The organism is Hymenobacter nivis, assembly GCF_003149515.1.
Lineage (GTDB): Bacteria > Bacteroidota > Bacteroidia > Cytophagales > Hymenobacteraceae > Hymenobacter > Hymenobacter nivis.
In genome coordinates, this window is record NZ_CP029145.1 from 402,421 (window position 1) to 459,077 (window position 56,657).

General features: G+C 63.8%; 54 protein-coding genes and 1 pseudogene (2 of these 55 only partly in view). 20 read left to right on the plus strand and 35 right to left on the minus strand.

Annotated elements, in window-relative coordinates; genetic code table 11:
* Positions 1-30, plus strand: partial view of a YncE family protein gene (locus tag DDQ68_RS01665; protein ID WP_109652532.1) — the 3' end only. It extends 987 nt beyond the left edge of the window; 30 of the gene's 1,017 nt are visible here — the last part of the coding sequence; its start codon lies beyond the left edge, outside the window; the stop codon is at positions 28-30.
* 448 nt (positions 31-478) lie between these two features.
* Here the strand turns inward: DDQ68_RS01665 and DDQ68_RS01670 are convergent, their stop codons facing one another.
* From DDQ68_RS01670 to DDQ68_RS01725, 12 genes are all read right to left on the minus strand, one after another.
* A complete protein-coding gene (locus tag DDQ68_RS01670) occupies positions 479-1,105 on the minus strand; it encodes a DsrE family protein (RefSeq protein ID WP_109652535.1) in 627 nt (208 codons plus the stop codon).
* 399 nt (positions 1,106-1,504) lie between these two features.
* Positions 1,505-2,551 carry a c-type cytochrome gene (locus DDQ68_RS01675; protein ID WP_109652538.1) on the minus strand — a complete coding sequence of 349 codons (1,047 nt, stop codon included), beginning with the start codon at positions 2,549-2,551 and terminating at the stop codon, positions 1,505-1,507.
* Between the two features lie 36 nt (positions 2,552-2,587).
* Positions 2,588-2,998 (minus strand): DUF6691 family protein, encoded by a 411-nt coding sequence (locus tag DDQ68_RS01680; protein ID WP_109652541.1) that lies wholly within the window; start codon positions 2,996-2,998, stop codon positions 2,588-2,590.
* Positions 2,995-3,654, minus strand: a complete 660-nt coding sequence (locus DDQ68_RS01685; RefSeq protein WP_109652544.1) for a class I SAM-dependent methyltransferase — start codon at positions 3,652-3,654, stop codon at positions 2,995-2,997. Before DDQ68_RS01685 ends, DDQ68_RS01680 begins: the two co-directional genes overlap by 4 nt.
* A 140-nt stretch (positions 3,655-3,794) precedes the next feature.
* Positions 3,795-4,361 (minus strand): YeeE/YedE family protein, encoded by a 567-nt coding sequence (locus tag DDQ68_RS01690; protein WP_162550352.1) that lies wholly within the window; start codon positions 4,359-4,361, stop codon positions 3,795-3,797.
* Between the two features lie 24 nt (positions 4,362-4,385).
* On the minus strand, positions 4,386-4,727 hold the full coding sequence (locus DDQ68_RS01695) for a rhodanese-like domain-containing protein (protein WP_109652550.1): 342 nt from the start codon (positions 4,725-4,727) through the stop codon (positions 4,386-4,388).
* 160 nt (positions 4,728-4,887) lie between these two features.
* Positions 4,888-6,243 (minus strand): MBL fold metallo-hydrolase, encoded by a 1,356-nt coding sequence (locus tag DDQ68_RS01700; RefSeq protein WP_109652553.1) that lies wholly within the window; start codon positions 6,241-6,243, stop codon positions 4,888-4,890.
* A gap of 45 nt (positions 6,244-6,288) precedes the next feature.
* Complete coding sequence (locus DDQ68_RS01705; protein ID WP_211320216.1) at positions 6,289-7,104, minus strand: sulfite exporter TauE/SafE family protein; 816 nt, start codon at positions 7,102-7,104, stop codon at positions 6,289-6,291.
* 68 nt (positions 7,105-7,172) lie between these two features.
* The gene (locus DDQ68_RS01710) at positions 7,173-7,463 is read right to left on the minus strand and encodes an ArsR/SmtB family transcription factor (RefSeq protein ID WP_245897238.1); all 291 of its coding nucleotides are present in this window, start codon (positions 7,461-7,463) and stop codon (positions 7,173-7,175) included.
* Positions 7,464-7,771: 308 nt separating this feature from the next.
* Positions 7,772-10,972, minus strand: coding sequence for an efflux RND transporter permease subunit (locus tag DDQ68_RS23335; RefSeq protein WP_211320217.1), 3,201 nt, complete (start codon positions 10,970-10,972; stop codon positions 7,772-7,774).
* Between the two features lie 245 nt (positions 10,973-11,217).
* Complete coding sequence (locus DDQ68_RS01720; RefSeq protein WP_109652555.1) at positions 11,218-12,165, minus strand: efflux RND transporter periplasmic adaptor subunit; 948 nt, start codon at positions 12,163-12,165, stop codon at positions 11,218-11,220.
* Positions 12,166-12,252: 87 nt separating this feature from the next.
* Positions 12,253-13,590 (minus strand): TolC family protein, encoded by a 1,338-nt coding sequence (locus tag DDQ68_RS01725; protein ID WP_109652558.1) that lies wholly within the window; start codon positions 13,588-13,590, stop codon positions 12,253-12,255.
* A 191-nt stretch (positions 13,591-13,781) separates the two neighbouring features.
* Between DDQ68_RS01725 and DDQ68_RS01730 the strand changes: the two genes are divergently transcribed.
* Positions 13,782-14,459 carry a response regulator transcription factor gene (locus tag DDQ68_RS01730; RefSeq protein ID WP_109652561.1) on the plus strand — a complete coding sequence of 226 codons (678 nt, stop codon included), beginning with the start codon at positions 13,782-13,784 and terminating at the stop codon, positions 14,457-14,459.
* 115 nt (positions 14,460-14,574) lie between these two features.
* Entirely contained in the window at positions 14,575-15,849 is a 1,275-nt protein-coding gene (locus DDQ68_RS01735; protein ID WP_109652564.1) for a sensor histidine kinase, read from the plus strand.
* 454 nt (positions 15,850-16,303) lie between these two features.
* Here the strand turns inward: DDQ68_RS01735 and DDQ68_RS01740 are convergent, their stop codons facing one another.
* Positions 16,304-16,765 (minus strand): c-type cytochrome, encoded by a 462-nt coding sequence (locus DDQ68_RS01740; RefSeq protein WP_109652567.1) that lies wholly within the window; start codon positions 16,763-16,765, stop codon positions 16,304-16,306.
* A gap of 10 nt (positions 16,766-16,775) precedes the next feature.
* Positions 16,776-18,056 carry a PQQ-dependent sugar dehydrogenase gene (locus DDQ68_RS01745; RefSeq protein WP_109652570.1) on the minus strand — a complete coding sequence of 427 codons (1,281 nt, stop codon included), beginning with the start codon at positions 18,054-18,056 and terminating at the stop codon, positions 16,776-16,778.
* Between the two features lie 646 nt (positions 18,057-18,702).
* Between DDQ68_RS01745 and DDQ68_RS01750 the strand changes: the two genes are divergently transcribed.
* The 6 genes from DDQ68_RS01750 (at position 18,703) to DDQ68_RS01770 (ending at position 26,502) form a co-directional block, all read left to right on the plus strand.
* The gene (locus tag DDQ68_RS01750) at positions 18,703-20,865 is read left to right on the plus strand and encodes a glycoside hydrolase family 97 protein (protein WP_109652573.1); all 2,163 of its coding nucleotides are present in this window, start codon (positions 18,703-18,705) and stop codon (positions 20,863-20,865) included.
* Positions 20,866-21,492: 627 nt separating this feature from the next.
* Positions 21,493-21,627, plus strand: coding sequence for a hypothetical protein (locus DDQ68_RS24185; protein WP_281271071.1), 135 nt, complete (start codon positions 21,493-21,495; stop codon positions 21,625-21,627).
* Positions 21,624-21,845: a hypothetical protein gene (locus DDQ68_RS01755; RefSeq protein ID WP_109652576.1), complete on the plus strand. Its 222-nt coding sequence runs from the start codon at positions 21,624-21,626 to the stop codon at positions 21,843-21,845. Before DDQ68_RS24185 ends, DDQ68_RS01755 begins: the two co-directional genes overlap by 4 nt.
* Positions 21,846-21,858: 13 nt before the next feature.
* Complete coding sequence (locus DDQ68_RS01760; RefSeq protein WP_109652579.1) at positions 21,859-24,519, plus strand: cation-translocating P-type ATPase; 2,661 nt, start codon at positions 21,859-21,861, stop codon at positions 24,517-24,519.
* A 74-nt stretch (positions 24,520-24,593) separates the two neighbouring features.
* Positions 24,594-25,439: a universal stress protein gene (locus DDQ68_RS01765; RefSeq protein ID WP_109652580.1), complete on the plus strand. Its 846-nt coding sequence runs from the start codon at positions 24,594-24,596 to the stop codon at positions 25,437-25,439.
* Positions 25,440-25,584: 145 nt separating this feature from the next.
* Positions 25,585-26,502: a universal stress protein gene (locus DDQ68_RS01770; protein ID WP_109652583.1), complete on the plus strand. Its 918-nt coding sequence runs from the start codon at positions 25,585-25,587 to the stop codon at positions 26,500-26,502.
* Positions 26,503-26,924: 422 nt separating this feature from the next.
* Here the strand turns inward: DDQ68_RS01770 and DDQ68_RS01775 are convergent, their stop codons facing one another.
* From DDQ68_RS01775 to DDQ68_RS01815, 9 genes are all read right to left on the minus strand, one after another.
* Entirely contained in the window at positions 26,925-27,413 is a 489-nt protein-coding gene (locus tag DDQ68_RS01775) for an XrtX-associated membrane protein (protein WP_109652586.1), read from the minus strand.
* A complete protein-coding gene (gene xrtX, locus DDQ68_RS01780; protein WP_109652589.1) occupies positions 27,397-27,942 on the minus strand; it encodes an exosortase X in 546 nt (181 codons plus the stop codon). The genes DDQ68_RS01775 and xrtX overlap by 17 nt, the downstream gene beginning before the upstream one ends.
* A 294-nt stretch (positions 27,943-28,236) precedes the next feature.
* On the minus strand, positions 28,237-28,452 hold the full coding sequence (locus DDQ68_RS01785; RefSeq protein ID WP_109652594.1) for a PID-CTERM protein-sorting domain-containing protein: 216 nt from the start codon (positions 28,450-28,452) through the stop codon (positions 28,237-28,239).
* Between the two features lie 102 nt (positions 28,453-28,554).
* The gene (locus DDQ68_RS01790; RefSeq protein ID WP_109652597.1) at positions 28,555-32,340 is read right to left on the minus strand and encodes a T9SS type A sorting domain-containing protein; all 3,786 of its coding nucleotides are present in this window, start codon (positions 32,338-32,340) and stop codon (positions 28,555-28,557) included.
* A 33-nt stretch (positions 32,341-32,373) separates the two neighbouring features.
* Positions 32,374-34,113: a DUF4331 domain-containing protein gene (locus DDQ68_RS01795; protein WP_109652599.1), complete on the minus strand. Its 1,740-nt coding sequence runs from the start codon at positions 34,111-34,113 to the stop codon at positions 32,374-32,376.
* 678 nt (positions 34,114-34,791) lie between these two features.
* Positions 34,792-37,116 carry a TonB-dependent receptor gene (locus tag DDQ68_RS01800; RefSeq protein WP_109652603.1) on the minus strand — a complete coding sequence of 775 codons (2,325 nt, stop codon included), beginning with the start codon at positions 37,114-37,116 and terminating at the stop codon, positions 34,792-34,794.
* A gap of 132 nt (positions 37,117-37,248) precedes the next feature.
* Complete coding sequence (locus DDQ68_RS01805; protein ID WP_109652606.1) at positions 37,249-37,644, minus strand: hypothetical protein; 396 nt, start codon at positions 37,642-37,644, stop codon at positions 37,249-37,251.
* Between the two features lie 167 nt (positions 37,645-37,811).
* On the minus strand, positions 37,812-38,492 hold the full coding sequence (locus DDQ68_RS01810) for a HupE/UreJ family protein (protein WP_109652609.1): 681 nt from the start codon (positions 38,490-38,492) through the stop codon (positions 37,812-37,814).
* 11 nt (positions 38,493-38,503) lie between these two features.
* Positions 38,504-39,832, minus strand: a complete 1,329-nt coding sequence (locus DDQ68_RS01815) for a tetratricopeptide repeat protein (protein WP_109652612.1) — start codon at positions 39,830-39,832, stop codon at positions 38,504-38,506.
* Positions 39,833-40,093: 261 nt separating this feature from the next.
* Between DDQ68_RS01815 and DDQ68_RS01820 the strand changes: the two genes are divergently transcribed.
* Positions 40,094-40,288 carry a hypothetical protein gene (locus tag DDQ68_RS01820; protein WP_162549728.1) on the plus strand — a complete coding sequence of 65 codons (195 nt, stop codon included), beginning with the start codon at positions 40,094-40,096 and terminating at the stop codon, positions 40,286-40,288.
* A gap of 52 nt (positions 40,289-40,340) precedes the next feature.
* On the opposite strand, the gene DDQ68_RS01825 is transcribed toward DDQ68_RS01820, so the two are convergent.
* Positions 40,341-40,619, minus strand: a complete 279-nt coding sequence (locus DDQ68_RS01825) for a hypothetical protein (RefSeq protein ID WP_109652618.1) — start codon at positions 40,617-40,619, stop codon at positions 40,341-40,343.
* A gap of 182 nt (positions 40,620-40,801) precedes the next feature.
* Here DDQ68_RS01825 and DDQ68_RS01830 point away from each other — a divergent pair, with 182 nt between their 5' ends.
* Together DDQ68_RS01830 and DDQ68_RS01835 are read left to right on the plus strand one after the other, a co-directional pair.
* Positions 40,802-41,335, plus strand: coding sequence for an RNA polymerase sigma factor (locus DDQ68_RS01830; RefSeq protein ID WP_109652620.1), 534 nt, complete (start codon positions 40,802-40,804; stop codon positions 41,333-41,335).
* Positions 41,336-41,821: 486 nt separating this feature from the next.
* Positions 41,822-42,640: a phosphatase PAP2 family protein gene (locus DDQ68_RS01835; RefSeq protein WP_162549729.1), complete on the plus strand. Its 819-nt coding sequence runs from the start codon at positions 41,822-41,824 to the stop codon at positions 42,638-42,640.
* Positions 42,641-43,189: 549 nt separating this feature from the next.
* Here the strand turns inward: DDQ68_RS01835 and DDQ68_RS01840 are convergent.
* Positions 43,190-43,375, minus strand: coding sequence for a hypothetical protein (locus DDQ68_RS01840; protein ID WP_109652626.1), 186 nt, complete (start codon positions 43,373-43,375; stop codon positions 43,190-43,192).
* 396 nt (positions 43,376-43,771) lie between these two features.
* A complete protein-coding gene (locus DDQ68_RS01845) occupies positions 43,772-44,098 on the minus strand; it encodes a transposase (protein ID WP_438830717.1) in 327 nt (108 codons plus the stop codon).
* Positions 44,099-44,259: 161 nt separating this feature from the next.
* On the opposite strand from DDQ68_RS01845, the gene DDQ68_RS01850 reads away from it, so the two are divergent.
* Complete coding sequence (locus DDQ68_RS01850; protein WP_109652632.1) at positions 44,260-44,775, plus strand: hypothetical protein; 516 nt, start codon at positions 44,260-44,262, stop codon at positions 44,773-44,775.
* 24 nt (positions 44,776-44,799) lie between these two features.
* Complete coding sequence (locus DDQ68_RS01855; RefSeq protein ID WP_109652635.1) at positions 44,800-45,021, plus strand: hypothetical protein; 222 nt, start codon at positions 44,800-44,802, stop codon at positions 45,019-45,021.
* Positions 45,022-45,577: 556 nt separating this feature from the next.
* On the opposite strand, the gene DDQ68_RS01860 is transcribed toward DDQ68_RS01855, so the two are convergent.
* The 7 genes from DDQ68_RS01860 to DDQ68_RS01885 all read right to left on the minus strand — a co-directional run bounded on the left by DDQ68_RS01860 (position 45,578) and on the right by DDQ68_RS01885 (position 51,358).
* Positions 45,578-48,088, minus strand: a complete 2,511-nt coding sequence (locus DDQ68_RS01860; RefSeq protein ID WP_109652638.1) for a multicopper oxidase domain-containing protein — start codon at positions 48,086-48,088, stop codon at positions 45,578-45,580.
* Positions 48,089-48,620: 532 nt separating this feature from the next.
* On the minus strand, positions 48,621-48,731 hold the full coding sequence (locus tag DDQ68_RS25085) for a cupin domain-containing protein (protein WP_498366111.1): 111 nt from the start codon (positions 48,729-48,731) through the stop codon (positions 48,621-48,623).
* Positions 48,732-48,752: 21 nt separating this feature from the next.
* Positions 48,753-49,352, minus strand: coding sequence for a cupin domain-containing protein (locus DDQ68_RS01865; protein WP_245897240.1), 600 nt, complete (start codon positions 49,350-49,352; stop codon positions 48,753-48,755).
* A gap of 187 nt (positions 49,353-49,539) precedes the next feature.
* Entirely contained in the window at positions 49,540-49,872 is a 333-nt protein-coding gene (locus DDQ68_RS01870) for a four-helix bundle copper-binding protein (RefSeq protein ID WP_109652641.1), read from the minus strand.
* Positions 49,873-49,949: 77 nt separating this feature from the next.
* Positions 49,950-50,576: a helix-turn-helix transcriptional regulator gene (locus tag DDQ68_RS01875; protein WP_109652645.1), complete on the minus strand. Its 627-nt coding sequence runs from the start codon at positions 50,574-50,576 to the stop codon at positions 49,950-49,952.
* Between the two features lie 57 nt (positions 50,577-50,633).
* Positions 50,634-50,810, minus strand: coding sequence for a hypothetical protein (locus DDQ68_RS01880; RefSeq protein WP_162549730.1), 177 nt, complete (start codon positions 50,808-50,810; stop codon positions 50,634-50,636).
* A 71-nt stretch (positions 50,811-50,881) separates the two neighbouring features.
* Positions 50,882-51,358 (minus strand): hypothetical protein, encoded by a 477-nt coding sequence (locus DDQ68_RS01885; protein ID WP_109652651.1) that lies wholly within the window; start codon positions 51,356-51,358, stop codon positions 50,882-50,884.
* A gap of 420 nt (positions 51,359-51,778) precedes the next feature.
* Here DDQ68_RS01885 and DDQ68_RS01890 point away from each other — a divergent pair, with 420 nt between their 5' ends.
* The 6 genes from DDQ68_RS01890 to DDQ68_RS01905 all read left to right on the plus strand — a co-directional run bounded on the left by DDQ68_RS01890 (position 51,779) and on the right by DDQ68_RS01905 (position 56,001).
* A complete protein-coding gene (locus tag DDQ68_RS01890) occupies positions 51,779-54,043 on the plus strand; it encodes a heavy metal translocating P-type ATPase (protein WP_109652654.1) in 2,265 nt (754 codons plus the stop codon).
* A gap of 12 nt (positions 54,044-54,055) precedes the next feature.
* Positions 54,056-54,433, plus strand: coding sequence for a cupredoxin domain-containing protein (locus tag DDQ68_RS01895; RefSeq protein WP_109652657.1), 378 nt, complete (start codon positions 54,056-54,058; stop codon positions 54,431-54,433).
* Between the two features lie 11 nt (positions 54,434-54,444).
* Complete coding sequence (locus DDQ68_RS01900) at positions 54,445-55,068, plus strand: helix-turn-helix domain-containing protein (protein ID WP_109652660.1); 624 nt, start codon at positions 54,445-54,447, stop codon at positions 55,066-55,068.
* Between the two features lie 170 nt (positions 55,069-55,238).
* Entirely contained in the window at positions 55,239-55,367 is a 129-nt protein-coding gene (locus tag DDQ68_RS24190; RefSeq protein WP_162549731.1) for a transposase, read from the plus strand.
* A gap of 8 nt (positions 55,368-55,375) precedes the next feature.
* Positions 55,376-55,618 (plus strand): transposase, encoded by a 243-nt coding sequence (locus DDQ68_RS22380; protein ID WP_162549732.1) that lies wholly within the window; start codon positions 55,376-55,378, stop codon positions 55,616-55,618.
* Positions 55,615-56,001 (plus strand): IS5 family transposase, encoded by a 387-nt coding sequence (locus DDQ68_RS01905; protein ID WP_245897097.1) that lies wholly within the window; start codon positions 55,615-55,617, stop codon positions 55,999-56,001. The genes DDQ68_RS22380 and DDQ68_RS01905 overlap by 4 nt, the downstream gene beginning before the upstream one ends.
* Here DDQ68_RS01905 and DDQ68_RS01910 read toward each other — a convergent pair.
* Both DDQ68_RS01910 and DDQ68_RS01915 read right to left on the minus strand, forming a co-directional pair.
* On the minus strand, positions 55,932-56,492 hold the full coding sequence (locus DDQ68_RS01910; protein ID WP_109652663.1) for a transposase: 561 nt from the start codon (positions 56,490-56,492) through the stop codon (positions 55,932-55,934). The two genes, DDQ68_RS01905 and DDQ68_RS01910, sit on opposite strands and share 70 nt — an antisense overlap.
* A gap of 117 nt (positions 56,493-56,609) precedes the next feature.
* Positions 56,610-56,657: pseudogene (locus tag DDQ68_RS01915) on the minus strand (transposase family protein); its annotated part runs 855 nt beyond the window's last position; the annotation flags it as partial.

A 56,657-nucleotide genomic window follows, 5' to 3' on the forward strand; every position in this document is an offset into this window, starting at 1 on the left:
AACACTTTCCGCGTGCTGGTGCTGGAGTAGGGGCCCTCTCAGAAAACGGAAAATACCGCACCTGAAAACTGCGCTTAAGGCTTGGAAGTAAACCGACGGGGAGGATTGTTCATGGTGCCCGTTTTGTGCACCATGAACAATCCTCCCCGTCGGTTTACTTCCAAGCGGCGCATGGGCTATACGAGCCGAAAGTTTTCGCTGTGCAGATGCTACGTTGCGCGCTGCATGACGTTCTTTTGGCGGTGGGCTAAAGTGGGGTGGTCCGGCGACTTTTTTCGTCGTCGGGCCACTCTTGCCACGCCCCGGAACCGCTGTTCAATAGCCAGAGTGGCCCGACCAAGCCCTTCGGGCAATTCGCCGGGCCACCTCCTTTTAGACCACCGCCCAAAAAGAAAGCCATTAGCTAAAAGCTAATGGATCAATAATTTACAACGGTCTATTTAGCTGGGGTAGCATTGGAGAAACGCGCTCCCGTGCGCTACAAGTGCACTAGGGCCCAGCCCTCAGCCTGCCGGATAATCAGCTCGCCGTTGGCAGTGGGCACAATCGAGATATAGGGCAGCATATCGGCCGGGGTGAGGTTCTGGGCCTTCATCGAATTTTCGCATTGCGCCAGGATAACGCCGGCCTGCTGCAAGGCTAGCACATCGGCCTCGTAGGGCTGGTTCTTACGCAGGGCCGTGGTGCCGCCGCTGAATACAATCAGCTCCAGCTCCAGCTTGCCCTTCAGGCGCGGGTCTGACAGGGCGGCCTGCAGGGCCTGTAGCGTTCTGCCAATAATCTTGGGGTCGTTGCTGTTGAGCTGGTAAATGGCGCGGTAGTGCGCCTTGCGGGCCGGGGCCCCGTGAAACCGGGCTGCCTGGGTAGCGGCGGCGGCGTTGGGGGCCCCCAGCACCGGGGCTGGTGCGCTGGCGGGTGGCGTGGCCGGGGGAGTGGCCGGGGGAGTGGCCGGGGGAGTGGCCGGGGGAGTGGCCGGGGGAGTGGCTGGCGCGGGGGTCGTGGCTGTGGCCGGAGTTGTGGCCGGGGTTTGCGCACGCGCCGGCGTGCCCAGCAGCGCCAGCATAAAAGCGGCGCCCAGCGCCGGGTAACGAGCGGATGACTTCATGGGGAAGGAGGCTGGAATTCGTGGTTTGTAATTGCGTTCAGTAAGCGCCCGTCCAACTTGTTCACCACGTAGCGGGCCTCGCCGTAGGCGTCACTCGGCAGGATTTTGTAAATGTAAAGCAACCAGCCCCGCGGTTCCTTCGCCCAGCCCCGAAACGGGTAGCCGCGCGAAGCATTAAGCTGGCCCTACGAAGGCAGGCCGTGCTTATTAGCGCGGTTTCCATTTGGGCGCAATTAGTTAAAAAATTAAGAGTTAACATACAGATTTTTAATTTTTTATCTCTTCACTTTTATCTCTCTTAAAATCCGTATCCTGTTGTAAAATTCGCTCTAAAGCGGTTCTCAAGTCAGGATACAGGGCGGGCTGTTGCGTAGCCGGGCCCGCGCAGGCACGAGGAAATCAGTTGGCTTTGGCGGGTTGGGGGTGCGCGTCCTCGATGGGCTGGTAGGGGCCGTACTTGTGCTGCTTTTCCGAAAACTTATCGGCGTAGGGCCCGTGGGGCTGGTCCACCGGCTTCTTGCTGATGTCGGGCCAGTCGTGGGGCGTGGCCAGGTGCGGGCGGGGCTGCGAATTCACGAACGCCGCCACGTCCCAAGCCTGCTCGTTGGTGAGCTGCGGCTGGTCGAAGGTGGCCCCGAAGGGCATGGCTGCCTTCACATAGCGCGCCAGGTTGGTGACCCGGAACAGGCCCGCGCCGTCGTTGTAGCTGTTGGGGCCCCAGAGCGGCGGGTACTGGTAGCCCGTATTATCGGCCAGCGGCTGGCCTTGCCCGGCGGGGCCGTGGCAGCGCTGGCACTTGGTGGCAAACACGGCCTTGCCTACCACCTGGTTGGCCGCCCGGGCGAGGTAGGGCAGTTTAACGAAGCCCGTGCCGTACACCTTTTTCCCCTTGGGAATGCCCTGCCCCAGCCACGTGATGTAGGCCACGATGGCGCGCATCTCGCGGCTGCTGTCGGGCACGGCCCGGCCGTTGAGGCTGTGCTCCATGCAGTCGGCCACGCGCTGCTCAATGCTCACCACCGTGCCCGAGCGGGCGCGCAGCTTGGGGTAGGTGGCGGCCACGGCCAGGTAGTTGTTGGCAAAGCCCTGGGTGCCGGCCTGCAGGTGGCAATTCTGGCAGTTCATGCCGTTGGTGAGGTGGGCCACCGAGCCTTGGGGCCCCAGGTACCGGGCTGTGTGCGCAATCAGCTCCCGCCCGTAGCGAACCTGGCGGCCGGCCGCCGTGGATGGAATCGTGGCTGTATCGGGGGCCCGAACGGCCGGGCGGTGGTAGCTGCCGGGTAGGGGAGGGCCGTCGGTGGCTTCGTTGGCCACCGGGGCGGACGCGGCCACTGGGCCATAAAACTGAATGATGACCACCACCACCACCAGCACCAGGGCCGCCGTCAGCAGCATCAGCAGGCGCACCAGGCCGGGTAGCAGCACCCGTTCTTCCGTGGGTTTCATGGCGTGGTGGAGTTAAGATCGAAGCCGGTGGTGCGTTCAGTAAGGCAGTTTTTCGCGCAGGGCGCCATAGGTCCAGGTGCCGGCCAGCGCGGCCAGAATCAGGACGGCGGCCGCGCCCACGCCGCTGCCCAGCTGCGCAAACAGCGGGCCGGGGCAGGCCCCGGTAATGGCCCAACCGAGCCCGAAAATAAAGCCCCCAATCCAAATGCCGTGATTGAATTTTTTGTCGGCAATAACGATGGGCTCGCCAGCGATGGTTGTGAGGTGGTTGCGCTTGATGAGCTGAATCGAAACTATGCCAACCACAATGGCCGACCCGATGACGCCGTACATATGGAACGCCTGGAAGCGGAACATTTCTTGAATCCGAAACCAGCTGATGACTTCGCTCTTGGTGAGCACGATGCCGAACAACGTGCCCAGTAGCAGGTATTTAAGATATTTCATATCGGGTAATCAGATTCGGTAAGCGCTTCGCGGGAGGCGGGGCGCGTGGCCAGCAGGCGCACCACACTGGCCGGGCCGGCATGGAAGCTGCCTTCGCGCAGCATCACGCCCAGCGTTTGATTTTCGAGTAGGGCGAGCCCGGCAAAGTCTCCGGCCAGCGCTGCCGGCTCGTAGCGTATGCCAGCCACGCGCGGGCCGCCCGAGGGCAAGCCCAGCTGCTGCGGGCTGAAGGTCTCCAAGAATAGGTGGCCGCCGGGGGCCAGGCTGGCGGCCGCGGCGGCGTGCACCGCCCGGCGATCGGCCGGCGCCAGGTGGGCGTAAATGAAGCCCACGGCATCGTAGTGGCCGGGGCGCCGCCAGCCCAGGGCCATGAGGCCGGCCACCTGGTAGTCGAGGCGCACGCCCTGGGCCCCGGCCAGCCGCAGAGCCTTGGCGCGGGCCTCAGCGCTGAAATCCACGGCGGTTACCTCCCAGCCGCACTGGGCGGCGTACACCGCGTTGCGGCCCTCACCCTCGGCCAGTAGCAGCAGGCGGCCGGGCGGCAGCGCATCGAGCCGCTGGCGGAAGTAGGCGTTCGGCTCGGTGCCGTAAGCGTAGGCTTCCTCCGCGTAGCGCACATTCCAGAAATTGACGGCACTCGGGGAAATGGCTCCCATAAACACTAATTTAAGGAGTTAATTATTAGGATATTAGCAGAGGGGCCTTTAAGCGGCCCTTAGCTGATAGCTGTTGGTTTTCCTGTTCGAGTTCAGCTTGTTGCCGCTGAATCAATACGCAATTCATTCAGGCCAAGTACTTAAAACAACAGCGGGTAAATGACCCATGTCATTACCAGGCCCCCGGCAAAAAAGCCGACAACCGCCACCAGCGACACCCATTGCAGGTTGGACAGCCCCGAAATGGCGTGGCCCGAGGTGCAGCCGCCCGCGTAGCGCGTACCAAAGCCCACCAGAAAGCCGCCCAGCACCAGAAATACCCAGCCCTTCCAGTTGGCCAGGTTGTCGAGCGCGAACAGCTCGCGCGGCAGCAGGCCCGAAAAATCGGTGAGGTGCAGCTGCGTTTTCAGGTCGTGCACCGTGGCGGCCGAGATGTTGACGGCCGCGGGGTGGCCCAGCACCCGGTAGCCGAGGAAGCCGCCCAGCGCAATGCCCAGTACAAACACCAGGTTCCAGGTTTCGGCCCGCCAGTTATAGGTCAGAAACGGGATGCCCGCCGGTAGGCAGGCCGCGCACACATGGCGCAGTGAGCTGCTGATACCTAGTGCCTTATTGCCCACTAGTAGCAGCGCCGGTACCGTCAGGCCAATGAGCGGCCCGGCCACGTACCAGGGCCAGGGTTGGCGCAGAAATTCAAGCATAAAAATAGGTTTCGGAATAGAAAAGAGGGGCTATTTGGTCGTCAGCGGCTCGGGCCAGCCGAGCACCCCGCCCAGCAGGTTGCTGATGTGGGAGAAGCCGGCCTTGGTGAGCTGCTCAGCCGCTCTGGCCGAGCGGGCCCCGCTGCGGCAGTACATGTTGGTGGGCCGGTTTTTGGCGAGTGCCACTAAGCGCAGTCCGAAGTCGGGTGCGGTAACGTCGATGTTGACTGCGCTAGGCAGATGGCCGGCGGTGAATCCGTCGGGCCGGCGCACGTCCAGGAGCACCGCGCCGGACTGGCGCAGGCCCTCGGCGAATTGCGCAGGCGTCAGGTTTTGATAAGCCGGAGCGGGAGCTTGCGAAATACTGAACATTATGAAAGGGTGGGGTAAAACAGAATGGGGAGAACCCGTGCGCCGGGCCTGAGCAGTGAATTGTGGGCGGGGGTTTTTTAAGCGTCGCTTGTTTTGCAAAACAACGAGCTGCGAAGAAAGCAATGTCAGTTTGGTAACTGCTGTTACGCTGCCGAGCTGCTTAGTGCGCCGCCGTGGCTGGCTGGAAGGACTTCACGGCCTCGCCCAAATCCAGCACTTCGGTGCCGGGCAGGGCGGCGGCCACGATGCTGCTGCCGGCCGCTGAGCGGTAGCCGCCCGCGCAATGCACCACCACCGGCTTGCCAGTCGGAATCTCGGGGGCCCGCTCGCGCAGCTCGGGCAGCGGAATGCTGAGGGAGCCCGTGAAAATGGGCTCGTCGCGGTGCTCCACCGGGTTGCGGATATCCACGATGGTGTAGCGCTCCGGATGCTGGCGAAACTGCTCCACGTCGAGCACCGGCATTGTGGCCCCGGTGGCTGGGGTGCCCACAAGCGCGCCCGCAAGCAGCGGCTCGTAGCCGATTTTGGCCGTTTTCTGAATCAGGTCTTCCCGCGTTGCCGCGTCGGTGGCGAGGAGGTAAAACGACTCTTCCGGCCCCACAATGGAGCCCAGCCAGGTCTCGAACTTGCCGCCCTGCTGGATGTTGATGGCCCCGGCCACGTGGCCTTTTTTGAATACAGCCTCGGGGCGCGCGTCTATTACCACGGCCCCGGCGGCCAGCGCCGTGCCGGCAGCCAGGCGCGGCACCCGCTGCACGCTCGGCGCATAGGCGGGCGCACCGGCCTTGTTGAGGGCCACATCGTAGCCGAAGTATTTGGGAATGAAGGGCTGGTCGGCCAGTAGCTCTTTGATGAAAGCTTCCTCGCCCAGCGGGCGCAGCATGGGGTTACCGGTTTTCTCGGTCCCGATGGTGCTGCTATTGGCTCCGCTTAGGGCCTTGCCGCAGAGGCTGCCCGCGCCGTGGGCGGGGTACACCAGCACGGCAGCGGCCAGCGGCAGCAGCTTTTCGCGCAGGCTGTGGTAGAGCTGTCGGGCCAGCTCCTCGCGCTTGGCCGTGGTGTTGCCGGCCTTTTCACGCAGGTCGGGCCGGCCCACGTCGCCGATGAAAAGCGTGTCGCCGGTGAATACGGCCACATCCTGGCCCTCGCGGGCCAGCACAATGCTGATGGAATCGGGCGAGTGGCCGGGCGTGTTCAGGGCCCGAAACGTGAGCTTGCCGCTGGTAAAAGCATCGCCCTCGTCAAAGGCCTCGTGGGCGTAATCGGCCCCCAGCAGCTTGCTCACGCGGATAACGGCCCCGGTGGCCTGCGCAATTTCGAGATGGCTGCTCACGAAGTCGGCGTGGGGATGGGTTTCGATAACGGCCACGATTTTAGCGGCATTCACCTGGGCGTAGTCGTAGTAGGGCTGCGGGTTGCGGGCCGGGTCGATGAGCACAACTTCGCGGGCACACTCGCTCAGAATGGCGTAGGAGAAATGGGCCAGGCCCTTGTCTTCAAACTGTTCGATTTTCATAAAAAGCAACGAAAAAACGGTTGGGAGAAAGTAGAACGCGTGCCTTTAGCCGTGGTGAAACAGCAGCTCTTTGGTGAGAATAAACGTGCCCATCGCCAGCGTGAACCAGCCAAATGCCGGCTTCAGCCGGGCCCCCGGAATGAAGCGGGCCAGGTAGGTGCCCAGCACGATGCCGCCGAGCGCAAAGGCCAGAAAGCCCAGCAAAAACGGCCACGCAATGGGCGTGCCCGCGCTCAAATCGCCCGTAAAGCCGATGAGCGAGTTCAGGGCGATGATGGCCAGCGAGGTGCCCACGGCCAGCTTCATGGGCAGGCGCGCCCCCAGCACCAGCGCCGGAATAATGAGGAAGCCGCCCCCCGCGCCCACAAAACCCGTGAGCGCGCCCACCACCAGGCCAATGCCCAGCACGAGCGGGTAGTTGAAGGCCTGCGGCTGCACCTCTTCATCGACCGCCACCGCGGCCGGCCGGCTGCGAATCATGGACGTGGCCGCCCCCACCATCAGCACGGCGAAGGCCACCAGTACCAGCAGGTCTTTGGTGAAAACGAGGCGGCCCACCGTGAACAGCTCGTGCGGAATGGCTGGCATGAGCACCTTGCGCACCAGAAACACCGATACCAGCGAGGGTATCAGAAATACCACGGCCGTTTTCAGCGATACCAGGCCCTTGCGGAAGTAGCCCGAGGCCCCCACCACCGACGTGCTGCCCACCACAAACAGCGAGTAGGCAGTGCTCAGCACCGGGCTCACGCCCATCAGGTACACCAGCACGGGCACCGTGAGGATGGAGCCCCCGCCGCCCATAATGCCGAGCGCAAGGCCAATGAAAATGGCGGCGAAGTAGCCGAGGTAGTGCAGCATGAGCGCGAAGAAGACGTATGAATTTATGATTGTTTGTTCATGTATTGCAGCAAAAAAAACCGCGCCTTTTACAGAAACGTACACGCGGCCAGGCACTGAATCACGTCGATGACTTCGCGCATTTTCAGGGCGTAGTAGATGTTTTTGCCGTCGCGGGTGCTGCTCAAAATGCCTTTGAGTTTCATGCCCGAGAGGTGGTGGGAGAGCAGGCTCTGCTCGACGCTGAGCCGCTCGCTGATGTCGGAAACCGACAGGCTTTCCTGCGCGGCCAGCAGCTGCACGATGGCAATGCGGGTGGGGTGGGCGGTGGTTTTCAGGATAAAGGCCACCTTCTCCATCTTCTCAACGGAGAGGCCCATATCAACGGCAACGGGGGAAACGGTAAGTACCATAGCAGGTACAAATATATGAATAAATTTTCATGCGTATGGCCGTAAATCTTCCATGAGTGTCCGGCGTTGGGATATTATTCTTAAAATCAGCGCTTTTCCCACCGACCCTAATTTGATAAGCTTTGACCCGGCTGACCGCAAGTTTGTGGCCGCCGCCCGCACTCATCCTGCTAGCCCATGCACTGTCAACGCCACCGATTCGGATTGGCATCATGCGCAAGCTGATTTGGCCCGGCATGGTGTGCAAGTAGAGTTTATTCGTCCTACTGAAATGACTATGCCGCGGCGGAGTTAATTGTCGCTGCCTCCCCGCCCCCATAGGCCAGGCGGAGCAGGCTGGGCAGCACCACCAGCAGCAGGGGCAGGGCCAGCAACAGGCCCCCGATGACGGCGATGGCCAGGGGCTGGTGCAGCTGGGCCCCGGCCCCGATGCCCAGCGCCAGCGGTAGCAGTGCGGCAATGGCGGCCAGGGCCGTCATCAGCTTGGGGCGCAGGCGGGCGGCAATGGCGTAGCCGATGGCCGCCGCCACGGGGCCCCCTTCGGCGCGGAAGTCGTTGAACTGCTGGAAGGTGAAGATGGCGTTTTCGCCGATGATGCCCACCACCATGATGAGGCCGGTGTAGGAGCCCACGTTCAGGGGCGTGTGGGTGAGGTAGAGGGCCAGGCTGCCGCCGGCGGGCCCCAGGATGGCCACCAGCAGGATAAGGCCCGCAGCTTTCAGGTCTTTAAACAGGAACAGCCCGACGGCAAACACTAGCAGGCACGCCGTGCCCAGGATGGTGAGCAGCTCCTGAAACGACTGCTGCTGCTCGGCAAACGAGCCGCCGTACTGCACGAAGTAGCCGGGCGGCAGCGGCACCTGGCGGGCAATTTTCTGCTGAATCTCGCGCACCGCCGAGCCCAGGTCGCGCCCGTCGAGACGGGCCGTGACGGCCGTCATGGCCTGCAAATTCTCGCGCTCCAGTTCGGCGCTGCTCGTGCTCACGGCCACGGTAGCCAGCTCGTCGAGGCGGCGGCGCTGGCCGCTGGGCAGGAACACGGGCTCGGCGCGCATCTGGGCCAGAGTGGCTTGGGCGGCGCCGGGGTAGCGCAGGCGGATGTTGAGCAGTTGCTCGCCGCTGAGCACATTGCCGGCCACGGTGCCCCCGAGCTGGGTTTGGAGCTGGGTCTGGAAGGCGAGGGCCGTGAGGCCGAACTGCGCGAGCCGCCGCGGGTCGGGGCGCACGTCCACGGAGGGCCCCACGCGCACAATGCCGTTGAAGACGTCGGCCGTGCCGGGTGTTTTTCCCACCACGGCGGCCACTTGGTCGGCCAGGGCGTAGCGCCGGGCAGCGTCGGGCCCAAACACCTTGATTTCGATGGGCTGCACGGTGCTCATCAGGTCGCCGAGCATGTCGCCGATCACCTGGCCGAAGTCAATCACCAGTGCCGGCTCGGTAGCGGCGATGCGCTGGCGCAGGTCGGCAATCACTTCCTCGGTGGTGCGCTCGCGGCTGGTTTTGAGGCGGATGAGGTAGTCGCCCCGGTTGGGCTCGGTGATGAAAAAGCCCATTTGGGTGCCGGTGCGGCGTGAGTAGCTGGCCACCTCCGGTACCTGTTGGATCAGGGTTTCGGCACGGCGCAGTATCCGGTCGGTTTCGTCGAGGCTGGTGCCGGGCGGCGAATTGTAGTCGAGCACAATGGCACCCTCGTCCATCTCGGGCAAAAAGCCAGTGGCCAGCCGCGGAATGACGAAGGCCATCAGCCCAACAAGCAGCAGGATGCCCACCACGCTGTAAGCAGGGTGGCGAATGACCGAGCGCACCCACGGAATGTCGTGGTGCGTTTGGGTGGCGGTGGGGGCCCCGCCGCCGCGCAGAGGAGCCGAAGGTGCAAAGGCACCGGTGGCCAGCTCCAGGCTGTCGTCGGCCGCCACTGTTATTGCGTCCGCGGGGGCATCCGGTGGGCCAAAGCCGTCGTTGGCCGGGGCCGCGCCATCGGGCCGGGCCGCGCTGGGCCGCTTACTCAGCAGTAAGTACACCACCGGCAGCCCTAACCAAGCCACGAAAAACGAGCAAATCAGGGCCACCACCATCGTGGTGGCCAGCACCTTGAAGTAGGCCCCGGCCACGCCGCCCAGCAGCGCGAAGGGCAGGAAAATGACGATGGTGCTGAGGCTGGAGCCCACCAGCGACGGCAGCAGGTGACGTACCGAGCGTTGCACCACGGCCCCGGGGGTGGCGTCCGGGTGCTCCTCGCCCACGCGGTGCAGCTGCTCCACCATCACCACGGCGTCGTCAATCATCAGGCCGATGGCGGCGGCCAGGGCCCCCAGCGTCATGATGTTCAGCGAGTAGCCGAGGCCGAAGTAGAGCACGGCTAGGGTGAGGGCCAGCGCCACGGGCAGCGTAAGCACCAGCGTGAGCGAGGCCCGCCACGAGCGCAGAAATAGCGCCGTAACTACCAGCGCCAGCGCCAGGCCAATCCAGAGCGAATCCTGCACCGAGCGCACTACCTCCGACACGAAATCGGCCTGGTCGTAGTACGGGGCCAGGGTGATGCCCTTGGGAAGGCCCGCCCGCAGGGCCGCCACCTTGGCCGCCACGCCCGCGCTGACGGCCACCACGTTGGCGGCGGGCTGGCGCAGCACCGAAATCAGTACCGCGTCGTGGCCGTTGGCGTTGATGCGGGTGTACTCGGGCTGCTCGCCGATGCGCACCGTGGCCACATCGGCCAGACGTACCACGCGGCGGTTGTCGTTGCGCAGCACTACGTTTTCCAGGTCTTCCTTTTGCTGAATGGTGGCGTCCGTCACCGTCAGGTAAAGGCGGCGGTAATCGGCCAGGTAGCCGTTGCTGAGTACGAAATTGGTGTTGCCCAGGGCCGTCTGCACGTCGTCGGGGCCCAGGCCCAGGGCGGCCAGCTGGTTGGGAATCAGCTCTACCTGGTACTCCTTGGTGCGCCCGCCCTGCACCTGCACCGCGGCCACGCCCTCGACCTGCGAGATGAACGGCTTGATGGTGAACAGCGCCAGCCGACGCAGCTCCAGGGGCGAGCGGCCCGGGGCCTCCAGCGTGTAGCCCATCACCGGCAGGATGGCCGGGTTCATGCGCTCGACGCTGATGGAAATGTTGGCCGGCAGGTTGCCGCGGGCCTGGTTGAGGCGGCTCTCGATGAGCTGCTGGGCCTGCACCACGTCTACGCCCCAGTTCAGGAAGGCCGAGATTTCGCACGAGCCGCGGCTGGTGGTCGAGCGTAGCAGGCGCAGGCCTGGCACCTGCTTCATGGCGTCTTCCAGGGGCTTGGTCACGGTCACCATCACGCGGTCGGTGGGGGCCAGGCCCACGTCGGCAATCACCTTCACCTTCGGAAACGTCACCTCCGGAAACAGGGCCACGTTCAGCCGCCGGTAAGCCAGCCCGCCCAGCGCGAGGGCCAGCGCCAGCACCACCGCAATGGGGGCTTTGTAGGCTTGGAAAAAGGAAGGGCGCGGCATGAGAGGAAAAGGTATAGTTTTGAAAATCAAAACGTCATGCTGAGCGAAGTCGAAGCATCTCTACTGCTCAGCTAATCATAATTACTGCCGTGGGAGAGATGCTTCGACTCCGCTCAGCACGACGTTCTTTTTCAGTACGATGTTCTTTTAGCGACGCTGAATAACCCGTTGATTACTGCCGCGGGAAAGATGCTTCGCTGCGCTCTGCATGACGTTCTTTCAGCCAACCTGAGTAACACGAATGGTCATTTCTCAACGGTTCTCCGCTCCACCTTCACCGCCGCCGTGTCGTCAAGCCCATAATTACCAGAAAGCAGGATGCGGTCCTGGGGCCCAAACGTGGGCGACTGAATTTCAATCCGGTCGGCCTGCTGGGCCCCCACGCGCACTGGTACCTTGGCGGCGGTCGAGTCGTTGAGCAGGCGCATCACCCAGAACTGGGTCTGGGTTTCGTCGGAGAGCACGGCGGCGCGGGGCAGGGTGGGGGTGAGGCGCGGGGCGGTGCGGTCGAGGTCGATTTGCACCGCCAGGTTTTCGGGGAGCTCGGGTACGGGGCCGGTGGGGCGCACGGTGTAGCGCTGGGTTTGCAGGGCGGCATCGGCGGTGGCCAGCACCTCGGCCACGCGGCCCGGCAGAATGCGGCCGTCGGGCAGGTGGATGCGGCAGGGCTGGCCCACGCGCACGTAGCGCAGCTGTGTCACGGGCACGTCGAGCACGAAGCCGAAGCGGGCGCGGTCGTAGCTCAGGGCCAGCTGCTCACCGTCCTGCACGTAGTCGCCGGCCAGCTTGTCCACGGTGGCCAGTACGCCCGCCTGGCCGGCCTTGATGCGAATAATGCCCGAGAAACGCAGGCGCGGGTCGCCGGTGAGCTTGTCCAGGTGCAGCACCCGGCTTTCCTTGGTTTGGAGGGTGAACACCGTTTGGCCGGCGGCCACGCGTTGGCCCGGCACCGGCACCGGGGCCAGCAGGTAGCCGGTGGTGGTGGCGCGCAGCACATCCTTGGCCGGGTAGGCCGAGAGGGCGCTCAGGCGTAGCACGTCCGCCACGGTGTCGCGTTGCACCGTGCCCACTGTCACCACGGCGCGGGGCTTCACGGCAGCCTCCTCACCGTCGGCGGGCGCGTTGGCCGCGGGGGCCCCGGAGTGGCAGGCGGCCAGGGCCAGGAGCAGGGTAAATGGGAGGAAGCGGGGCATGGGAAACTTGATGTTCGATAGGGGGGAAAAGAACGGTATTATGCTTGGGCTGGCAATCGCACGCGGGGAACCTCACCCCCCGGGGCCCTACTCCGCCAGATAATCCAGGGCGTACTGGCTGCGGAGCCGGTCGGTTTCGGTCTGCGTGAGGCTGAATTGCAGGGTACGGTAGCTCGTCACGAGGTTCAGGTAGTCCAGGATCATCACGTCGCCGGTGGCCAGCTGCTGGCGGGCGGCGCCCACCAGGGCCTCGGCCACCCGCAGCTGCTCGCGGATGCGCGCCGCCAGCGCCTCTGACGCCCGAATGAGGGCGCCCAGCTGGTCGTACTGCTGCTGCCGCTGCACCGTCAGAAACTGCCGGTAGCCGCGCCGGCTCCGCTCGCCCAGGTCGATGCGCTGGTACTGGAGCTGCCGCTGGTGGCCGTCGAAAATCGGTAGCGCGAGTAAAAAGCCCGCCCCGAGGCCCGTGCTGTGCCCCAGGGCCAGCAGCCCGGGCTGCGACGACTGAATGCCGGCGTCGAGTACCGCGCTCAGCTTGGGGCGGTAGCTGGCGTCCACCGCCTGGCGGTCGAGCTGGTAGCGCAGGCTATCCAGCGTGTACTGGCGCTGGGTGATGGAGGCAAGGCCCGCCAGTGCCCGACGCACCGGGGCCCCGGGCACGGCCAGCGCCACCAGGGCCGTGTCGGCCACACCGCACAGGTAGCGCAGCGTGCCCAGCTCGCGCCGGTAGCCGAGGCGGTTTTGCTCCACCGTCACCTCCTGGGTGCGCACCGACAGGTAAAAGCTCAGGTACTGCGTCTGCTTGAACACGCCCGCGTTCACGAGCTGGCGCAGCTGCTGGTCTTGCTGGCGCAGCTGCCCAAGCAGGGTGCGGCTGAAGTCGAATTGCAGCTGCGCGGCGTAGGCCGTCAGGAACTGGTCGGTCACGGAGCGGCGCACGTCCAGGGCCGAGAGGCGGCCGGCGTTGCGCAGCACCAGCCCCTGGTTGCCGAGGATGCGGTAGTCGGTTTGCAGCTGGAAGCGGTTGAGCACCGGCTTGCTGGCCTGCCCAAAGGCGGCGTAGTTGCCGCCATTGCTCACGGCCTGGTCGTAGCCTACCACTTGTTCGCCGCTGCTGTTCGTGATAACCGGCGTGGCTACCGCCGCCCCAATGCCGGCCACCTGCACGCCGTTCTGGGCCTTGCGGCGGAGGCTGTCGAGGCGGTTTTGCTGTACTTGGTTGCGCAGGTCGCTCAGCAGCGGGCTTTGGGCGTAGGCTACGGCCAGGAAATCGGGCAGCGCCTGGGGGCTGCCCGGTTCGGCGGGTGCCGCGGCCGGCAGGGGCCCCAGGTTGGGCGGGCTCGCCACTTGGGCGCGGGCCGCCCCAGCCCCCAGGCCCAGCGCCAGGGCCCCCACGGCCAGCCAACGGAAAACAGAAAGCACCACAACGAATGAGAAAGGAGAAGAAGCCAGCACCGAACGCCGCAAAAGTCCCCCGCAATTCTGAAGCAAAGTTGGCGGCCCGCGGCGCCGAGGCCCTAATCGCCGCCGCGGGCCACAGATTTCCCCCAGCTTTGCTTTGTTTTTTCGCAGTCTGGCCGGCGAAAACTTCCCGCCCGCGGCCAGCTTACCCGTTTATGAAGCTCCTGCTCGTCGAAGACGAACCCGCCCTGCGCGCCGTGCTGCTCGAATCGCTGCGCCCCGGCGGCTACGTGGTGGAAGTGGCGGCCGATTTTGCCCAGGCCTACGAGAAAATCAAGCTCTACCGCTACGACTGCGTACTGCTCGACCTGACGCTGCCCGATGGCAACGGCCTCGACCTGGTGCGGGCCCTGAAGGCGGATAACTCGCCGGCCGGCGTACTCATCTTTACCGCCCGCGATACCCTGGAGGACCGCATCGCCGGCCTCGACCTCGGGGCCGACGACTACCTCGTCAAGCCCTTTCATTTGTCGGAGCTGAACGCCCGGCTGCGGGCCATCATCCGGCGGCGGCAGTTCCAGGGCCAGCACCACATCGTGTTCCGCGACCTGCTCGTGTGGCCCGAGCAGGCCGAGGTGCTGGTGCGCGGCGAGCCTCTGATGCTCACCCGCAAAGAGTACGACCTGCTCCTCTACCTGCTCGCTAACCCCGACCGCGTGCTCACCAAGGAAGCCATCGCCGAGCACCTCTGCGGCGACGCCGTGGACGCCGCCGACTCGTTCGATTTCATCTACACCCACTTCAAAAACCTGCGCAAAAAGCTCCAGGAGAAAGGCGCCGATAACTACATCCGCACCATGTACGGCGTAGGGTATAAGCTGAGTAGTGAGTAGGTTTTGCGATAGAAGCGGTTTAGGAAGTCCTTTCAATCGACCAGAACGCCAGATGAGCATGACGGCCTTTGTTGCCCATTTGCCAACTCACTCATCCACCAACTCATCAATCAAAATGAAGCTCCTTGCCGCCACCAACCGCTACTACCTGGCCCTGGCGGCGGTGCTGTTTGCGGTGGGCAGCGGGGCCCTGTACGTGGGCGTGAACCACGTGCTGCGCCACGAAGTGGGCGAGCAATTGGCCGTGCGCCGCCACGAAATTGAGCAGCAGGTGCGTGCCGGCCGGCCGCTGCCGGAGCCCCCGTTCGAGTCGGGGCTGGACGTGAGAGCGGGGCCCCAGCCGCTGGGTTTCAGTGATATGCTGCTGCGCGATACGTTGGAGCACGAGTCGGTGCCGCACCGGCAGCTCACGTTTGTGGTGCGCCCGGCGGCGGGGCCCCCTGTCTGGGTGACGGTGCGCAAGTCGCTGGTCGAAACCGACGACTTGGTGCGCGTCATCCTCACCACTATGCTGGGGGTGCTGGCGGCGCTGCTGGGCGGCGCGGCCCTGCTCAACCGCTGGCTGGCGGGGCGGCTGTGGGCCCCGTTCCAGCACACGCTGGGGGCCCTGCGCAGCTACGACTTGCAGCAGCACCAACCCCTGGCGCTGCCCACGCCTGCCATCGCCGAATTCGCCGAGCTGAACCTGGCCCTGACGCACCTCAGCCAGCGCCTGGTGGCCGACTACGAAAACCTGCGCGAGTTCACGGCCAACGCCGCCCACGAAACCCAGACACCGCTGGCCATTATGCAGGCCCAGCTGGAGCAGCTGCTGCAACTGCCGGCCCTGGAGCACGACCCCGCCGCCGCGCCGCTGCTGGCCGAATTGTACGGGGCCACGCGCCGCCTCTCGCGCCTGCACCAGGCGCTGGGGCTGCTTAGCCGCATCGAAAACCGCCAGTTTGCCGCCGCCGCGCCGGTGCGGCTCAACGAATTGCTGGCTGAAAAAAGCCAGCAGCTGGGACCCCTGCTCGAAGCCCGGGGCCTGGCCCTGCACCTGCGCGCGCCGGCCGGCCCCGTGGTGCACATGCACCCCGGCCTGGCTGATTCATTGGTGCACAACTTGCTGCACAACGCCATTAAGCACAACGAGCCGGGCGGCGACGTGACGGCGGTATTAACCAGTAATTACCTGGAAATCAGTAATCCTGGGGCCAACCCGGGCGGCGACCCGGCCCGCTTCTTCGAGCGCTTCCGCAAGCACCGCGCCACCGCCGACTCGCCCGGGCTGGGCCTGAGCATCGTGCAGCAAATCGGGGCCTACTACGGGTTTGGGGTGAGCTACACGTTTGAGCCCGTAGGCCGGCGGCACGTGCTGCGGGTGCAGTTCGCGCCGCCGCCAGCTCCGTAGCGTTGACGCTGCGCGTCCGCGCGTTTCGCTTCGTCCTGCCGGCAATAGGGTAGTTTTCGCATACACATGTAAAATTAAAAACGATAAATTAAAAGTCTGATATTGAGACTTTTAATTTATCGTTTTGGCGGTGATCCAAAGCGTGGTGAGCAGGCGCTCTCGTCGTCCGCCAAAAAGGGCTTTAACTGCTTGCTGGCACATCTTTTACCGCAGGAGCCAAATAATGCCATCACCACGGTTTGGACCACCGCCATCGTTTTTAATTTTATATTAATGCCGAAGGTTTACATAAACCTGAGAAATGCTATAAACGTGCCGCGGACTTGGTAGTCCGCGGCACTGCCCGGTCGCTGCCCGATAATTGGCAGGACGAAGCAGGACGAAGCGGGAGCCGCGGGCTATCAAGTCCGCGCTACATCGTTCAACCGCGCGGACTCGCAGCGTCCACGCTACATTACTTACTGGCGCGGATGGTTTTAACTTCGGCCACGCTGATGGCGCTGGCTTTGTTGCCGAACGAGTTGCGCACGTAGGTGAGCACGGCGGCCATTTGCGCGTCGGTGAGGAAGTCGTGGGCCGGCATGACGTTGTTGTATGTTTCGCCGTTGATTTCCACTTTTTCCGCGAAGCCGTGCACCAGGATGTTGGTTAGCCGCGCTTTGTCGCCGAGCACGTAGGTGGTTTTGATGAGCGGCGGGTTCATATTCTGCACGCCGCCGCCGTCGGCTTGGTGGCAGCTGAGGCAGTACTGGGTGTATACTTGCTTGCCCTGGGCGAGCAGCGCCGGGGCGGGGGCCCCGGCGGCGGCGGGCCGGGCTTTGGGGTTAGGCCTGGTTTGGGCGTCGGCGGGCCCGGGGCCCGGCAGCGCCAGGGCCCCGGCCAGCAGGAAGGCAGCGGGAAGGAAACGGCGAATCATGCGGCGGGCGCTATTTGTTGTAAACGATGCGGAAAATGGTCCCTTTCGAGTCGTCGCTCACGTAGAGCGAACCGTCGGGGCCCTGGGCCAGGCCGCAGGGGCGGTGGTCGGCGCGGCCCGAAGCCGTCTTGGCGGCCGAGCCGGCGAAGTTGTCGGCAAACACCTCGTAGGGGCCGCTGGGCCTGCCGTCCTTGAAGGGCTGGAAGGCCACGAAGTAGCCCATCTGGGGCTCGGGGGCCCGGTTCCAGGAGCCGTGGAAGGCGATGAAGGCGCCGTTGCGGTACTTGGCCGGAAACATGCTGCCGGTGTAGAACAGCAGCGCGTTGGGGGCCATGTGGGCGGGGTAGGCGGCCACTGGGTCGATGTATTTGTCGGTCACGGCCTTCTTGCCGTCGCCGCCGTACTCGGGGGCCAGCATTTTCTCGTGCTTGGCGGGGTCGTAGTAGATGTAGGGCCAGCCGGCGTTGTCGCCCAACTTAAGGGCGTACATGCACTCGGCCGGCAGCTGGGCCGAGGTTTTCTCGTCGTACATCGCCGGGAAGATGTCGTGCAGCTGGTCGCGGCCGTGCTGCATCACGAAAAGCTGGTTGTCCTTCGCGTTCCAATCTAAGCCCACCACGTTGCGCAGGCCGGTGGTGTAGCGCGTGCCCTGGGCCTGGCGCTGGCGCTGCCCGTCGGCCTTGAACTGCCAGATGCCGCCCGCCGAGTCCAGCACCGGGCAGTTGGGGATGCCCATCGAGCCCTTCTCGCGGTCCTTCACCTGGCACGAGTTGGAGTAGGCCCCCACGTTCACGTACAGGTTGCCGGCGTTGTCGAGCACGATAGACTTGCTCTCGTGCTCCTGGCCCAGCTTGAGGCCGGCCACTACCAGCTCGGGCTGGCTGGGGCTGATGACCTCACCCTTGGCATCGAGCTTGTAGCGGTACACGTCTTTGTCGGACGAGGCGTACAAGTAGCCGTTTTTCAAGTATATGCCCGTGCCGCCGTAGTTGCCGAAGCCGCTGGCCACGGTGGCCTTGCCGGTGGCCGTGGGCTTGAGCACCAGGATGCCGCCCTTGGTAGTGGGCTTGTTGAGCTTCACGTACACCGTGCCCTCGGGCGTGACGGCGAGGTGCCGGGCCTTGCCTCCGGTTTCGGCCACTACCAGGGCCCCGAAGCCCGCGGGCAGTTTCAGGCCGGCGTTGCCGGGGTCGGGGGCCACACGGGGCGCGGCCGGCACAAGGGCGAGCAGGGCCGCGCCGCCGGCCAGGGCGGCGGGCAACAGGACGGAGCGAAGGGCAGAAATTTTCATAAGCAAAGAAAGAAAAAGAATAGCCAAATCGGGCCCCGCGCCTTGTGCATCCCGTGCTGCCGGCTAGTCGGGCTACAAGCCCCGGGCGGCGTCCAAAGTTTCCGGGCCCCAAAAACGTGTCCTGATCAGATAAAAAAAGGTCAACTTTGCCGGGGGCAATTTATGGAATAACCGCCTACAAAAGGGCTTTCTTACCCGTCTGTAGATGGTTTAAGGCAAATTCGGGGGCCCTGGCTCCGTCTCTTTGCGTACCTGAGCCGCGCCCCGGCGCCGCTGAACATTAAGGCCCTGCAAATGCTGCTGCAAAAGGCCCGCGCGCACAACCACCGGCTTGTTGCTCTACCTCGGCGGCCTTCCACGCGCTACTTGCCAAGTAAGCGTGTAGCCTGGACTTTGCAGTCCGGGTGCGAGCGCAGCGAGCATCCCGCGTTGGGTTCAGGTCCGGGCTACCGGAACGGCTCGCTACGCTCGCGCTCGGGGAGTTGGCGCGGGGCTGGTGGCGGCGGGCCCGGGGCCCCGGGTTGCTTACTGGTTTCGTGGTGAGGCCGTTTAGGCAGGCCCTTGGGCTACCTTTGGCGCGGGTTGCGGGTGCCCGGGGCCGGCCTGGCTCGCCCGCCCGTTTCCTGGATTCTCTTGTACCCCCGTCATGCCCCACTCTTTCTCCGCCCGCCGGTTGGCGCCCCGCCGCCTCGTTCGCCACTCGCTGCTCCTGGTCAGCTTCGTTTGCTGCTGGGGTTTCGCGCACGCCGAAGAAATTAAGTCGCCCAACGCCAACCTGGCGCTCACCTTTTCGCTGCAAGCCGGCGGCGTGCCCACCTACAGCCTCACCTACAAGGGCCGCGCCGTCATCAAGCCCAGCCACTTGGGCCTGGAGCTGAAGGAGGGCCCCGCGCTCACCAACGGCTTTGCCGTGAGTGAGGCCAAAACCACGGCCTTCGACCAGACCTGGATGCCGGTGTGGGGCGAAACCAAAACCATCCGCAACCACTACAACGAGCTGACCGTCACGCTCACGCAGGCCGCCACCAAGCGCGTGATGGTGCTGCACTTCCGGGTGTTTGATGACGGGCTGGGCTTCCGCTATGAGTTTCCGAAGCAGCCCGAGCTGGCGTATTTTGTGGTGAAGGAGGAGCGCACGCAGTTTGCCCTGGCCGGCGACCACAAGGCCTTCTGGCTCCCCGGCGACTACGATACCCAGGAGTACAGCACCACCACCTCGAAGCTCTCGGAGGTGCGCGGGCTGATGAAAACGGCCATTACGCCGAACGCCTCGCAAACCCCGTTCTCGCCCACCGGCGTGCAAACGCCGCTCATGCTCAAGAGCCAGGATGGCCTCTACATCAACCTGCACGAGGCGGCCCTGATTGACTACTCCACCATGTCGCTGGAGCTGGACGATAAGAACTTCGTGCTCGAATCGCACCTTACACCCGACGCGCAGGGCAACAAAGGGTACCTCCAAACGCCCTGCCTCTCGCCCTGGCGCACGGTGATTGTGAGCGACCGGGCCGGCGACATTCTGGAGTCGAAGCTGGTGCTCAACCTCAACGAGCCCACCAAGTACCCGGACACCAGCTGGATCAAGCCCACCAAGTACGTGGGCGTGTGGTGGGAAATGATTACCGGCAAGAGCACGTGGTCGTACACCAGCGGCGGCAACATCAAGCTCGATTCCATCAACTACGCCACGCTGAAACCCAGCGGCACGCACGGCGCCACCACGGCCCACGTAAAGGAGTACATCGACTTCGCCGCCCAGCACCACCTCGACGCCGTGCTGGTGGAGGGCTGGAACATTGGCTGGGAGGACTGGTTCGGCCAGAGCAAAGACTACGTGTTTGACTTCGTGACGCCGTACCCCGACTTTGATGTGCAGGAGCTGCACCGCTACGCGGCTGGCAAGGGCATCAAAATCATCATGCACCACGAAACCAGCAGCTCGGTGCGCAACTACGAGCGGCACCTGGAGCGGGCCTACCAGTTTATGAACGACAACGGCTACACCGCCGTGAAGAGCGGCTACGTGGGCAACATCCTGCCCCGCGGCGAGCACCACTACGGGCAGTGGCTCAACAACCATTACCTCTACGCCATCACCGAGGCCGCCAAGCACAAAATCATGGTGGACGCCCACGAGGCCGTGCGCCCCACTGGCCTGGCCCGCACCTACCCCAACCTGATTGGCAACGAATCAGCCCGCGGCACCGAGTTTGAGGCCTTCGGCGGCAACAACCCCGACCACACTACCATCCTGCCCTTCACGCGCCTCATCGGGGGCCCCATGGACTACACACCGGGCATCTTCGAGATGGACGTGAGCAAGTACAACCCGGCCAATAAGTCGCACGTCAACAGTACCCTGGCCCGCCAGCTGGCCCTATACGTGACGATGTACAGCCCGCTACAAATGGCGGCCGACCTGCCCGAAACCTACAACAAGCACCTCGACGCCTTCCAGTTCATCGAGGACGTGGCCGTGGACTGGGACGCCTCCCAGGTGCTCGAAGCCGAGCCCGGCGACTACATCACTATCGCCCGTAAGGCCAAGGGCAAAAGCAGCTGGTTCGTGGGCAGCACCTGCGACGAGCAGGGCCGCACCTCGCGCATCAGCCTGGGTTTCCTGGACCCCGGCACGCGGTACCTGGCAACGATTTACGCCGACGGCAAGAACGCGCACTACGAGAAAAACCCGCAGGCCTACGCCATTCGCAAAGTGCTGGTAACCAGCAAAACCAAGCTCACGCAATACTGCGCGCCGGGCGGTGGCTACGCCATCAGCCTCGTACCGGCGGGCGCGGGCCGGCGCTAGGGCCCCGGGCCGCCCGGGGCCCTAGCGCCGGCCCGCGCCCGCCGGTACGAGGCGCAAAGCCAAGGCTGGCGGTTATGGCAGTTTTTGGGTCCGCGCACGGCCCGGTCGGCCGGCTTTTTTAGCCGGCCGACCGGTTGACTAACAGCTATTTGTTCTTCCTGACGATAAGCGGCCGGCCGGCTGAAAAAGCTGGCGAACCGGCAGCGGCCAGCCGGTACCCTGGCTTGGAAACTGCCCTGGCCCGACCCGCCCGCACAGCAGGGCGTGGGCGCGGCGTGGATGCCGGGCACGGTCAGCAGCCCGGCGCAATTGCCCATGGGGTGGGGCGCGTCAAAACCGGCGGCGAAACCTGCGCTTTGGCCCGGCTGCGCGCGGCCCCCGGGCCAGGTCTTGGGCAAAGTTGCGGGCGGTGTGGCCCAAGCCCCCAATGGCCCAACTGTGGGCGCGCACAGCAGCAAGCGCTGGGGGCAGGAAGTGCCGCGGAAGCTAGCGGCCGGCCGGCGTGCCGCCTGACGAAAATCATGTAATAGGAGAATTATTGTCAGGTGCGGGGTGGGCCCCCGGGCCAATCTTTGCTGGCAGCCCAGGTACCCACACGGCGGGCCCCGCCACCTACTGCCCACGCCCATGCCCACGCTCCTCGTTTCTTCATTTTTGGCCTCCGCGGGGGTGCTGGCCCTCATGCTTTTGGCTGCCGCTGGCGAGTGGCGCGCCCTGCGCACGCTGCTTATCCCGGTGGGGGGCGCCGGGCCGGGCCGATGAGCCGGCGCCCAACCGGCCCCTGGCCGTACCTGGGCCGCGCCTGGGCCCCTGGCCGGCCGGAGGCCCCCAGCGCGGCCACGCTGGCGGTGATGCGGACGGCCGACGCTACCATGTCGCCCGTTGAGCGGCGCGCCTACGCGGGCCCCGCGCCCGGCGCTCCCCACCGCCCCCACCTGCTCCCGCGGCCCGGGCTGCGGGGGGGCCTCACCACTACCTAGCCGCTCCTTCGCAATGGACTACTACCTGGCTTCGGCTGCCGACATTGCCCAGGCGCTGGAAACCTCGCCCGCGGGCCTCGACGCGGCCACGGCCCGGCAGCGTCTGGCCGCGCACGGCCCCAACGAGCTGGTGGCCACCGCCCGGAAATCGTGGTGGCGGCTGCTGTTGCACCAGTTCACCGACGTGATGATTCTGGTGCTGCTGGCGGCGGCCGGCGTGTCGGTGCTGATGGGCGAGGCCAACGCGGCCTACGTCATCCTGGCCATCGTGGGGCTGAACGCTGCCGTGGGCTTCGGGCAGGAATACCGGGCCGACAAGGCCCTGGCCGCGCTGCAAAAGATGGCGGCCCAGCAGGCCCAGGTGCTGCGCGGCGGCACCCCCCAAACCGTGCCCGCCGCCAGCCTGGTGCCCGGCGATGCGGTGTTGCTCGAAGCCGGCAACGTCATCCCGGCCGACGTGCGCTTCCTCGAAACCCACGCCCTGAAAGTGGACGAGTCGTCGCTGACCGGCGAATCGGCCAACGTGGCGAAAAACGCCGACCCGCTGCCCCCCGGCGACTACTCCCTCGGCGACCGCCGCAACCTGGGCTACCGCGGTACCAACGTTACCAACGGGCGGGCCACGGCCTACGTGGTGGCCACCGGCATGGGCACCGAGCTGGGCAAAATTGCCGCCCTCGTTCAAACCAAAGAAGTGGCCACGCCGCTGCAAAAGCGGCTGGCCACGCTCGGCGTGCGCTTGTCGGCGGCGGCGCTGGCGGTGGGGGCCCTGTTCTTCCTGATGGGCTGGCTGCGCGGCGCACCCCTGCGCGAGCTGCTGCTCGTGTCGGTGGCGCTGGCCATTGCGGCGCTGCCCGAAGCCCTGCCGGCCCTCGTAACGGTGGCCCTCGCGCTGGGGGCCGAGCGCCTGGTGCGGCACCACGCCCTGGTGCGCAAGCTGCCCGCCGTGGAAACCCTGGGCTCGGTCACCTACATCTGTACCGACAAAACCGGCACGCTCACCCTCAACCAGATGACGGTGCAGGAAGTGTACGAAGCGCCCCAGCCGGCGCCGCCCGGGCTGGGCCCCGGCAATGGGCTGCTCATGGCCATGGCCCTGAACAACGACGTGGCCCAGGGCCCCGACGGCCAGTGGCTGGGCGACTCCACCGAGGTGGCCCTGGCCCGCTACGCCGCCGAGCACGCCCACGCCCACCCCGCCCTCGAAGCCCGGTTTCCGCGCGTTGCCGAGCTGCCCTTCGACGCCGAGCGCAAGTGCATGACCACCGTGCACCAAACCGCCGACGGCGTGCTGGTGCTGACGAAGGGGGCCGTGGGGGCCCTGTTTGCGCAGCTCGCCGCGGGCCAGAAGGTTAAAATCCCCGACCTGGAGCGGCGCGCAAACGCTTTGGCTGGCCAGGGCTACCGGGTGCTGGGCTACGCCGCCAAGCACCTGCCCGCGCTGCCCGCCGACCTCAGCCCCGCCGCCCTCGAAACCGGTCTCACCTTCCTGGGCATCGCCGGGATGATGGACCCGCCCCGCGCCGAGGCCCGCCAGGCTGTGGCCGAGTGCCGGGCCGCCGGCATCAAATGCGTGATGATTACCGGCGACCACAAGCTCACGGGCCAGGCCATTGCCGAAAAGCTGGGCATCCTCGCGGGCCCCGGCGAGTTGGTACTCACGGGCCCCGAGCTGGCCAAGCTCGACGGGGCGGCCTTCGCCGCCATCGTGGAGAATGTGCGCGTGTACGCCCGCGTGGACCCGGCCCAGAAGCTGCGCATCATCCGCGCGCTGCAAGCCCGGCACCAGTTCGTGGCCATGACCGGCGACGGCGTGAACGACGCCCCGGCCCTAAAAAACGCCGATATCGGCGTGGCTATGGGTATCAGCGGCACGGAGGTGGCTAAGGAGGCCGCCCACCTGGTGCTGCTCGACGACAACTTCGCCACCATTGTGCAGGCGGTGAAGGAGGGGCGGCGCGTGTTCGACAATATCCTCAAGTTCATCCGTTACCTGCTGGCGGGCAGCGTGGGCGAGATTCTGGCCATCTCGCTGGCCCCGCTGCTGGGGCTGCCGGTGCCGCTGCTGGCCATCCATATCCTGTGGGTCAACCTGATAACCGACGGCCTGCCCGGCCTGGCCCTGGCCTACGAGCCCGCCGAGGCCACCGCCATGCAGCGCCCGCCCACCGACCCGCGCCAGACCATTTTTGCGGGCGGCTTGGGTTGGTTCGTGCTCGGGGTGGGGGCGCTGGTGGGGGGCCTCACGCTGGGCACGCAGGCGTGGGCCCTGCGCGATGGCGACGCCCACTGGCAGACGATGGCCTTCAGCGTGCTCTGTTTCAGCCAGCTGGGGCTGGCGCTGGCCGTGCGCTCGCAGCACGAATCCGTTTTCCGCCAGGGCCTGTGGTCCAACCGGCCCCTGCTGGCGGCGGTGGTGCTGACGGTGGGGGCCCAACTGCTGGCCATCTACCTGCCTTTCCTGAACCGGCTGCTTAGCACCCAGCCCCTGAGCGCGGCCGAGCTGGCCGGTACGCTGGCCGCCGCCAGCCTGGTGTTTTGGGCCGTAGAGGCGCAGAAGCTGGTCCTGCGCCGGCGGAGCGCCCGCTCCGTGGGGGGGCCGCCGGCGCAGGACCAGCTTCTGGGGCCCCCCGCCTTGCCGCCGGCCAAGGCCGTGCGCCTGGTCCGGGCCTAGGGCTCCCGGCGCTTGGCGCCGGCCCCCAATTGCCTTATCCGTTCGTTGTTCATTCTATTTTTTTCCGTTTCGCCATGGCCCTCAACTTCGTCGTGCTCACCGATTTTTCGCCCGCCGGGGCGCGGGCCCAGGCCTACGCCGCCGCGCTGGCCGCGCCCGTGGGCGCCGTGCTCCATTTGGTGCACATTGCGTCGCCCATGCCCGTCACCACCCTGGAGTACGGCCTGTCGCTGCCCGCGCTGGACGGCGGCTACGTGCGGGAAATCCGCCATTCGCTGGCCCAGGACGCGGCCCGGCTGCCGGTGCCGGCCACGGCCGAAGTCGTTGAAAACGACTGGTACGCGGCCGTGGTGCAGGCCCTCGCCGCCTACCGCCCCGCGCTGCTGATTTCCGGCCTCACGGCCACCCACGGGCGGTTCGACGAGTGGTTCAGCAACCGCACCTTGCCGCTGGCCCACAACACGGGCTACCCGCTGCTGCTGGTGCCCGAGCACCTGCCCGCGGCCGCTGTGCACCCGCCCCGCCGCCTGGCCCTGGCCGTGCGCGACCAGCCCTTTGCCCTGGCCCCGCCGGCCGCGGCCCTGGCCCCGCTGCTCGCCGCGCTGGGCACCGCCGTTTTGCCCATAACGGTGCTGCCTGCCGCCGAAGCGGGCGCCGGCCAGCGCGGCTGGCGCGCGGTGCAGCACTGCGGGCTGGCCGCGGCGCTGCCGCCGGGAGGCCTGCACCGGGTAGTGGGCCCCGCGCCGGCGGCGGGCATCCAGCAGGCCGTGGCCGAGCTATCGGCCGATGTGCTGGCCCTGCTCGATTCGGGCCACGGCTGGATGAACATGCTCTTCGGCGGCAGCGTCCTCAGCGAGGTGCTGCGCCACACGCAAGTGCCCGTGCTGCTGCTGGCCACGCAGGAGCTGCCCTCGGAGTGACCGGCTGGCGGCGCGGCGCTGAGCTGAGCCTGGGCCCGTGAACCGCGGAAAAAACCGGCGGATCGGGTCCCGGCTCAGGAATCGCCGCAGGCCATCCACAGCACTTGCATTGCAAAAAATTAACCTTCCAAATTTCCCTTTCCTTATGGCCCTCACGCTCATTGTTTTCGCCGGATTTTACCCGCCTGCCCGCCGGGCCATCCAGTACGCCGACCTCCTGGCCGAGGCCATGCACGGGCGGCTGGTGCTACTGCACGTCAACCGCGCCTCGCTCTACGACGTCAACGGCCTGGCGGCGCAGGGCTACCACCGGCAGGAGCTGGTGCGCCAGACCGATACGGCCGCCATCCTCCACCAGCAGGCCGAGGGGCTGCGCACCGCCGCCACCGTGGAAGTAGCCACCGACCTGCTGCCCGCCGTGGCCCAGAACCTGGCCCATCGCTACGAGCCGGCGCTGTTTGTGCTCAGCCAGGCCGACGACGACCGCCCCCCCGCGGCTGAGCTGGTGGCCGCCGCCGCCGAGCTGCTGCGGGCCGGCAGCTACCCGCTGCTGGTGGTGCCGCCCACCGCCCCGGCCGAGCACCCGCCGCGCCGCATCCTCATCGCCGCCGACCGCGAGCCGTTTGCGCTGGCGCCCGCGGCCAGCGCCCTGCGGGCGCTGCTGGCACTGCCGGGCACGGAGGTGGTGGTGGCCCACGTGTCGAGCGGCGTGGAGGACGACGAGGGCTGCGCCCTGGCTTTGCGCGCCGTGCAGGCCAGCGGCTTGGTCGAGGGCCTGCCCGTGCCCGAGCTGCGTGGCTACCAGCACGAGCACTACGACCAGGGCGTGATTGCCGCCGTCCGCGACGTGCAGGCCGACCTCGTGGTGGTGCTGGCCCGCCAGCGCAGCTACCTCAGCGACTTGTTTCACCGCAGCGTTACGGCCCACTTGCTGGAAAACTGCCCCGTGTCCGTCCTGGTGCTGCCCGTGGTGGCCATGCCCCTGGCCCCGCCGCCCCTGGATCTTGCCGCCGCCGCCCAGTACACCAACGCGGTGCTCATCAGCCTGGCCCCGGCGGTGTGAAGGGATGAGAACCGCCGTGCTGAACGCAGCGCCAGCTGAAAGCGGCGGGCCACGTTGAGGCGGTGCCTGGTTTCGCGCGGCCCGTCCGGCGCAGGCAATGCGCCGGGCGCGGGCCTAAGCTTGGCGTACAGTTTTTCAAAAGGGATAGATTCCGTAGCTGTTGGTGGCACGAATCAAAAGCAGGGCGAGCCTTCTCCCCATACGGCCGGTACAGCCTTGGGCATTTCCCTTCAAGTGGCGGATTGGCTAGCCGCGGTGCGGAACGCGGGGCCGACTGGATTGCCGGCTTGCCGCCAGTTTTAGGGCCCCGGGCAACGGGCAGGGCAGGCTATGCTCCGCCGATGCTTGCCCGGGGCTCCTAAAAGCGTTTAGGCCGCCGGGCAAACTCCGGCGGCCTAAACGCTTTTAGGAGCCCAAAGCCGCTACGGCCGGGATGGCGCGGCCACGGGCGGGCTCAACAGCGCCAGCGCGTAGCCGGCCAGCAGCGCCAGCGGCGAGGACGCCGCGCTAATCAGCAGGTGGCCCTGCTCGGTGGCCACGGGCCAGTGGCCGGCGCGCCCCAGGGCCAGCAGCCCCAGGCCCACCACCAGCGCCGCCCCAAAGCCGCCCACCACCCAGCGGGTGCCGCGCCCGCGCAGTAGCACGTGCAGGGCCCCGGCGCTGGCCCCGGCATACAGCAAGTGGTACGTGACCGACGCCGGCAGGCTGTGCTGGCTCAGCCCTGGGGCCCCGGCGGTGGGGCCCCAGGGCCCGCTCACCAGGGCCCCGGCGGCCCGCCACGCCCGCGTCAGCACGGCAAACACTTCCTCCTGAAACTGGCCCAACACGACCAGCACGACCCCAAAAAAGGCCAGGGCCAGCCAGCGGGCCCAGGGGCGCGCCGGTGGGCGGGCCTCACGCCGCGGGCGCATGTTCAGCGCGGGCGGCCGGCCGCCCGTTCGTCCACCACGCCCACAGGGCGAGGATGGCCGCGTAGGCCACGAAGGTGAACGTGTAGTGGTGGTTAAAGTCCACGGTGTGGTACCAGTAGGTGTGGTTGAGGGCCAGCACCGCCACGCGCGCCACGTTCACGCAGTACAACGCGACGATGCCCAGGGCAATGAACCAGCCCCGGCGCCGGTCGGTGGCGGGGTAGGCCAGTACGAAGCCGGCAAACAGTGCGTACAGCACCAAGCCGTTGCAGGGGTCGCCCACGAGCACGGCCGGCTGGCCCGCCATCCGCAGCAGGGTGGGGGAGGTGGGCACCGTGCTGGCCGCAAACCCAAAGGCCCGCAGGCCCCACGCCGCCGCCCGCGCCACCTGCACCGACAGGGCATGGTCGAGGCGGCCGTCGGGGCCCAGGCCGTGCTCGTAGCCCAGCCACCAGAGTAGGTATAGCCCAGTAGCCACAGCCAGAAAACGCCACTGGGGCCGGGCGGTTTTACTGAAAAGAACAGCCATAAAATGGGAAAGTAAAAAGTTGTCAGCTGCTAAGTAGTCGCGCAAAAGTAACCGTAGCAAAAAAGGCGGTCATGCTGAGCGCAGTCGAAGCATCTCTACCGCAACAGTAATTATTTACTTACGAGGTAGAGATGCTTCGACTGCGCTCAGCATGACGTTCAGTTCAATACGCTTACTTATGCGTGAGTACTTAATTATCCGTTGTTAGCCAATAGGTTGTATTGGTGTTGGCAACGATAACTAGCAACTGACAACTACTATCAGACAACGGAAGCAAACAGGGCCCCGGGAAGACTAACGGGCGCGGCGGCGGTCGCGGAGTTTTTTCAGGCCGAGGGCTACGCCGCTGGCCAGCAAGATGGACGCGCCCCCGTCGATGGGCACGGCGGTGGGTGCGTTGGGCGTGGGGCCCCCCGAGCCGGGACCATCTTGGGCTAGGGCCGGGGCGGCAACGAGCAGGAAGCACGCAACGGTGCCGTACAGGGCGGCTACTAAAGTATTCTTTTTCATGGTAAAAGGAATATGAAAAGGGGGAGGGAAATGAGCAAATGCAACTTAGCCCAGGGCAGCGCCAGGTGGGGATTGGGGGCCCCGCCCGGCGCTGCGGGCAGGCTATTGGATAATGGCCAGGCGCTTCACCACTTTGGTAGTGCCGCCGGTCATTTGCAGGGTATATATCCCGAAGGCGAGGTGCGAAACGTCGAACTGCGCTGTGGCGCCCGCGGCCGTCATCGGCAGCGTGCGTTGCGACACTACCTGGCCGAGCTGGTTGTAGAGCGTGGCCGTGACCGGCGAGCGGCCCAGCTCGGCGGGGAGCAGCAGCGTGAAGCTGCCGCGGGCCGGGTTGGGGTACAGCTGTACCAGTTGGGCCAGCGCAGCGGGGTTAGTGGCCAGCACCGCCGAGGGGCCGAAGTACAGGCTAAACCGGCCCCGCAGGGACTTGGTGGCCGCCGTGAAGGTGTAGAGTGGCTGCTGCTTGAGGTCGATGCGGGCCCCGGTCTGGGCATCCAGCAGCAGCACCTGCGTCGTGGCGGCGAAGTTAATGACGCTGGCTGCGTTCAGGGTGAATACACCCGTGTTGGGTACCTGCACATCAAGTGGCACGCTGGTTGCCACCGTGGCCACCAGCGGCGCCAAGCCGTTGATGGACAGCGCATCGCTAGCCGCGAAGCTGCTGATGCTCAGGCCCGACGAGCTGGGCAGCTTGTAGGCATCGAACTTGGCATCGTAGCCGGCCGTGGCGCCTTGCTCGAAGTACACGTTGGCTTCGTCGGCCAGCAGCAGGGCGGCGCCTTGCAGCTTCAGGTTCACCAGGGGCCGGGTGTCGGGGCCCCCGCGGTTGAAGCTGGGGGTGGCGGCAAACGTGGTGACGCGGGCGGCGTTGTTCAGGGCGAGGCTGCCCGTCGTCTGCCCGGTGCTGACGCGGGCGAAGAAGCCCTGCATGGCGGAAATCTGCGGGTTGCCCACGCCGTTCACGTAGCTGCGGTACTGGCCCACGTACTGGCCGGTGCTCTGGTACACGTACACGGCGTCGTCCACGTTAGTGCGCGTCACGCCGCCCATTAGGCTGAAGTCCAGCGGCGAGGGGTAGGGGTTGCCCAGCAGCTGCCAGCCGCTCTGGGGCAGGGTGCCGCGCATCAGGTTCGTGCTGGCCTGGGGCCCGTTGTTGAGCGTGCCCTTCAGGGCCACCACGGCCGTGGCCGGGATGTTCACCGTGTAGCCGCTCATGATGCTCATCGGGTCGCTGCCCATGGGTACTACGAAGCCCATGTCGAAGGCACTCGTTGCGTCGGCTGCGCTGGTCACGCGGGCTTGGTCATAACCAAATACGTTCGGGAAGGGCGTCACGCTGCCGCTATTGGCCCCGGCCGAATTGTAGGCCTGGTTGAAAATCGGACTGAAGCCGGGGGTATTAGCGCTCAGGTCGTTGAGGGTCGCGCTAGCCACCGGCGAGCTGTAGTGGCGGTAGCCCGGCCCGGCGTTGTAGAAGGGGTCGATAGCGCGCTGCATGGTTGCAGGTCCTACTACGGCACCGTTAGTGTTCACTACCAGAGCTGTGCCAGCTTTGGGCGTCGAGAGCAGCGTCAGCGGCTGGCTGGCGCTCGTGATCAGGTTGCCGTTGGTTAGGGCCAGCACTTGGGCGATGCGTACTCCGCCGTTGTTCAGGGTCAGGCCGGCCGTGTTGTTCACTGTTAGGCTGCGCACCGTGTCGGGGAGACCCGTACCAGTGGTCTGAGCTGCGCCGCCGTTGTACACGTAGTTAGCCTTCTTGTTAAAGGTGCGGGTGAGTTGGATAGCGCCGGTTGAGCCCATGGCACTGATGCCGTCGGAGCTGCAAATGCGCAGCGTTGAACCATCCTGCATCACGAAGCTACCGGGCCCGGTCACGGGCAGGCAGCTGGTGGCCAGCACGCCCTGGATGCTCAGTGTGCCACCCGTTTGCAGGGTCAGCGTACCATTCACTTGGATGGGGCCGTTGAAGGCCGCCACGCCGGTGCCGGTGATGGTGATGTTGTTATAAGTACCCGCTTCCACCGGCATGGCGGTGCTCACGATCAGGTTAGGGTTGACCACGACGTTGGTCGGGCCGCCGGCCGCGCCCGTGCCGATCCACGGCGTTTGCACAAAGGGAAAAGTGGCGCGGAAAGTCGTGTCGTTATTTTCCACACCGGTCTTGAATCCCAGGACCCCTAACAGTTGGGGCGTCTTCACGCTAGTGCTGTTGGGCGTGTAGTCGTCGTACCATAGGCCGATGGCGGCTAGTACTGCGCCGCCTACGGCCTTCAACTCAATGCTTACTACTTCGTCTTCCAAGCGGCGTCCATTAGGGAAACCGTCCATGTTGGGAATGGGCTGGATATCGGTGCTACCGTTGAAGCGCGTGTCAACCAAGCCGAGCACGGCGGCGGCCAGCAGACCCTGGTTGCTAAACTCCTTGTTGGGCTGTCCATTGATGGTACGCGGGGTGGCGGGCACGGCCATGTTCAGGCGCAGCATGTCGCCGCCGGGGTTGCCACTGATATTGGCGCTCAGGGGCAAGAAGTTGTTGATGAACGGCTTGCCCTCTGCCAGTGGGTTGCCATTGGGCTTACCTGTGGCAAGCTGGTAGGGCCGCATGTTAGGTACGCCAGTGTGGAAAATAGGCTTGATGTCGACCGACCGCGGGCTGTTGGGCTTGAGCAGGTAACCACCGAGAGAGGCATCGGCCAAGGCTGTGCCGGCTACGGCGGCGGAGCCTTTTAGCGGGTACAGGCCCGACTGCGTGTTGCCGAAGTCGAAGCCCTTGGCAGGCAGGCCAGGAAAGCCAGCCAGCGACGCTTTTTGCACGTCGAGGGCTGCCAGTTGCGGCACGGCATTGCCAAATAGGCGGGTGTCCACGTACAGGCCCAGTTCGGGGTTGGATAGGTAATCGTCTGTGCCAGCGTCTTCGTTGTACGGTGTCAATGCATTCCAACGATCCTTGCCGCCGATGGGGTTAATCACCTCGTTGGTAAGGGGCATGCCTATGCGCGATACCTGCACATAGTCGCCCTGGATTCCAATGCCTGCGCTTGCACTGAAGGTTTGAATGGCTGGGCGGCTAGCCGAGGCCCATACGCCAATCACGTAGTCGGGGTCGAGAATGGTTTTCGCTGCCGTCACGTCTTTACCATCTTTTTGGAGCGTGGCCACCGGAATGCTCAGCGCGATAGAGTGGCAGTTCTTGTGGCTTAAGCCGTCGGCGGCGCCGCTGGGCCGTAGGTTCGCCAGGTCAAAAATGGCACCTAAGTCAGCAAAAAACGGGTCGTCGGACGGGCCACAGAAAACTTGCTCGCCGCTGGTGGCCATGGTCACCGTGCTCTGGCGCAGGTCGGTATAGGAAGGCTGGTTCAAGCCTACGGTCTTGTCATTGATAGACCGGGGCCCAATGTTGTTGGGAGCCACTACGCCGTTGGTCACGATTGTGGTGAAAGCCCCGCCGCCCACGCTTTTCTCGCAAGTGTAGGTGGTCTTGAGGTTCTGCTTGGCCAGCCGGATGTTGAAAAACGTGCTGGGGTCCTCATTCACTCGCTTAAACGTGAAGCGGTAGGTAATGTCGTCGCCGTTCGTGGTGCTTTTGTTTTTCACGTGCACCTCGTAGCGCACATTCTCACCAAACGTCGAGTAGTTGGGCCCTCCCTGGGGCAGTTCGAACGGAATGTAGTTGGCAATGACGACGATTTTGCTCGCGTCGTTGGGGTCTTTGAATGCGTAGAGGTCGGTATTGTCCGCCACCGGGTCGTCGGCGATGAGGGGCGCTTCGCGGTGGCTACTGGCTTCGAGGGGGGTGTGGGCCGTGCTCCACACCGAGAGCCCGACCGCTGCCGCTGCTGCCACGGCGGGTAGCAACAGTAACTTAGGTATAAATTTAGAATTCATTAGGTTCGGACGAGTCAATGTTGAGAAAATGCGTTAGCGGCGGATGCGGTAACCCTGCCATGGCGTCTGCACATAAGGGAAGGCTGCGCGGAAAGTCGTGTCGTTCTTCTCCACGCCCGTGGCGAAGTTCAGGACCCCTTTCAACTGGGGCGTCACCGGCGAAGGGCTGGTGGGCGTGTAGTCGTCGTACCACAGGCCGATGGCGGCCAAAGCCGCGCCGCTGACGGCTTGCAACTCAATCTTTACTACTTCATCTTCCAAGCGGCGGCCGTTGGGGAAACCGTCCATATTGGGAATGTTCTGGATAGCGGTGCTACCGTTGAAGCGCGCATCGGTGAGGCCGAGTACGGCGGCGGCCAGCAGCCCCTGGTTGCTGAAATCGGGCGAGTTGCGTGGCGTGGCGGGCACAGCCATGTTCAGGCGCAACATATCGCCACCTGGGTTACCGCTGATGTTGGCGCCTAGGGGCAGGAAATTGTTAACGAACGGCTTACCAAGTGCCAGAGGGTTTCCTTTTTTGCCCGTGGCGAGCTGGTAGGGTGGTAGGTTGGGTACGCCAGTGTGGAAAATGGGCTTGATGTCAACTGAGCGCGGGCTGTTAGCCACGAGCAGGTATTTGCCGAATAGGGCGTCATCCAGGGCTGTGCCTTTCACTAACGCGCTGCCCTTCAGCGGGTATAGACCTGACATATTGTTGCCGAAGTCGAAACCGCTGGAAAATGGGGCGGGGAGGAAGCCCGCCAGCGACGTTTTTTGGATGCGTAATGCTGCCAAGGCCGGCACGGCCCCGCCAAACTGGCGGCTGTCCATGTATAGGCCGAGCTCAGGGTTGGACAGGTAGCCGTCCGTGCTGGCTGCCTCGGCGTAGGGTGTAGTGCGGTTCCAAGCGTCCTTGTCCCCGATGGGATTAATAGCTTCATTGAGCAACGGCATGCCCAGGCGCGAAACCTGCACGTAGGTAGCATTGTCGGTAGTGGGGGCTCCCACACCGCTCAGGGTTCGCATCGAGGGGCGGCTGGCCGAGGCCCACACGCCAATCACGTAGTCGCCGTCGAGAATACTGCTAGCAGATGAAACCGGCTTTTTGTCCTTTTGCAGCGTGGCAATGGGGATGCTCAGTGCGATGGAGTGCACATTGTACCGTGCCAGCCCGTCGCGGGCCCCCATGTTGATGCGTACTCCAGCCAAGTCGAATATGGCTCCGAGGTCCGCAAAGAAGGGATCGTCGGAGGATCCACAGAATACCTGTTCGCCGCCGCCGCCGGTGGCCGGGGTCACGGCGCTCTGGCGCAGGTCGGTGTAGGAGAGCTTGCTGCCCAGGCCTACGCCCGTGTTGATGGAGTTCGGCCCGACGTTGTAGGGTGGTACTACGCCGTTGGAAACGATTGTTGCAAACGCCCCGCCATTCACACTCTTCTCGCAAGTGTATGTGGCTTTCAGGTTCTGCTTGCCCAGTCGGATGTTGAAAAACGTGCTGGGGTCCTCATTGAGGCGAGTGAAGGTGAAGCGATACGTAATGTCGTCGCCGGCCGTGCCACTGTTGTTCTTCACGTGCACCTCGTAGCGAATGTTCTCGCCAAACGTTGAGTAGTTCGGGCCCCCTTGCGGCAGCTGAAACGGGATGTAGTCGGCAATCAGCACCACGCGGTCCTTGTCATTGGGGTCCACGAAGGCATACACGTCGGTGTTGTCGGCCAGCGGGTCGTCGGCAATTAGCGGCGCTTCGCGGTGGCTACTGGCTTCCAAGGGCGTGTGCCGGACGGTGCTCCACATGGAGAGCGCTGTAACGGCCCCGACCCCAACCAACCACTGGAGAGGTTTAGTAAAACTTTTCATAGGAAAACGAAGAGTGAAAAAAGTGAAAAACCAACAACAATAAAAAATTAAATAATTGTATGACAGTTAGTTAATAATAAATGTGGGCACGGAGTAGCCGGCACTGGCTTTTGCCAGCGGGTGAAGTGCAGCGGTGTTGGATAGAAACGGCTGCCGGGTGGAGGCCGGCAATGGAACTGATGGCAGCGAAACAGCAGCGGCGGCACCGGAAAAAAGGCGCTGGGCCCCCTGTCCGGGAAAGCGAAAAACCAGGCAAAACGGCACTTACCGTGGCTCAGCCCAGCGAAGCAATAAGAGCTATTGGCTCAATAGCATGTAATAATTTATATCTCCGCAGAGAGGTACGACGCCGGACCCGTTTTGGACTTACCAACGGGAACTTATTTTCAAAAAATATTGGATAAATTCAAAATGCCTGGCCCGGCCGCGCTGCTAAGTAGCACAGGGCCCCGGCCAGGCGGTTCGTTTACAAAAAAAACCGGCCCACTACGGCCGGTTTTTTTGTAAACGAACACTTTAAATGTCAGCGCAACGCCCGGGCACGGGCCCGCCGCCGCGCAAACGGTCAAGTTCGCGCGGCGGCGGGCCGGGCGGCGAACCGCTTCGGATAATGTATTAGAAGAAGATGCTGGCATTGGCCCGTAAGTTGAAGGGAGTGCCCGGCGTAAAGGTCCGCTCGGTGACCGGGGCGGATTCACCGCGCAGCTGGGTTTCGGTAGCGTACTGAGCCTCGTTCCACTCCACGTTGAGCAGATTCTGCACCGTGAGACCGAACTGGTAGCGCGGCCGGGTGTAGACCAGCACCGCATCAACCACGAAATAGGGCAGGGCCCGTACGGTGTTGTCCTCGTTGGCCGGGCGGCCGCCGAGGTAGCGGTAGCGTAGACTGGCGCTCAGCCCGTTGGCCTGCCTGTAAGTCAGGCCGGCGATGCTGGTAAAGACGGGGCCCAGGGGCAAGTAGTTTTTTCCTTCCGGTGCGCCGAGTAGGCGGGCGTGGCTGTAGTTGCCGTCAAAATCCAGGAACAGGCGGCGGGTGAGTTGGTAGCGGGCCGACAGGTCGAAGCCGAACCGCTGGGTGGCCCCTACGCTCACGGTGGTGCCCTCGTCGCCGCCATACACCAACTCGTCCTGCAAGTGCAGGTACCAGAAGGCCGTATTCACTACCAGGTCTGACACCGGCTTGAAGGTGCTGCCCACCTCGGCCCCCGTGGCGCGGGGTAGCGCTTGGGCGGGACGGGTGCCCCGGACCACGGCGCGCACATCGTTGGAGTGAAAGCCCATTCCCGAGCGTAGAAACAGCTGCACCGCCGGCGACGCCTGGTAGTAGAAATTGAGCTTGGGCGAAACGCGGGCGGCATTTACGCGTCCGCTCAGCGGCCCAAACGCGCCGGTCGAGTCGGCAATCTGCCCGCGAAAGTCAAAGACGAACAGGTCGGTACGCACGGCGGCGTTCATACTCAGGCGGTCGGTCAGTTCCAACGTCGCGTCGAGGTAGGCGTTCAGGTTCTGCTCATGTAGGCGGCCTACGTCAACGGTATCGGTGATGACGCGCTTGGTAGCGTGACGTAGCCCCAGGGCCGACTCGTCGAGGCGGGTGCCCACGCCCAACGTGGTGTGCAGGTTCCGGCTACCGAGGCGGTTGTCGCGCTCGTAAGTGCCCGTGTAGCCGTAGAGGTTGCGGCCCGTGTCGGTGTGGTTGATTTCGTCGCCGCCCACCGGGTTGTTCTTAAAAAACGTAAAGTTGGAGAACAGGCTGAAGTTGTAGCGGGTGTAGTAGACCTGCTGGCGCAGCACCGCGTCGTGGGGCAGGGCGGTGGTTAGGATGGCGTAGGCATTGGCCCGGTTAGTGTTGCCGCCCTCGCTGGGGTCGATGCTGCCGAAGCGGGTGATGGTGCCATCGGCTACGGCCCGGCTGGGGATTTCGCCGCTGGCGTTCCAGTTCGAGGTAAAATACGAGCCGAATAGCGTGAGCGAAGTCTTGTCGGTAAGCTGCCCCGTGTACTTGCCCATGCCATTGAAGCGTTTGAAGCGCTGATTATTAACGAAGGGCGAAGCGCTGTAGTAATATTCGCTGGCCACATAGGCACTTTCCGTCTTTTTGCTCAGTAGGTGGTGCGTGCCCAACAAATCGAGCATCACCAGCGCCCGGTACGTGTTGTACGAGCCGGCCTCCACCTTCACCTGGTTGTGGTCGAGGCCGGTTTTGGTAAAAAACTCACCCGCGCCGGCCGTGGCGAAATCGCCAAAGCGGGCCGTGTAGGGCCCTTTGTACACCTTGAGTTGTTCCACCGTTTCGGGAATGACGAAGTGGAAATCGGCGTAGCCCTGGCCGTGGCCCTGGCTGACCATGTTCACCGGCATGCCGTCCACGCTGATGGCAAAGTCGGTGCCGTGGTCGGCATCAAAGCCGCGCAGAAAAATCTGTTCGGCCTTGCCGCCGCCCGCATGCTGGGCAATGAACAGCCCCGGCACCAGCCGCAGCAAATCCTGGCCCGAATTGATGGGCCGTAGGGTCTGGTCGATGTGGGTGATGGCGGCCAGGCTTTGGTTGGGGTCACGGGGCTGGCTTACGGTCACTTCGGCTAGGTTGAGCGAAGCGGTGGCCAGCGCCACTTCCACGCCCCGCACCTCGCCGGCCACCAGTGTTACCGGCTGGCTGGCTGCCCGGTAGCCCAGGGCCCCCACCCGCAAGCTGTAAGGGCCGGCCGGTAGGTTGGCCAAGCGGAACTGGCCCAGCGCATCGGTGGCCGTGCTGCCAGGCTGGCCTACCAAGCCAACGCTGGCCCCCGCCAGCGGCTGGCCCGAAAGCGAATCGGTGACGGTGCCGCGCAGCGCGGCGGGGCGTTGAGCCTGGGCGGTTCCGGCCCATAGTAGGATTGCACACAGGAGTGCCGTCGACCGTCGGGCCGCCCAAAAATTTTGTAAATAGTAAAAAAACATAACGCCGGAGAAATGACGCCGGCCGGGCGCAAATAGCCCGTCGGGCGGCGTCGAGTGAGGGAAAAGTAAGGGTAGGGCCCCAGCGTACCGCTGGGGCCCCGGTGCGTCCGCGGGCGGACGCACGTTTCCTCCTTATCCCGCACAGGGCGGCTCGTATGCCCGGCGCTCAAACCCGGCCGCCTCCGCTCCGGGGCCCCCAATGGCTCTTCGCGCCGGGCCGGGCCGGGCCGGGCGCTGGCTTGCCACCAGCCCTTCCCCGAAGGCACAGTGCGCATCGAGTCCTTTCAGCTGGGCCAGGAAGTGCAGGCCGGTGCCGACGGGCAGCCCGTCTTTAGTAGCGGCCTGCTCGCCGTTGCAGTGCTCGAAGCAGTCGAGGCGCAGGTAGTTGCGCTGCTGGCACGCCGGGCTATGCACGTAAGGATGCGCCGTTGAGAAGCGCGGCGGTTCCGGCCTGCTTACGCCAAGCCCTGCCCCCACCACCAGGAGGTAGTTGGCCAGCAGCAGTACGGCGAGGAGGGAGCGGCGCATGAGGAATGTAGGACTCGGGTATTGGTAATTTTAAGCTTTGGTAATTAAGCCGTTATGATGAGTGGAGTGAAGTGTCTCTACCGCTGACTAATTTTAATGACTGCCGTGGTAGAGATGCTTCACTCCGTTCAGCATGACGGCCTAGGACTTAAAAAGAACGGGCGTAATCAAGCAAAAAACACCCGTTGCACCGTCCAGAAGGCCGCCACCAGGCCGATGGCGGCCGACACTGGCACCACCACCCGGGCGTGGTACCAGGGCTTGCCGGCGGCCCAGCGCCCGATGAGGGCCCAGGCCAGTAAAATGACCGTTACCTGGCCCAGCTCCACGCCCACGTTGAAGGAAATGAGCGAGCCGAAGTAGGCGTTGCGCGGCAGCCCCAGCCCGGTGAGGGCGCTGGCAAAGCCCAGCCCGTGCACCAGCCCAAACCCAAACACTACCGCCAGCCGCCACGGGTTCAGCCGGCGGCTGACGATGTTTTCGATGGCCACAAACAGAATGGACAGCGCAATGACCGGCTCCACGATGCTCGACGGTGGCCGCACGAAGCCATACATGGCCAGGCCCAGCGTGATGGAGTGCGCCACCGTGAAGGCCGTGGCCTGCCAGAGCACCGGCCGCAGCCGCGGCTCCAGGATGTAGAGGCTGAGCACGAACAATATATGGTCGGCCCCGAGCGGCAGAATGTGGGTGTAGCCGAGCTGCAAATACGTCCAGAATACCTCTGTGCGCGAGAGTTTGCTTAGGTCGGCATCGATGACGTGGGCTGCGGCAGGCAGGGCCCCCAGCACCAGCACTAGCAGCGGCACGGCAGCAATTAGCAGCAGGCGGGTGGGCGGGCGGCGCATGGTGCGGGGCCCTAGCGCTGGGCCAGCAAGGCCGTGCCCTCGGCGCTCACCTCGGGGTTGAGGTAGGGCGCGGTTTTGAGGGATTTTTCGAGCAGCGCGTGGCCCTCGGCGGCCTGGCCGGTTTTTAGCAGGATGAGGCCGGCGCGGGCCAGCAGCACGGGGTTTTGGGAGCCAGTGCGGCGGGCTACTTGCATGTACTTAGCGGCCTCGGCGTAGGCCCCGCGCTTGTAGTACACCCAGGCCAAAGTCTCGTTCACGTCGATGTTGTCGGGCCGGCGCTTGTACTCAATCTGGGCGTGCTCCAAGGCCTTGTCCAACTCGTTAGTCTTGAGGTAGGCGTAGGCCAGCTCGCGGTCGGCGTAGTGGCCCATGTCCTCGTTGTCGTTGGCCTGCTTGGCTGCGCTAGCCAGCATGGCAATGGATTCGCGGGCCATTTTATCGGCCTCGTCCGGCTGGTGGTTTAGGCGGTACAGGTCCACCAGCTCGTCGGTGAAGGCGTAGTCCTTCACTTCGGCCCGCGCCTGGCGGAAATTTTGGATGGCGGTGGCGTAGTCGTGGTGAGCGGCCGCCACCCGGCCCAGGCCGGCCAGGGCGTAAGCGTAGCCGGGGCGGTCGGCCAGGGCGTGCTGGTAGCAGGCTGCGGCGTGGGGCAAGTCGCCGCTCACCTCGTATAAGTGGCCCAGCGCCACGCGGGTCCACTCGGTTTGCTCCAGGCCGTCGAGGCCCGCCTTCACGGCCATGTCCATCGCCTGGATGGCCCCGGGCACGTCGCCCCGAATCTCGCGCAGGTAGCTTATGCGGGCGTAGGCCCCTAGGTCGGGGCGCACCTGGTTCATGCGGTCAGCCGTCCGCACGGCCTCGTCGTAGCGGCCCAGTTCCACATTGGCGTCGGTCAACAGGCCGTACACGAAGCCGCTGTTGGGGTTGATTTCCTGCGCCTGCTGGGCTAGCGCCAGGCCCTGCGAAAAGTGGTGCTGCGTGAGGCTGATGGACGCCTTACAGGCCAGGGCCTCAAAGTTGTCGGGCTCGGCGGCCAGCACGTCGTCGAGCAGCTGCACGGCGGCGGCGTCGTAATACGGGTGGTCGCCGGTCACGCGGCCTTCCTGCATGTAGGCCTGGGCCAGCAGCAGGCGGCTTTTCTGGTCCTTGGGGTCTTGGCGCAGCTTGGCCTGCAGGCCCTGGATGGCATTTTTCGTATTCACCCACTCGCCGCCCAGGGCCAGGCTGCCATGCCGTTCCCGCAGTTCGGGAGCGTGCAAGTCGGGCTTTTTGAACACGTATATGGCCGCCACGAGCGCGCCAAATACCAGCAGTAATACGGGGTAGAGGTATTTTCTCAAGGCGCAAAAGGGAAAAGGGTGGGAGGCGAAGTAATGGCAGGGGCCCCGGGGCCCGCGCCCGGTTGGGGCGCTGGGGGCCCCAACAATGGAGTCTTCAAACTTTGCAGGGCTAGCAATGTACGGGGCAACTCCTTGATTGGCTTTAGGTTTTGCCAGTATTTTTTTGTGCCCTAAAAAGCCAGGTTCTGGGGCCCCGGGGGCATGGGCCCCGGGCCAGCGGCAGGCTACATTTTGGTTTTCATCTTGCTCTTATTTGCCAGCTTGTTTCGCTTTTTCGCCGCGCGCTTGGCCTGCGCAGCGCACGGCGATGGCGAACCCTTCTTTCTGTTTGCTTTTAGTCGGCCCTGCTTCGGAAGGTTTGCCGCCCGCCGCTGGCCGGGCCCCGATGATCTTCGCTGGCATGGCCCATTCTGCGCCATGCTGAACGCGGTAATCCTGCTGGGGCTGGCGTACTAGGCCGCGCGCGGCGCGGGCTGGTGTCGCGGCACGCGCGCAGCCAGTGCCGTGCCTAGGCCAGGTTCTGAAACACTTGCAGCTCGAACGGGGCCGGCGCACTTGCCAGCCAGTCGAGGCTGGCGAACCAGGGCCCCCGCAGCGCGGTGTTGTTGTTGAGCAGCAGCTGGCATGGCCGCTGGGCGGCGCGGTGCAGATAGGCGGCGGCACCGCGCATGGCCTCGTCTTCGTCGATGTAACCGATCCTGGTGCCTTGCAGCCAGCGTTCGGCTTCGTCGTAAGACAAGAGGCAGGAGCTGCCGTCGTACAGGTCGAGGTTGGCGTTGAGAAGCACGGGACGGGGAGCAAGGGGGGTACTACCAAACCATATGATAATTTTTGGATTACGAAGGAAAATTATTCCTTGAATAAACCCTCCTCTCGAGCCTCGTAGGCTGGGCGGGGCGCGCCGGGCAATCCGGGTCGGGGCCCGGCGGCGTAGGTAAGGCCTCACCACTGGCGCCCCGCGTCCGCTTGATGCCTGAGGACGAAACCCAACTAGTGCAGCTGCTCCGCGCCGGCGACGGGGCCGCTATGGCCCGTTTCTACGAGCGCTACCGCGGGGCCCTGCTGACCCAGGTGCGCCGGCTGGTGCGCGACCCGCAAAGCGCCGAGGACGTGCTGCAAGAGGGCCTGCTGAAGGTATGGTTGGCCGTGGCCACCTACGACCCCGCCCGCGGCCGGTTCTATACCTGGGCGGCACGCATCTGCGTCAACGCCGCCGTGGACTACCTGCGCAGCCGCGCCGTGCGCCAGGGCCAGCGCACGGCGTCCATCGCCACGCTGGCGCTGACCGGGGCTGAGCCCGCCGCCCCGGTCGTGTTCTGGCCCGAACACATCGGCTTGGCCGACCTGCTAAACCACTTGCGGCCCGAGCACCGCCGCACGCTGGAGTTGCTCTATTTCGGCGGCTACACCTACTCCGAGGTTGCCGAAGAACTGGCCGTGCCCCTGAGCACCGTGAAAACGTGGGCCAGCGCCGCCAAGCGCCGCCTGGCCCGGTGGCTCTGAGTGCCCCCGCGCGCCTATCGGCCCGGCGCGATTTCCGGGGTGGGGTTTGGTCGTGCCTGCCCCCAACGGGCCAAGAAGCGCCGCTGCTTAGAACCGGTTTGACTTAATTTTTTGGCCTCTGGAACGGGGTAGAAACGTATCCTGGCGTCTCCGATTTGAACGGTGTCCGGACAAGTCGTTCAAGCCGGAGACGCCAGGATGCGTCTTTACAGTGTTCTGACGTTCACTCAAACAGCTGCTTAAGCACCGGCTTGAGCAGCGAAGCTTCTTAGCGGTAAGGATTGGGTAAACTTCCCGCCAAACTTACCGGCCGCTTTGGGGATTATCCCAGTCGGAAGCCGGGGGCCAGCAGTTGCGGGTCTACGCGGCATTTTGGCCAGGAACACTTCAGATTTACTCTAGAATTATTTAGCAAGTTTGCCCCTGCCAACCCGCTTGGCCGCCGGGGCCCGGCGGCGCTGTTTGCCTTTTATCACTACCCGCCCCATGCCATACGCTTTTCTTTCGAGGCTGAAAATTTTACTGCTACTTACAGGATTGGCGGCGCCGGCCCTGGCCCAGGTGCCCCTCACACCGGCCCCGCTCGCGGCGGCCGACACCACACACAAGTACGAAAACCCCAGCGGCGTATCCTCGGCGGTGCGGAAGCCGTTTTTCCAGCGCAAGCTGGTGCGCGCCAGCATCGTGCCGGCCATTCTGATTGGCTACGGGGCGTACACCTTCAACGGGGGGGGCTTCTACACCAACCAGGACGCCAACCGCGACATCCACCGCCTGTTTCCCACCTACCGCACCCACCTCGACAACTACCTGCAATTCGCGCCCTACCTGGAGCTGGGAGCCGTGGTGCTGGCCGGCGTTGCCTCGCGCAACGACCGCATAAACCTGGGGTTGGTCGTTCTCAAAAGCGAGCTGCTAATGCTCACGAGCGTGTACGTGGTCAAGACCCTGAGCCACGAGGAGCGGCCCGACGGCTCGGATAACCTCTCGTTTCCGTCGGGGCACACGGCGCAGGCGTTTCTGGCGGCCAGCATCGTGCACACCGAGCTGCGCGACCAAAGCCCGTGGTACGGCATCGGGGCCTACACCATCGCCACCGGCGTGGGGGTGCTGCGCATGGTCAACACCAAGCACTGGCAGAGCGACGTGGTGGCCGGGGCGGGGTTCGGGATCCTCTCGGCCCACCTGGCCTACCTGACGCACCGCAACCGCTGGGGCCGCAAGGCCATCGGGCGCGACGTGGGCCTGGTGCCCAGCTACTACGGCGGCGCGCCCGGCCTGTGCCTCACCTGGCGCCCCAGGTAGCTGGGCCCCATCGGCCGGGTGCCGGGTTTCCCCACCACTCGTTGTCTTTACCGTGGAAAAGATACCCGGGGAATTACGCTATTGTGCTGGGCGATGAAAACCTGCGCCACCGCCCTGGGCAAAACCGGCGGCGACCCGTTAGCCCAAACCCCGCAAGGGCGTGGAGGCTGCCAAAGAACAGGTACGTGCCGTTGAGCGCCGAGCTGCCATCGGTGTACCGCACCACGCGCTGTAAGCAACCCTGGCAGCTTCATCGTGGGCGGTACCCAGAGAGGTGCAGAATATCTGGTTGAATCCCCAGCGCTTGGAGTGGTCGGTTACGCGCTGGCAATTGCCCAAGCGACGTTGGCCGCGGCCCGCACCGGCGTGACGCTGGGTAAGCTGGGCAAGACCAGCCACGCCCAGGGCGCCACCAGCACCGGCGTGGCCTTTTCGCCCACAGGCCAGTGCTGCGAATGACCGGCAGGAGCGCAGGCGCCAACGGCAGCTTGCAGGACGACAGCGGCTGCACCATCGGCTGCGTAGGATACAAGGAATGAGTAAATGATTCTAAAGTAGCAGCTGGCCGACCTGCAGGTGGCAGCCGTGGTGCCGTGGCTGGAGGCGCGCCGGGTGCGGGGCTTCGTCGATGGGGCCCCCACCACCGGCAGCGGCGCGGCCCTGCCCGTGGCTGTGGCCCACCACCGACGGCGAGAGGCTCTGCGCCGTAATGGCCCAGTTGCTCGACGAAACCAAGAGTATGAATGACCACCTGGCCGACCTCAAAACATGGTAACAAAACCTGCAGATGAACCTGAACCTGTGCAATACGCAGGTCGGCCTCAACGTGAACAAGCAGGTGCGTTAAAACTCGGCCCTGGAGCGGTTTCCAAATCCCTGTACATGATATCCACAATGGTCAAACCAGTTTTTGGCATCCTGTTCGGTTATCCACCCGGCGGCGGCCCGGATGGCTTCCTCCAACAGGTCGCGGGTGCGGGCCTCGGCGGTGCGCAGCCACGTCTTGAGTTTGCTAAGTGCTCGTTCGGAATTAAAAGAATTATTAGGCCGTCATGCTGAGCGCAGTCGAAGCATCTCTACCGCTTCGTTAAACGATTAATTTAGTGTGCGGTAGAGATGCTTCGACTGCGCTCAGCATGACCGTATGATTATCTGTTTAAATAAGAACGAGCACTTAAAAGTCAGTTCAATGGGATTAAAATCGAGCGAATAAGGCGGTAGGTAGCGCAGGCAGGTCCCGTAGCTTTTCACGATTTCGTCCAGGCCTTCCATCTTATGCACCGATAGGTTGTCGAGCACCACCACGTCGCCCGGCCGCAGGGTGGGGCCAAGCACCTGGTCGAGGCAGGCGGCAAATACATCGCCGTTGACGGCCCCGTTGACGCTGAGCAACGCCCCGAGCTCGTCCGGGGTCAGGGCGACGATGAGCGTCCCGTTCGGGCCGCTGTGCAACGGCACGGCTTGGTCCAGGCGCTGGCTAGCCTGGGCACGGCCGTAGCGGCGGCAGTAGGGGAGGGTCGTGCTCGTCTACTCTAACCTACCCTACTAAAATTCGGGGCATAAAAACGGGGCGGTCCGATCTTTGAGGTTTTTTACACCGAAAAAGCCCGTCCTGCCCCGTGAAGCAAGGCGTCATCACCAAAATTACAACGGTTTTACAGCACCTGCCCATGGTGCGCAACCTGGCCCATCAAAAGTTTGGCAGCCAGTTTATTATTACGTTGGTAAGAAGCTGCAACGGGCAATTTTGTAAAGTGGCGCAGCACCTGAACGATGCCGTTAAACCAGCCTCGAACGAAACCCGGGTTCAGGATTTCTTCCGCGAGACGGACCTGCACTCCCTGGTGCTGGCGCAGTCAGTGCTGGGCCTGCTGCCGGCGCGGGGCAAGTTGCGCCTGTGCCTGTGCCTGGACCGCACGGAAGGGGACTTCGGCCAGGGTCAGGTCAATGCCCTGCTCCTTACCGTGGGTCAGGGCGCGTTTCAGGTGTCGCGCTACTGGGAACTGCTCGACCATTGCCGCGGCAATTCCAACGCCGCCCAGCGCATCGCCGTGCGTCAGGTCTGCGTGCGGGTGCTGGGCAAAGACCGCATCGGCGGGGCGCTGGGCGACCGCGAATTCGCGGGTCATTCCTGATTTAAGTAGCTAAAAGGCAATGGGTTGGGCTTTATCCTGCGGTTGCCCCGCCACCACCTGCTGCCCTGTTCGAGTGGGCGCCGGCAAGCCATTGCCGACCTGGGCCTGGCCGTCGGCCAGGTCCGGCGCGTGGCCCACTGCCAGGTGGACGGCGTCTGGGGACAGGCGTGGGTCAAAGCGCTGGTCGACGGGAATTTTCTCTTTCGCTTCGGCAACGTGGGCGGGGCTTACCTGGGGCAGCGCTAAGCGAAGCGGTGGACGATTGAGCAGTATTTCAGAACCTCAAAGGCGGGGGCTTCAACTGGGAAGCCAGCCCCTTGCGCTGCCATAAAAAACTACGCAAACGCGTTGCTTTGGTGAGCCTGGCCTACGCCTTTTGCCTAAGCATGGGGACACGAGCCGACGGGAAAAGACCCATTACCCGTAAAAACCACGGCTACCGGGCCACCAGCCTGAGCCGACACGGCTTGAATGTGCTGCGCCAAATCAGCTGCGCCAAATCAGCTGCGCCAAATCAGCTGCGCCAAATCAGCTGCGCCAAATCAGCTGCGCCGGCGCAAAACCGGACGGGGAACTTGCCGAGATGGTGGGCACGCTACTGCGCTGGTTTTATTGGCAAATCACTCGTTGTCAAACCACTATAAAAATAGTAGGGTAGAGTAGAGCACCCCCTACAACTGTCAGCCCTAGCGTCGGTGCCACGAACATGCCAGGGGTTAGATTCTTCATTGGGAGTTGCAGTAGCTGGTAGGTGTATTGGATAACTGCTGGCGCGCATCTACGACGCGCGCCAACTCTAACTTTAAAACCGCAGGTTCAGGCCGCCGCCGCCACCGAAGCGGTTGTCGTAGCTACCCATCAGCGAGAAGTTGCGCGAGAGCAGGTATTCGGCCCCGGTACGCCAGACGACTTCTTTCTCAAAGCGGCGGTTATTGTCCAGCGTATTCACCCACCCAAAGTCGGCCTGGTATTCATAATAGCCAGATACGAGTAGCCGCGGAAACACCATAATTCTCCGGCCCAGGCTCAGGCGGGGGCGCAGCTGGTTATCGATGCGGGCATCGAGGCTGAACAGATAGGGCGTCAGGAAGCGGACCCCGACCACGGCCTTGGCATCGGTTTTGGTTACCATCCGGCCCGCTGTTCCCAGCTCGGTGAGCGGGGCGGGCAGCCGCTGCCGGAAGTTCTCCACGTTCACGCCCCCGAACACGCGGAAGTAGTCGTAGAGGTAGCGCTCGTAGGTAACCTCCGATTCCATGTTGCGGTTCCAACCGTTCTCCACGCTCAGGTTGAACTGATTGCGGATGTTGGACGACACCAGGTTCAGCGAGCTCATGTGCGAGGCCACGCCGAGGCGACCCCAGGTGTAATACCTGTCGGTTTCGTGCACCAGCGTGCTCACCGGGTAGCCTTTCAGACGCGGGTCGCGGGGCGTATCGTAGCTCACAACGCGGCCCATCCCGCTCACCAGGTGGTAGAGGACGTGGCAGTGCAGAAACCAGTCGCCCGACTCGTTGCCCAGCACCTCGATAACGACCTGCTTCATGGGCGGCACGTCCACCGTGTGCTTCAGGGGCGAGTATTCGCCGTTGGCGTTGATGACCCGAAAAAAGTGCCCGTGCAGATGCATAGGGTGGTGCATCATCGTCAGGTTGTTGTAGGTGATGCGCGTAATCTGGTTGACCCGAATGGGGATTTCATCCGCCTCCGACAGGGGCACGCCGTTCATGCTCCAGATGTAGCGCTGCATGTTGCCGGTGAGATTAAGCAGGACATTACGCACGGGCAGGGTGTCGGCGTAGGCCGTTTTCTGCGTAGCCCGCAAGTAATCGTAGTTGTACTCGGCGAACATATCCATGCCGCCCATCTTCATCCCGGCCATCGGCTTATCGGCGCCCATTTTCATACCGGCCATTGGCTTATCGGCTCCCATTTTCATACCGCTCATCGGCATATCGGGCCCGGCATGGGCCGTGTCGGCGGGCATTTTCATGCCATCCATCTTCATGCCATCCATCTTCTTCATACCGTCCATCTTCATGCCGGCCATGGCTGGCTTGGGTTGCGCGGGCTGGTCGTTCATCTTCTTGCCACCCATCTTGTCGCTGCCGCCCATGTCCATCCCGGCCATCGGCTTATCGCCACCCATTTTCATACCGCCCATTTTTCCATCTTTCCCCGACTTACCCATCTGCATCCCCCAGTTGGCTTTTATCTGCTCGGGGTCGACGTGGTGGGGGCGAAACCTGAGCGCGGGCGCGCCCATGCGCATGTCCATTTTGGCCATCTGCTGCATGAGCGCGATTTTGTCAGGCCGGAGCAGCACCGGAGCGGCCAATACTAGTCCCGTGCCCAGGTAAGCCGAAGTAGTGCCGGAGCCGTCCTGCGCCGTGGCCCGAAGCTCGAGCTTGCCGGTGGGCGGAATTGTGACCAGGTAATCGTAGGTTTCGGCCACGGCAATGAAGGTTTTGTTGTGCTTCACCGGCACCACTTCCTGCCCGTCGGCCGCCACCAGCAGCGGGTCTTCGCCCCCGAACGTCATCCAGAACTGCGTCGACGTCGCCCCGTTGATGATGCGCAGGCGTACCTTCTCACCCGGCTTAAAGTCCGGGTACTGTTGCACCGGCTGGCCGTTCACCAGGAAGGCGTCGTAGTACACGTCAGCGATGCCGAAGCTCTCCATGCGCTGCTTCCAGAAGTTGAGCTGCGCCCCGAAGGCCCCGCGGGCAATCACGCGGTTGAGCGGCGTGGCCGTCCCTTTGCGGATGTTGTACCACGGGGTGCCCCGCTTAAGGAAGCGCAGGACGGTGGCCGGCTTCTGGTTCGTCCAGTCCGAGAGCACGAGCACCAGGTCCTTGTCGTAGGTGAGGCGCTCGTGCTTGGGCTCGATAACGATGGAGCCGTACACGCCGCTCTGCTCCTGCAGCAGGGTGTGCGAGTGATACCAGTAGGTGCCGGACTGCTTGAGCGGAAACGCATACTTCTGCACCTGCCCCGGCTCGATGGGCGGCGTATTGAGGTAGGGTACGCCATCGTAAAAGTTAGGTGCCAGGACCCCGTGCCAGTGCACCGACGTTGCCACGTTCATTTCATTCTTGACGTAAATGATGGCGTAGTCGCCCTCTTTGAACCGAATAGTAGGCCCGGGAATACCGCCGTTGACGGTCATGCCCAGCACAGTTTTACCGGCCTTCACCACCGGCTCCTGCCGCAGAGTCAGGTGATAAATGGTCGTATCCGTCTGGGCCCAGGCCGGCCGCACCGTGAGCAGCAGAATTAGTAGCGGAAAAAAGAATAATGTATTAACTCTCATGTCGGGGTTGTTGAAGTGCCCACTTTCCGGCAGGAAGTGGGTAGGCCTGAATTGAATTTAGCTGGCGTTTACTTAAGAAAATATGCTGGTTTTTAGGCTATTGAGGGTTTTGGCCGTGCCTCCTGCGGAGCTAGCCGAAGCGAAACGTGCCGCATCTTCGGCGCGGGAATAGTCGGGGCGGGGCTTCGATTGCATGACAGGCCAACGGGTAGCGGATGGGCTGGAACACCAGCCCGCCACAAAGGTCCCCGTCGCTCGCTGCCTTCCCCATGACAAAAACCACCGCGTTGCCTGACTTTTGTCAAAAGGCAGCCCCCGGCCGAACCATTTACCGGGCCGGTGCGAACAGCCCGCGGCGAATTAACTCGCCGCATTACAATGAGAACCTCAACAAACCCCTAATCAGGAAAATCACGCAGTTGTGCCGCCGGTTCGGAGGTGTTCCCCTATCTGTTTAACAACCACCTCATTGCCACGGGCAGGTAGTTTTGAGCCACCCTGTAAAACGCAAACGAGCTTTTGGCCATACCTCCTACTTCTGGGCAGCGGGGTTGGCCATTGTGAGCAGAAATACCGATTCCTGCCGGGCCACCACGTTGTGCGGAAGGTTGGATTGCAGTGTCAGCAGCTTTCCGGGTTTCAACTCCGCCGTCTGCCCCTCCGCCTAAAAGCCGAGGTGGCCTTCCAACACCTGCACACTGATAATGCCGGGGGCAGTGTGCGTTTTCATCTCCGCGCCTTCGTGCAGAGCTATCAGCACCAGGCGCATCCCATCGGCCTGAAGCAGCGTCAGGGCATTCCGGTCGCTGCGGTGCCAGGCCGGCTCCTGCTTGATTTGCGCCTGGGCCTGGGGCAGGTCAAGCACGAGCAGAGGCGTATTCAGCGGGCGGGTGCCGGCCGGGCGCTGCGGCGTGGCCTCGTTCGCTTTTTCTACCGAGTCTGCGACTTCATCGTGCGCGGCGGAGGAATCAGGGTTCTCTTGCAGGGCTTTCACCATCTCCGCGCTCAGGGCCTCGCTGGAAATCCCGTAGCCGTTCACCAGGGTGCCTTTCACGTCGTGCCGGGCCGAGGAAATGGCGTACACCACCGCCTCGTCGCCGGGGTCTGACATACCTTCAAAGCGATAGTGCTTATCCACTTGAAAATCATTCGGGTGCAGTCGGAGAGCGTCGCCGGGGCCCATTAGGCAGTTGTCCCGCAAGTTGAAGTCGACGGTGTAGCCCTCCTTATTCAACTGGTCCAACACCTGGGAAACAGTGGTCATGGGTATCATAGTTACCGGGCAGAAAGGGTGAAACTAGGCAAGGCTGGCACGCCGGCGGCCCCGGCGGCTTAGCTCCTCGGGCATTTGCCAGCGGTGGCATCCGCAGTACGAGTGGTCAACCGTAAACGGAGTCGCCGTTGGCAAGGCGCTTGCGTTAGTCGCTCAGAAGATTCTATTCGCCATTGGATTAGGCAGCCAGACCTGCCCGGCAGGCTTCTTCGCAGCGGCGGCAGGCCGCGGCGCACTCCTGGCAGTGCTGCATGTGGGTATGCTGGGCGCACTCGTCGCCGCAGGCTTTGCAGATTTCGGCACACTCTTTCAGCAGATGCGCAGCGTGCGCAGAGCCGCGAGCTACGAAGCGGGCTGTGAGGGCACAGATGTCGGCACAGTCCCGGTCGAGGCTGATGCAGCCAACCATCATTTTTACATCGTTTTCTTGCAAGCAGGCGGTGGCGCAATGTTCGCAGGCGGCAACGCAGGCGTTGAGGGCGTCGAGCAGGGATTGATTTTGGGTAGGCATGGGAAGAGAAGTTAGCGGTTGATAGTTGCTTCTAGTATACCTGCCCCCTACCCACCCGGTTCTACGTTATTTGTCCGTCAGCTTGCACTATTTGGTAACTCCGCATCCAGAGCGGCCGCTTCAGCGGTGGAAAGTAGCTGCTGCCGATAAGCGGACGGGGCGCACTGCGCAAACCGCCGAAACTGCCCGGAAAAGTGCGCCAGGCTACCGTAGCCCAGTAGCCGAGCAAGACGGCCGATGCCCAGCGGGGAAGTTCCCAGCAGCTCCTGCGCGTAAGTCAGCCGCTGGTGCGTGATGTAACTGAGTAGGCTCTCGTGGCCAGGCAGCCGGGCGAACAGGCTGTGCAACTGGCGCGTACTTACGCCCACCTCCTGCGCCAGCGTGGAGATAAAGTCGTGGTGCCGGAGCGTATCGGGGCGACGCAGTAACTCGTTGACCAGCTGCTTCACCTGCGCGGCCAGCACGTACTGCGGGTTTTCCAGCAGGGCAAAGCCAGCCGCCGCCAGCCCGGCCCGGATGCGCACCCAATCCAGCGCCTGGGCCGGGCCAGCTACGGTAGCCGCCCCCAGGCGCACGGCGAGTACCCGCAGCCCCAGGCTTTCTAATTCACGCCGCACGACGCGAATACCGCGCGAGCAAACCATGTGCTTAATGTATAGCACACAGCGGCCACTGTCGGGCGTGAGGGAATAGTCAAAAGACATAATTGATTTTTAGGGGAGAGCGGCACCGGATTCCGGCCGGCGGGGAGGCATCGAGGCTTACTTCACCGCAGCCGCGCGGGCATTGGGCGGTAAAAACAGCGCCTGCCATGGCTGCCCGATCATGAAGCCTACGGCGACAGCCAACGCGGCGTAGCGCAGGCCTGACAGCGCTTCCTTGTTGGGGAGGGAAAACCCAGAAAGTGTGAGGAAGTGGGCGTGGTCAGGCCACGTCAATGAGCAAACGAAAAAGCCCGCCCCGGCCATAGCGTAGCTATGCCGGCGCGAGCCTTAGCGCGTCAGAAAAATCAGACAGTCAGCGACTGAACGAAAATGCGGATGTCGGGTATTTTAGGCTTTAAGCGCCGGGGTGGCACTAACGTAACCGCCTGGGTAAGGTCCCACTGGCCGGCCTGGGGACGGAAGTAAAACGCAACAGACGCCGGCAACATAGCTGGGGTAGGCACAATCAACTGCTTCTGCACCGGCGAAGTCAGCGACGAAAGCAACGAGGCCGACTTGTCCTTGCAGCAGTCGTGGCTGGTGGTCGACCTCGATGAATGGCCCTTACGCTTGCCGGGGTGTTCCGCCTGGTCTCCGTGACCGTGACAGCCCGGATGCGCAGGCATTTCGGCGGCTTCATGGTGCGCCAGGCCCGCCGCGTACGGGGCCACCACCACCGGGTTTACCGTGGCGCACCAGCACTGCCCCACGAACACGTTGACGAAGACGAGCAGGAAGCTCGTCGCCAGCAAACGGCGAAAGGGGAACAGGATACGGAACATAACGGGCACTAAGCAACCGCGAAAACAGACTTATCCCCGGTAAGGAGTGGGACTGATCAGTTAACTGCAAAGCCTGCAAAGGGTTTACGCCCTGCCCCCGGAGGAAACCAGCCGCAGGAAAATACGGCACTGAGTAGCATTTCAGGCTGTTCCGCAAGTGCAATGGGCTGTTACCAAAAACTATTCGTTGTCGGGGTTTTGTAAGTACGAAGCCAGATTTTATAAACTTGTATGAGCGGGCAACGGTAAACAAACCGGAATTTAATTGGCCTCGAACGGCGGTATTGTCCGTCAAATTATGCAATTCTGCGGCGGTATTCAGTACCAATTTCGCTGGGCGAGCGTCGTTTCTTTGTAGAGTGGCTGCGGGCTTCCTCTTCTGAGTAGCCGTGCCCGGCAACCACATAGTAACCTGCTGTAATGGAACCAACTACCAAAACCGAAACCCTCGACATCGAAGGCATGACCTGCGCCTCGTGCGCGGCGGCCGTGGAAAAGTCGCTGAGCCGGGCCCCGGGCGTACAGAGTGCGCTGGTTAATTTCGCCACCGAAAAAGCCACCGTACAGTACCTGCCCGGCCAGGCCAGCCCGGCCACCCTGAAGGAGGCCGTCGTCAATGCTGGCTACAGCGTGACCGAGCGCCCCCCCGATACCAGCGCGGCCGAGCGTAGCGCCGAAACCGACCGCCAGAAAGCCCTGGCCTACCAGAAGCTCAAGCGCCGCTTCTGGGTGGCCGTGGGCCTGGTCGTTGTCATCATGCCGCTGAGCATGCTGATGCTCTGGCCCGCAATGATGCAGCGTGTGAATGTGCAGTGGCTCAACTACCTGCTGCTGCTGCTGACGCTACCCGTGCTGGGCTACAGCGGGCGCGAATTCTACGTGTCGGCCTGGAATGGCTTCAAGCACCGATCGGCTAACATGGACACGCTCATTGCCGTAGGCACCGGCGCAGCGTTTTTCTACAGCCTGGCGGCCACCGTGGTGCCCGGCTTTTTCACTAGCCGGGGCCTGATGCCCGAGGTGTATTACGACACCACGGCCACAATCATTGCCCTGATTCTGCTGGGCAAGGTGATGGAACTGCGCGCCAAAACCCAGACTTCGGCCGCCATGCGCAGCCTCATCGGCTTGCAAGCCAAAACGGCCCGCGTGGTGCGCCCCGGTGGTGCGGAAGTCGATGTGCCCATTGAGCAGGTGCAGCTTGGCGACATCGTGGTGGTGCGCCCCGGCGAAAAGGTGGCCACCGACGGCCGCATCACCGAAGGCCAGTCGTCGCTCAACGAAGCCATGCTCACCGGCGAAAGCCTACCCGTGGAGAAGCAAACCGGTGACTCAGTGTTCGGGGCTACCCTCAATAAAACCGGCTCATTCCGCTTCGAAGTAACCAAAGTGGGAGCCGACACCATGCTGTCCCAGATTGTGAAGCTGGTGGAAGACGCCCAGGGCAGCCGCGCCCCCATTCAGCGGCTGGCCGACAAAGTCAGCGCCATCTTCGTGCCCACGGTGGTGGTCATTGCCATTCTGACGTTCGTACTCTGGTTTGATTTGGCCCCGGTGGATACGCGTTTGCCACTGGCCCTAGTCAACTTTGTGGCCGTGCTCATCATTGCCTGTCCCTGCGCGCTGGGGCTGGCCACGCCCACGGCCATCATGGTTAGCACCGGCAAGGGTGCCGAGCACGGGGTGCTGATTCGCAACGCCGAAGCGCTCGAAAAAGCCTACCAGGTAAACACCGTGCTGCTGGACAAAACCGGCACCATTACCAAAGGCGAACCGGCCGTAACGGACTTCGTGGCCCCCGGCCAGGACGGCCCGCGCCTGTTACAACTAGTGGCCGCCGTGGAGCGGCAAAGCGAGCACCCGCTGGCCGAGGCCGTGGTGCGCCATGCCGACGACCAGGGCGCAGATAAGCTGACGGCCACCGGCTTCCGGGCCGTGGAGGGCAAGGGCGCGGCGGCCACCGTGGACGGTCAGGCCGTACTCATCGGCAACCGCCGCCTGCTCACCGACGAGGGCGTTACCCTATCGCCCGAGCTGACAGCCCAAGCCGAGCAGCTGCTGAGCCAGGCCAAAACCTTGCTCTACGTGGCTGTAGCCGGGCAGGCCGTGGGCCTGGTGGGCGTTGCCGACACGGTGCGCGATACCTCGGTTGCTGCTATTAAAAAGCTGCAGGCCCTGGGCATTGAAGTGGTGATGATGACGGGTGACAACCCCCAGACCGCCGCCCAGGTGGCGGGCCAGGTGGGCATCACGCGCTACTTTGCCGAGGTGCTCCCGGCCGACAAGGCCGGCAAGGTGAAGGAGCTACAAGGTGAGGGCCGCATCGTGGCGATGGTCGGCGACGGTATTAACGATGCGCCCGCGCTGGCCCAGGCCGACATTGGCCTGGCCATTGGCTCGGGTACCGACGTGGCGATGGAAGCGGCCGGCATCACGCTCATGCGCTCCGACCTGAACGGGGTGGTAACGGCCATTGAGCTGAGCCGCCAAACCATCCGCACCATCAAACAGAACCTGTTTTTTGCCTTCGTCTACAACACCCTGGGCATTCCCATCGCGGCCGGTTTGCTCTACCCGTTCTTTGGCATCCTGCTCTCGCCCATGTTAGCGGCCGGAGCCATGGCCCTCAGCTCGGTATCGGTGCTGACCAACTCGCTGCGCCTGCGCTCTTTCGACAACCACTAATCGTTGCTACCCATGGATACGACCGCCATCATTGTTACCATAGTCGGCCTGGGCCTGGTTGCCTTCGTGCTGTGGTACTTCTTCTTTTCGGCCCGCCAGGCGGCCAGCGCCGTTTCCTCCTCAAGCGGCGTGCAGGAAGTAGCCATCACTGTGAAGGGAGGCTACTCGCCCGACATCATCGAAGTAGAAAAAGGCAAGCCCGTACAACTGAGCTTTTACCGCAACGAGGAAAACAGCTGCTCGGAGGAGTTGCTCATGCCCGATTTCAGCATCCGCCGCGACCTGCCAGCCTTCAAAACGACGCTGGTAGAGCTGCTGCCCGAAAAGGCCGGCACTTTCCCGTTCACCTGCGGCATGGGCATGCTACGGGGTAGTTTGGTGGTGAAATAATGACGCATCCCATGAAAGCCGACGTCAGCATTGCCCACGTCCTGCCGCCGCCGGGCTCGCACCGGCTGCTGGTTAAGAACATGGTCTGCCCCCAGTGCATCCGGGTGGTGGGCGAAGACCTTGCGGCCCTGGGCCTGCAGGTGCACCGCGTAGCGCTGGGCGAGGCCGACGTATCGACGCCCGACGGCGCAGCCCCCGACTGGGCCGCCATCCGCAGCCGCTTGCAGGGTGCTGGTTTTGAACTGCTGGAAGACGCGCGCGACCAGCTGGTGGACCGCATCAAAACCCTGCTGGTCGCGCTGATTCACTACCCCCCGCCCGGCCCGCGCCTGCTCAACTACTCCGATTATCTGGTTGAGCACCTGGAGAAGGACTACCACTACCTCTCCCACTTGTTCTCCGCTTCCGAAGGCCTGACGATTGAAAAGTTCATCATTCGCCAGAAGGTGGAGCGCGCCAAGGAGTTGATTGGCTACGACGAGTTACCCATTGCTGGCGTGGCCGAACTACTGGGCTACAGCAGCCCGGCCCACCTCTCGCGGCAGTTCCGGCAGGTGACGGGCCTCACCCCGACCGAGTTTCAGCGCCTGGGGCCCGCCAGCAACGCCCGCCGCAGTCTGGATTCGCTGATTTGAGCCGGAAACTATGCAAGCTGGGGCTTCATTGACATAAATCCTGAATGCAGGTAGTCCGTTTTAGCAATCAAAAAACCATCATCCCTACCTGATTTTATAAAAAAGCTATTCCGACTTCCCCTGCTGGCTCTGGCGCTAGAGCGTGAGGACAATTATCTTTACTAAAAAGAATGAAGACATTCACGCATCGCTACGCGGTAACGGACCGCCAGTGGGCCATCATCGCGCCGCTCTTGCCGGGCAAGGCGACAGACTGCGGCGTTACAGCAAAGGATAACCGCTTTTTTTCAACGCCGTAACGTGGATTTTGCGCACCGGGGCGCCCTGGGCGGATCTGCCCGAGCGCTTCGGCAAGTCCAATTCCGTGTGCCGCCGCTTTCGTCGCCTGGCCCAAAAAGGCGTGTGGGAGGCCGTGTTCGAGGCGTTGAAAGCGCCCGATTTGCAGTGGGTGATGCTCGATTCGACCGTGGTGCGGGCCCACCAACACGCCGCCGGCCAAAAAAAAGCGACCCGGCAACCGAGTGCCTGGGCCGCAGCCGGGGCGGGATGAGCACCAAAATCCACGCCTGTACCGACGCGCTGGGCAACGGCGTCTGCCTGCGGGCCACCGGCGGCCAAGCCGGCGACTGCCCCCACCTGCCGGCCTTGCTCGAAGGCCTCGCGCCGGGCCAGGTCATTGCCGACACGAGCTACGACAGCGATAAAAACCGCGCCTATTGCGCCGAAAAGAACATCGACGTCGTAATTCCGAATCGGCCCAATCGCACCGCGCCGGCCCCTTTCGACGAAGAACAATACGAAGACCGCAATAAAATCGAGCGGTTTTTCAACCGCATGAAACGCCACCGCCGCTTGGCCACGCGCTACGAAAAAACCGTCGTTTCTTTTCTGGCCTTCTGGCATGTAGCGGCCGCCCTAGATTGGTTGCGATGATTGTCCTCACGCTCTAGCCCAAACTCCGGGAGTCGGTCGAAAAAGCCGAGCACAGCTGTGCGAAATGGGTCCTTGGTGCGGCAAAAGGTGGTGTTGATAATCTTCTGGCGCAGGAATTTCCAGAACCGCTCAATTAGGTTCAGATTGGGCGAATAGGGCGGTAAAAACACCTGGCAAATCGGCTTATCGGCCAGGCAGGCCCGCAATTCCTTGTTTTTGTAGTGGCGGGCGTTGTCACAGATGACGTAGATGCGGGTGTTGTGGGCCGCATCGGCGTAGTAGAGTACCGCCTCTCCCCGCTCGACGTGGGCTCCGAGCACCGCCAACTCGTCCAGGAAACCGGCTTGCGCCGCGGCATCGGCCTGACAGGGCACGGGCATGGTCAACTTGTAGGTGAAGCTCAGGCGGTGGAGCAGGTCCGTCAGGCCGGAAAGCGAATAGGCCACGCGACAGGTGCGCAGCAGCCAGGCCTGGAGAGCTTTGCTATCCATATAAAGCGTCGCATTGAGTTCGCGGCAAAGGTGGGCGAGTTGGGCGCTGGTCAGCAAGCTGTACAGTCCCGGTGGATAGGGGGGTAGGTCGAGCGTCGGGTCGGGTCGAGAGACAGTAGGATTTTTACGCCATTCGGCGCAGATAAATTCGCACGGGGTCGGGCC

Coding starts and splice junctions, on each gene's coding strand:
- DDQ68_RS01755 (WP_109652576.1), top strand. CDS start 21,624: ATGAGCCGGCGCCCAACCGGCCCCTGGCCGTACCTGGGCCGCGCCTGG.
- DDQ68_RS01720 (WP_109652555.1), bottom strand. CDS start 12,165: ATGCCCCGCTTCCTCCCATTTACCCTGCTCCTGGCCCTGGCCGCCTGC.
- DDQ68_RS01705 (WP_211320216.1), bottom strand. CDS start 7,104: ATGCTGCACTACCTCGGCTACTTCGCCGCCATTTTCATTGGCCTTGCG.
- DDQ68_RS01885 (WP_109652651.1), bottom strand. CDS start 51,358: ATGTTCCGTATCCTGTTCCCCTTTCGCCGTTTGCTGGCGACGAGCTTC.
- DDQ68_RS01675 (WP_109652538.1), bottom strand. CDS start 2,551: ATGAAACCCACGGAAGAACGGGTGCTGCTACCCGGCCTGGTGCGCCTG.
- DDQ68_RS01860 (WP_109652638.1), bottom strand. CDS start 48,088: ATGAGAGTTAATACATTATTCTTTTTTCCGCTACTAATTCTGCTGCTC.
- DDQ68_RS01670 (WP_109652535.1), bottom strand. CDS start 1,105: ATGAAGTCATCCGCTCGTTACCCGGCGCTGGGCGCCGCTTTTATGCTG.
- DDQ68_RS01785 (WP_109652594.1), bottom strand. CDS start 28,452: ATGAAAAAGAATACTTTAGTAGCCGCCCTGTACGGCACCGTTGCGTGC.
- DDQ68_RS01735 (WP_109652564.1), top strand. CDS start 14,575: ATGAAGCTCCTTGCCGCCACCAACCGCTACTACCTGGCCCTGGCGGCG.
- DDQ68_RS01805 (WP_109652606.1), bottom strand. CDS start 37,644: ATGCGCCGCTCCCTCCTCGCCGTACTGCTGCTGGCCAACTACCTCCTG.
- DDQ68_RS01900 (WP_109652660.1), top strand. CDS start 54,445: ATGAAAGCCGACGTCAGCATTGCCCACGTCCTGCCGCCGCCGGGCTCG.
- DDQ68_RS23335 (WP_211320217.1), bottom strand. CDS start 10,972: ATGCCGCGCCCTTCCTTTTTCCAAGCCTACAAAGCCCCCATTGCGGTG.
- DDQ68_RS01745 (WP_109652570.1), bottom strand. CDS start 18,056: ATGAAAATTTCTGCCCTTCGCTCCGTCCTGTTGCCCGCCGCCCTGGCC.
- DDQ68_RS01765 (WP_109652580.1), top strand. CDS start 24,594: ATGGCCCTCAACTTCGTCGTGCTCACCGATTTTTCGCCCGCCGGGGCG.
- DDQ68_RS01865 (WP_245897240.1), bottom strand. CDS start 49,352: ATGACCACTGTTTCCCAGGTGTTGGACCAGTTGAATAAGGAGGGCTAC.
- DDQ68_RS01810 (WP_109652609.1), bottom strand. CDS start 38,492: ATGCGCCGCCCGCCCACCCGCCTGCTGCTAATTGCTGCCGTGCCGCTG.
- DDQ68_RS01875 (WP_109652645.1), bottom strand. CDS start 50,576: ATGTCTTTTGACTATTCCCTCACGCCCGACAGTGGCCGCTGTGTGCTA.
- DDQ68_RS01760 (WP_109652579.1), top strand. CDS start 21,859: ATGGACTACTACCTGGCTTCGGCTGCCGACATTGCCCAGGCGCTGGAA.
- DDQ68_RS01770 (WP_109652583.1), top strand. CDS start 25,585: ATGGCCCTCACGCTCATTGTTTTCGCCGGATTTTACCCGCCTGCCCGC.
- DDQ68_RS24190 (WP_162549731.1), top strand. CDS start 55,239: ATGAAGACATTCACGCATCGCTACGCGGTAACGGACCGCCAGTGGGCC.
- DDQ68_RS01870 (WP_109652641.1), bottom strand. CDS start 49,872: ATGCCTACCCAAAATCAATCCCTGCTCGACGCCCTCAACGCCTGCGTT.
- DDQ68_RS01795 (WP_109652599.1), bottom strand. CDS start 34,113: ATGTGGAGCACCGTCCGGCACACGCCCTTGGAAGCCAGTAGCCACCGC.
- DDQ68_RS01685 (WP_109652544.1), bottom strand. CDS start 3,654: ATGGGAGCCATTTCCCCGAGTGCCGTCAATTTCTGGAATGTGCGCTAC.
- DDQ68_RS01750 (WP_109652573.1), top strand. CDS start 18,703: ATGCCCCACTCTTTCTCCGCCCGCCGGTTGGCGCCCCGCCGCCTCGTT.
- DDQ68_RS01895 (WP_109652657.1), top strand. CDS start 54,056: ATGGATACGACCGCCATCATTGTTACCATAGTCGGCCTGGGCCTGGTT.
- DDQ68_RS01910 (WP_109652663.1), bottom strand. CDS start 56,492: ATGGATAGCAAAGCTCTCCAGGCCTGGCTGCTGCGCACCTGTCGCGTG.
- DDQ68_RS01730 (WP_109652561.1), top strand. CDS start 13,782: ATGAAGCTCCTGCTCGTCGAAGACGAACCCGCCCTGCGCGCCGTGCTG.
- DDQ68_RS01710 (WP_245897238.1), bottom strand. CDS start 7,463: ATGGGCCTCTCCGTTGAGAAGATGGAGAAGGTGGCCTTTATCCTGAAA.
- DDQ68_RS01700 (WP_109652553.1), bottom strand. CDS start 6,243: ATGAAAATCGAACAGTTTGAAGACAAGGGCCTGGCCCATTTCTCCTAC.
- DDQ68_RS01905 (WP_245897097.1), top strand. CDS start 55,615: ATGAGCACCAAAATCCACGCCTGTACCGACGCGCTGGGCAACGGCGTC.
- DDQ68_RS01740 (WP_109652567.1), bottom strand. CDS start 16,765: ATGATTCGCCGTTTCCTTCCCGCTGCCTTCCTGCTGGCCGGGGCCCTG.
- DDQ68_RS01680 (WP_109652541.1), bottom strand. CDS start 2,998: ATGAAATATCTTAAATACCTGCTACTGGGCACGTTGTTCGGCATCGTG.
- DDQ68_RS01695 (WP_109652550.1), bottom strand. CDS start 4,727: ATGTTCAGTATTTCGCAAGCTCCCGCTCCGGCTTATCAAAACCTGACG.
- DDQ68_RS01790 (WP_109652597.1), bottom strand. CDS start 32,340: ATGAATTCTAAATTTATACCTAAGTTACTGTTGCTACCCGCCGTGGCA.
- DDQ68_RS01775 (WP_109652586.1), bottom strand. CDS start 27,413: ATGCGCCCGCGGCGTGAGGCCCGCCCACCGGCGCGCCCCTGGGCCCGC.
- DDQ68_RS01835 (WP_162549729.1), top strand. CDS start 41,822: ATGCCATACGCTTTTCTTTCGAGGCTGAAAATTTTACTGCTACTTACA.
- DDQ68_RS01830 (WP_109652620.1), top strand. CDS start 40,802: ATGCCTGAGGACGAAACCCAACTAGTGCAGCTGCTCCGCGCCGGCGAC.
- DDQ68_RS24185 (WP_281271071.1), top strand. CDS start 21,493: ATGCCCACGCTCCTCGTTTCTTCATTTTTGGCCTCCGCGGGGGTGCTG.
- DDQ68_RS01800 (WP_109652603.1), bottom strand. CDS start 37,116: ATGTTTTTTTACTATTTACAAAATTTTTGGGCGGCCCGACGGTCGACG.
- xrtX (WP_109652589.1), bottom strand. CDS start 27,942: ATGGCTGTTCTTTTCAGTAAAACCGCCCGGCCCCAGTGGCGTTTTCTG.
- DDQ68_RS01890 (WP_109652654.1), top strand. CDS start 51,779: ATGGAACCAACTACCAAAACCGAAACCCTCGACATCGAAGGCATGACC.